Raw genomic sequence first — 56,638 nt, 5'->3', positions numbered from 1 at the left:
CCGCAACTGGGTGACGCACCAGGTCGAGGTCATCGTCCGCCGGACGAAGTTCCGCCTGCGCAAGGCCGAGGAGCGGGCGCACATCCTGCGCGGTCTGCTCAAGGCGCTGGACGCCATCGACGAGGTCATCGCGCTGATCCGGCGCAGTGAGACGGTCGAGGTCGCGCGCGAGGGCCTGATGGGCCTGCTGACGATCGACGAGATCCAGGCGAACGCGATCCTGGAGATGCAGCTGCGCCGGCTGGCCGCCCTGGAGCGCCAGAAGATCACCGCCGAGCACGACGAGCTCCAGCGCAAGATCAACGAGTACAACGCGATCCTGGCCTCCCCGGAGCGGCAGCGCCAGATCATCAGCGAGGAACTCGCCGCGATCGTCGAGAAGTTCGGCGACGACCGGCGCAGCAAGCTGGTGCCCTTCGAGGGCGACATGTCCATCGAGGACCTGATCGCCGAGGAGGACATCGTCGTCACGATCAGCCGTGGCGGCTATGTGAAGCGGACGAAGACCGACGACTACCGCTCGCAGAAGCGCGGCGGCAAGGGCGTCCGGGGCACCAAGCTCAAGGAAGACGACATCGTCGACCACTTCTTCGTCTCCACGACCCACCACTGGCTGTTGTTCTTCACGAACAAGGGCCGGGTCTACCGCGCCAAGGCGTACGAACTCCCCGACGCGGGACGGGACGCGCGGGGTCAGCATGTGGCCAATCTCCTCGCCTTCCAGCCGGACGAGCAGATCGCGCAGATCCTGGCGATCCGCGACTACGAGGCCATGCCGTATCTGGTGCTCGCCACCAAGGCCGGCCTGGTGAAGAAGACGCCGCTCAAGGACTACGACTCGCCCCGTTCCGGCGGTGTCATCGCGATCAACCTGCGCGAGCAGGAGGACGGCACGGACGACGAGCTGATCGGCGCCGAGCTGGTGTCGGAGACCGACGATCTGCTGCTCATCAGCAAGAAGGCCCAGTCGATCCGCTTCACGGCGACCGACGAGGCGCTCCGCCCGATGGGCCGGGCCACCTCCGGTGTGAAGGGCATGAGCTTCCGCGAGGGCGACGAGCTGCTCTCCATGAACGTGGTTCGCGCCAACACCTTCGTCTTCACCGCCACGGACGGCGGCTACGCCAAGCGCACCGCGGTCGACGAGTACCGCGTCCAGGGCCGCGGCGGTCTGGGCATCAAGGCCGCCAAGATCGTGGAGGACCGGGGTTCGCTGGTCGGCGCGCTGGTCGTCGAGGAGACGGATGAGATCCTCGCGGTGACGCTCGGGGGTGGCGTGATCCGTACGCGGGTCAACGAGGTGCGGGAAACCGGCCGTGACACCATGGGCGTCCAACTGATCAACCTGGGCAAGCGTGATGCCGTCGTCGGCATCGCATGGAACGCCGAGGCCAGCCGCGAAGCCGAAGAGGTCGACGGGGGCGACGAGCCCGACGAGACCGAGGCGGACGGTGCCGTGGCCGCGGAGACCGAGGGCGAGCAGCCCGCGGCGGAGTAACACGAGGAGTAGATCGTGAGTGGAGCCACGGGCGCTGCGGCGGGTGGATCGGGAGCTGAGAAGGGCTCCTCGTCCGGACCCGCGACCGTGACGGAGGACAGCGCCCGTGGCTCCGCCGATTCCGACACCGGCGCCCGGGACGAGGGCTCACATCAAGGGGAACCCGTGACCGATACCCGCCAGCCGCAGCCGCAGCCCCAGGGGAAGGCCGGGAGCGGCGCCGAGCAGCCGTATCAGCCGCCTCAGGCGTATCCCACCGAGGCCGGGCAGAGTGGCGAGCAGGCGGTGCGCCGGCCCCGTACGGGCGCCACCACGGCCCCGCGGACCCGCAAGGCCCGGCTGCGGGTGGCCCGCGCCGATCCGTGGTCGGTGATGAAGGTCAGCTTCCTGCTCTCCATCGCGCTGGGGATCTGCACGGTCGTGGCCGTCGCGGTGCTGTGGATGGTCATGAACGCGATGGGCGTCTTCTCCACGGTCGGCGCGACGATCAGCGAGGCCACCGGTTCCAGTGACGGCGGCGGCTTCGATCTCCAGTCGTTCCTGTCGCTGCCGCGGGCGCTGCTGTTCACCTCGATCATCGCGGTGATCGACGTGGTGCTGGCGACGGCCCTGGCCACGCTCGGTGCCTTCATCTACAACCTGTCGGCCGGGTTCGTCGGAGGCGTGGAGCTCACCCTCGCCGAGGACGAGTGAGTCCCTCGTGAGAGGGCGTTCGGGAGGCCCCGTGAACCGATTTTGGGAACGCCTCTGAAGTGCGCTAATCTTCTGGTGCAGCGAGCGCGCGGCTATAGCTCAGACGGTTAGAGCGCTTCCCTGATAAGGAAGAGGCCCCAGGTTCAAGTCCTGGTAGCCGCACTGCACAATCGGCCCGGCCGGGGAACTCCCCGGCCGGGCCGATTCGTTGTACGGAGGCGGAAGTTGGCTCGCGGTGCGTGCCTCGGAAGAGGTGTTGCCGACCGCGGGCTAGGTAACCGATCGGTATCGGTCGGTGTGTATCATCGGCCGACATAGGTCCCCTACGTCAACGAAAGACGAGGTCGCGCGGTGAAGAAGCTTCTCCTGGTCGCACTGGCCGCCATCGGCGGGCTCCTCGTGTACCGCCAGATCCAGGCGGATCGCGCCGAGCAGGATCTGTGGACGGAGGCGACCGACTCCGTGCCCGCAGGTTCGGGTGTCTGAGACCCCACAAACGCACAGCAGGTTCGTACGGACCCCGATTGCCTCCGGGCGGTCGGGGTTTCGTGCGTCCTGGGGCGGGCGGGGCGAGCTGGGGCCCCGGGGCAGCGGTGGTGCCGGGAGTGGCTGATTGTCGTTGCCGGACCGTGACGGCGATCCTCTTGTGTTTGCTATAGCACACCATTAGCTTGCAATAGCAAAGATTCTGACTGTGGTGTGACCAGCAGGACACAAGGGGGAACGGGGCATGGCACGACGACCACGCCGGGGGGTGGTGGCGTTGCTCGGGGGGCTGGTGCTGGCCCTGACCGCCCCCTCACTTCAGGCCACCGCCGCCACACCGGCCAGGGCGCCGGCCGCCGAGGGCACCGGGATGGTGATGGTGCTCGACTCGTCCGGCTCGATGGCCGGGAAGGACGGCTCCGGCAGCACCCGCATCGCCGCCGCCCGCAAGGCCGTCGGCACGGTCGTCGACGCACTCCCCGACGGCTACCCCACCGGTCTGCGCGTCTACGACGCCGACAAGCCCCGCGGCTGTGACGACACCCGGCTCGCCCAGCCGGTCGCCGCCCTCGACCGGGCGGACCTCAAACGGGCCGTCGCACGTGTCGAACCCAAGGGCGACACCCCCATCGGGCTCTCCTTGCGCAAGGCGGCGGCCGATCTGCCCCGCCCGTCCGGCGGCTCGATCGGCAAGCGCACCATCCTGCTGATCTCCGACGGCGAGGACACCTGCCGGACGCCACCGCCCTGCGAGGTCGCCGCCCAACTCGCCGCGTCCGGCGTGGATCTGCACATCGACGCCATCGGCTTCCAGGTCGCGGGCAAGGCCCGCGCGCAGCTGGAGTGCATCGCCAAGGCCGGCAACGGGCAGTACTACGACGCCCCGGACGCCCGGTCGCTCGCCCGCCAGCTCCAGCGGGCCGGTCAACTCTCCGCGGACGGCTACCGCTTCAAGGGCAAGCAGCTCCATGGCACGGCGACCAGGAGCGGTGCGCCCGCGACGGCCCCCGGGCAGTACCTCGACTCCATCGGACCCAACGAGGCGCGCTACTACGCCACCGAGCTGGATGCCGCCTCGACGGCCAACTTCTCGGCGACCGTGGTGCCCCAGCCCGGCGCGGCCCTCGACGCCCTCGACGCCCTGCACACCCGGATCGCGTACGGCACCGACGGCGTCTGTCAGTCCACGACCGAGATGTTCGGGCAGCAGGAGGGCGCGACGCCGCTGACCTCGGGTGTCAGCCGGGTCCCTGCGCAGAGCGGTACCGGCGTCTGCGACCAGGCCGGACGGTACTGGCTGGTCGTCGAGCGCAAGGCCGCCAAGGGCTCGGACGCCGCCCGGTGGCCGATGGAGCTGACGTTTCACGTGGAACATCCGTTGAAGAAGGGCGTCACGCCCGCGCAATCGGAGCCGGAGTACGGCGCGGGCGGCAAGGACGCCACGCTGCCCACCACCGCCCCCAAGGACGTCACCGGCGGCACCGGCTTCAATGACGCCCGTACGCTGCACCAGGGCGTCTGGCGGGACAAGGTCCTGCCCGCGCAGACCCTTTGGTACAAGGTACCGGTCGGCTGGGGCCAGCAGCTGCGCTACGACGTGGAGTTCGCCAACGAGCCGACGGTCCGGGGCTACGGCGCCCCTACGTCCTTCGGCGGCACCCAGGTCTACACACCGTTCCGGGCGCCGGTCGGCAGCGGCACCACCGAATTCAGCCCGCAGGTGCCCTACAGCGGGCGGCCGGCCTCGCTCAGCATGGGCACGGTGCCGGTCGCCTGGACCAACCGCTACGAGAGCCACCCGGACGTCATCCCCGTGCACCGCAAGGGCGACTTCTACCTGGCGGTGACGCTGGGCGCCCAGGCCTCCCGGATCGCGGAGAACCCGCAGATCGGCGTGGTGCTGCGGATCGCCGTGCCGGGCAAGGAGAAGAGCGGCCCGCAGGCCGGGGCCGCCGTGGTCGCGGCCGATACCTCCCGGGGCGATTCCGGCTCCTCGGCGGACGAAACGCCGGGTGGCGGTGGAGGATGGTCCACAGGACGTGTGGTGGCGGTCGCGGTCGGCGGTGCGGGCGTACTGCTGCTGGCCGGTCTCGCGGTCGCCTACGGGCGGGCGCGCCGGCGGCCGCGTGCCGACGGCGGGAATTCGGATCCGATGAGGGGTGGCTCGTGGTGACGGGGCGCACGACGTACAGGGGCATAGCCGTGCTGGCGGCGCTCGCCGCGGTGCCGATCCTGCCGGGGGCGGTGGGCGTGGCCTCCGCCGAGAACGTGCCCCGCTACCGCATGGCGGAGGGCGCCACGAAGATCGCGGGCAGCCCCAAGTCCACGGACGCGCCGTCGCTCCGGCCCGGTCTGCACACCGATGCCATCAAGCGCGGCGAGCAGAAGTGGTATGCCGTCAACCTGGACGCCAGGACCAATGCGTACTTCTCTGCCGTCGCGGCGCCCACGCCCGGCACCAAGGTCGAGGACTACGGCGACAAGCTGACCCTCAGCGTCCAGGACAGCAGCGGCACGACCTGCGGCTCGGAGGCGCGGCCGTCCTTCAACGGCGGCGGCATGGCGTACCCGATCGCCGACTACGTCACCCGCCGCATCGGCGCCGACCGTACGGAGTGCCAGAAGGCCGGCCCGTACTACCTCGTGATCACCCGCGAGGGATCGGCGACCTCCGGACCCGACACCTGGCCGCTGGAGATCAACTACCTCAACGAGCCCCGGCTGGAGGGCAGCACCCCCGCCAAGCCCGGCCACGGCACCTGGAGCACCGCGACCCCGGCACCGCGTACGGACGCCACCAAGCGCGGCGCCCGGGGCGGCACCGGCTTCAATGACGCGGGCTCGGTCACCTCGGGGGTCTGGAAGGACCGGGTCAGGCCGGGCGAGACGCGCTTCTACCGCGTACCGGTGGACTGGGGGCAGCGGCTCAACCTGAGCGCCGAGCTGCCGAACGCGACATCGTCCCGAACCTCCGCCTTCCTCGCCAGGGTGCTCGGGCTGGCCGTCTACAACCCGGCGCGCGGTGCGGTCGGCGACCCCAGCTTCGTCTCGTACACCGGGAAGCCGGCCGCCGCCAAGGAGTTCACCGCGCCGGTCGACTACGGCAACCGCTTGGACTCCACCGGCTCGGTCAACGCGATGCGGTTCGCGGGCTGGTACTACCTCGCGGTGAGCCTGCACCCCGATGCCGCGCAGTACTTCCCCAAGGGCGCGGAGCTCACCCTCCGGGTGGATGTCCGGGGCACCGCCAAGGCGGGGCCCGGCTACGCCGGACCGGCCGGCGCCTTCTCCGTCACGCCCGAGGACCGGGAGACGGCGCGGAAGGGCCAGACCGCACAGGAGGCGGCGAAGAGCGGCACCTTGATGACGGTGGCCTACGCCGGGATCGGCACGGGCGTGGTGCTGCTGCTGGGCCTGGGAGCTTGGACGCTGGTGGCACGGCGGTCCGCGGCCGGTGCGGCGGCCTCGCAGGCTGGACCGGCTACGGCGAGCGGGCCGGGCGGCCGTCGGCCCTCGCTGCCGGGACAGTCGACGGACTCGACCCAACAGGCTTCACAGAAACCCCCGTTCGGGCCGCCACAGGGCTGGTAGCGGTCCCCGGCGGGGCCGGGTGCACCTCGGCCCCACCGGCCCCGTGGCGGCGCGTCAGGCGGCGATCAGGGCCCATACGCCGACCGCGATGCACAGCAACGCCACGATCAGCACCGGGACCGCGACCTTCGCGGGCGGGCCCGGCTTTCTGTACGGGGCGGGGTGTGCCGGGGACGGCATGGTGACGGCGGTGCCTGCCGGGGGCTGCCCGGGGACCGGGAGCGGGCCCGCCGTGTAGGGGCGGGTCGCGGACCGTTCCGGGTGCGCGGCGGCCGTCGGCTCGTACGCGGGCGCCGGGGGCGGCGCCGGTGCCGGGAGCGGCATGCCGGACGAGGCGGGCTGTCCGGCCGGGGTGCCGTAGCCGGTGGGCGCACCGCCGTGGCCGAGGACGGCCTCGCCGTGGCCCGTGAAGGTGCCGCTGTGGCCCGTGGGGGTGTCGCCGTGACCGGTGGGCGTGCTGCCATGGCCCGTGTACGTGCCGCCGTGGCCTGTGTACGTGCTGCCCGGCGTGGCCATCGGCATCGGGGTGGGCGTGGGTGTCGGCGGGGTGCTCGGCTCCGGCGGGGCGAGCTGGAAGCTGCCGGTGTCCGACATGGAGACCTGTCCGGTGGCCCCGGTGCCCGTGGTGGCGCCGGCCGTCGCGGGTCCCGCCGGGCCCCTGGGACGCAGCGGCCCGTCCGGCCCGAAGCCGGCCGGCAGCGGCCCTATGTGGTCGAAGACCTCGACGATCTCTTCCTCGATCGTCGCGTCCGGCAGCAGCTCGACGGCCGACAGCATCGCCTTCCGCGCCCCGGTGGCCGTCTTGAACCGCGCTTCCGGATCCGGGTGCACCAGGGAGGCCAGCACCTGCCACAGCGGCTCCGGGACGCCCTCGGGCGCGTTCGGGATGCCGTGCTGGGTGAAGTGCCGGCTCATCGCCTCGGCGTCCGGCTTGGTGCCGGTGATCAGATAGAGCGCGACCAGGCCGACCGCGAACAGGTCCGCCGGGAAGTCCGGCTCGGCGCCCAGCAGTTGCTCGGGGGCGAAGTAACCGGGCGTGCCCACCACGTAGTTGGCCTCGGTGAGCCGTGGCTCGCCCTTGCGCATCGCGATACCGAAGTCGGACAGCCGCAGATGCGGCCGCCCGGTGCCGGTGGCCTCCAGCAGCACGTTCGCCGGCTTGATGTCGCGGTGTACCACCCCCTCCGCGTGCACCGCGGTCAGCCCGGCCAGCAGCTGATCCAGGAGCGTGCACACGAACCGCGGCGGCAACGGGCCGTAATCCCCGATCAGATGCGCCAGCGAGCCGCCGTTCACCAGATCCATGGTGAACAGCACCTTGTCGTCGTCCGCCGCCCAGCTCGCCGGGGCCAGCACATGCGGATGGTCGATCCGCAGTGCCTGTTCGCGGACGAAGCGCAGCAGGGTGTGCGCGTCGCTCTGTTGCAGCACCTTGGCGGCGACGTAGCGGCGGCGCCGGGCGTCCCAGGCGCGCCAGACCGCGCCCACCCCACCCCGCCCGATCGGGTCGATCAGCTCATACCGACCGGCGAAGACCTCACCCATTGCGCCCCGTCCGCTGTCCGAATCCGCGACGTCCCCTGTGGCTAACTCTGGTGCGCCTCGTAATGGGCGACCGCGTCCGCGGTGCGACCGGCACCGTAGACCCGGAGGAACTCTGCCAGTTCGGGGTGAGCCGGGGCGAGGGTGTTCGCCGCATCGATGATGTCCCCGGCGTCGGCGACCGACCGCAGCAGCGACTGGATCTCCCGCACCACGCGCCGCACGGTGGTCGCCCCCGTCGACGACGTCTGCTGCGCGGTGTTGTTCAGCACCGAACCGCCCGCCGTCTTCTTGATCTCTTCCATGCGGTCGGTGGCCTCGGCGGCGCTGACGCTGCCGTCGGCGACCTGTCCGGCCAGGTCTTGCAGCGCCTGCACCCGCTGCACCACGGCCGGGTTGCCTATCTTCGCGCGCTGCCCGCTCATCAGCTGGGACAGCATCGGGGCGGACAGGCCGAGCACAGCGGCCAGCCGGGCCTGGTTCAGACCGAGATCGTCGATGAGACGGCGGAACAGCGCACCCAGAGGCTCCCCGTACCAACTGCGCTGGAGCTCCCGGGCCCGCGCGGTGGCTTCCTGCTGTGCTGAGTCCATACCGTCTCCCCTGTCTCCCCGATCGCTTCGCTGCCGCGAATCTCGCGAAGCATCCTACGGAGAGCAACGGTGCGCGGCGATACCCGGTCGGGAAAGCGGTCGGACACCGGGTACCCTGGTCCGCGAAGGGGCCTTAGCTCAGTTGGTAGAGCGCTGTCTTTGCATGGCAGATGTCAGGGGTTCGACTCCCCTAGGCTCCACTCCTCAAAGCCTTTCCGATCGGCGAAATCGCTGGTCAGGAGGGCTTTTCTGGTTCTGACGGAGAGTTGGCCGCGCTTGGCGCCGGCGGCGTCCGCCGTACGCGACCGGGCCGGGACCGCCGCCCTCGCTGGGGTGACGGGCCCGGCCCGGTGAGGTGTCCGGCGCTCCGGTGTCAGGCCGTGCCGCCGCGTCGTTCATCGGCCTCGGCCTGCTTGGCCTGGACGTCGGGGTCCAGCGCGGCGCCCTCGCTGCCGTCGACCGCGCTCAGCCGGCCGCGGTCGCTGACCTCGGTGGGAGCCGGCGGCTCGACCAGCCAGTCCGGGTTGGCCTGCTTGTCCCACCACTTCCAGGCGGCGATCGCCCCGCCGGCCAGGATGCCCAGCACGGTGAGGCGCTTGGCGAGCTTGCCGCACTTGGCCCGGCGGCTGTGCTTCTTCTGGAGCTTGGCGATCTCGGCGGCCGTCACCTGGCCGCGGAGTGCGGCGAGCGCGGCGGCACCGCGGGCGACGGCCTCGTCGCGGACCGGCTCGGCCGCGGCGCGGGCGTGGGTCACCGCGTGCTCCAGCCGCGGTGCCGTGTAGTCGGCAGCCTGGCGGGCCGCCTTACGGGTCCGGCAGGCGGCCCGGGTCGCCGCGGCGTCCACCTTGGGCGGCAGCGTGCCTCGGGCGTGCTCGATACGCGGGTGCAGATGCGCTTCGTACTGCGCACGTGCCTGATGAGCGGCCTCGGCCACCTTGGGAGCCGTTCGTGTGCGGGCCTCGTGAGCGAAGTGCACGGCGGCTTCCTTGGCCGTACCGGCATACGGAGCCACCACCTCCGCTGCGTGCCGCACGCTGTCCTTGGCCGTATCGGTCGCGGCGCGCACGCTTTTCTTGCGGGTCACGGGATCCTCCTCCTCGGTGGCGTGTCCGGGGCTTGGGGGTTGGTCCCCCGTGTCTTCTCTGTCGCCTGTCCACCCGTTTGAAGATCATGCCCGCTCATGGGTCGTACGGCATGTGCGAGCGGGCATCCGGGTCATTGCGGACCTTCCGGAGTCTTGGTGACGACAATGCCACGATTTGCCGCTCCGGGCGCTGGAAATCCGCACGAAAACCGGCAAGAGGTGCGGGCCGGACGGCGCGCACGGGCCGCGCGGAGGCCTTCGGCGGGCCGGTCCATGCGAGGATCAGGAACCGTCAGCGAAGACTTATGGAAGGTAGAACGTGGCTGAGCAGCTCTACGCCACCCTGAAGACGAATCAGGGCGACATCGAGATTCGGCTCCTGCCGAACCATGCACCGAAGACGGTCAAGAACTTCGTCGAGCTCGCCCAGGGCGAGCGGGAGTGGACCCACCCGGCGACCGGGAAGAAGTCCACGGACCGGCTCTACGACGGCACCGTCTTCCACCGGGTGATCAGCGGCTTCATGATCCAGGGCGGCGACCCGCTGGGCAACGGCACCGGCGGCCCCGGCTACGAGTTCGGGGACGAGTTCCACCCCGACCTGGCCTTCAACAAGCCGTACCTGCTGGCCATGGCCAACGCCGGGCCGGGCACCAACGGCTCGCAGTTCTTCATCACCGTCGGGGCCACCGCGTGGCTGACCGGCAAGCACACCATCTTCGGTGAGGTCAGCAGCGAGGCGGGCAAGAAGGTCGTCGACGCCATCGCCGCCACCCAGACCAACCCGCGCACCGACCGTCCGCTTCAGGACGTCGTGATCGAGTCGGTGGCCATCGAGTCCCGCTGACCCGCGTCGTCGGCCCCGGACGGATCCGGGGAACCATTGCGCCCCGCCCGGTCGTACATCAGGCGGGGCGCGACGCTCGTCCACGGGCGAAGGCCGGGCGGAAGGCGCAGCGCTGACGCGCCCGGACGGAGAAGAGGACGAGGGACGGATGGACCAGGTGCCAGGCAGCCCGAAGGAGCCGCAGGACGCGCGGGATGACGATGGCCTGCCAGGCTGCCACCGCCACCCGGATCGCCCCACCGGCATCCGCTGCACCCGCTGTGACCGGCCCATATGCCCCGAGTGCATGGTCAGTGCCTCGGTCGGCTTCCAGTGCCCGGAGTGTGTACGGGGCGGTGCCGGCACCGGTCACGCACCGCAGGCCGCCGCACCGCGCACGATCGCGGGCGGCACCATCGCGGCCGATCCGCGGCTGATCACCAAGATCCTGCTGGGCCTCAACGCCGCCGTGTTCGTCGCCGTGCTGGCGACGGGCGGCGACCTGAGTCCGCTGGTCAACCGGCTCGATCTGCTCGGGCTGGCCGCCGACCCGAGCCGGTATCAGCTCATCGGTGTCGCCGAGGGCGAGTGGTACCGCCTGCTGACCGCGATGTTCCTGCACCAGCAGATCGCGCACTTCGCGTTCAACATGCTCTCGCTGTGGTGGCTGGGCCCGCCGCTGGAGGCGGCGCTCGGTCGGGTGCGGTTCATCGCGCTCTATCTGCTCGCCGGTCTGGGCGGCAGCGCCCTGTCGTATCTCCTCGCCGCGCCGGGCCAGCCCTCGCTGGGCGCCTCCGGCGCGATCTTCGGGCTGCTCGGTGCGACGGCCGTACTCCTGCGGCGGCTGAATTACGACATGAAGCCGGTGCTGATCCTGCTCGGCATCAACCTGGCCTTCACGTTCCTGTGGCCGAACATCGCCTGGCAGGCCCATGTCGGCGGCCTGGTGGTGGGCGCCGCGGTGGCGTTCGGAATGGTGCATGCGCCGCGCGACCGCCGGACGCTGGTGCACGCCGCGACCTGCGCGGTGGCGTTCCTGGCGGTCATCGCGGTGGTGTGGGTACGGACTCTTCAGCTGGTGGGCTGAGAGTCCGTACCGGCACGTTGTCCACAGTGCGTGGCCGATCTTGTGCATGCTGTGCGGAACTTTCCTTCCGCTCCGCTCCGGGCTGCGTTTCCCCAGCAAGGAACGGGGGAGCCGCAGCCTGGCAGCGGGTGCCGCCGATCACACCGGCGTCAACCTCCGGAGGGTTATCCACAGATCTTCTGAAGTTTTCCCCGGCTGTGGATAACCGTGTGGATGGCCTTGGGCAGGGCTTGCGCTACTTCCACTGCGTGGATACGCCGAAGCCCACCGCGATGAAGCCGAAGCCGCACACGATGTTCCAGTTGCCCATGGCGGCGATGGGCAGATCGCCCTCGGAGACGTAGAACATCACGATCCACACCAGCCCGATGAGGAACATCGCCAACATCAGTGGCGCCACCCAGCCACGGCCTGAGTTCATCTTCAGGGTGGTGGTCTTCGCCGGCGGCGGCGTGAAGTCGTCCTTCTTGCGGATCCGTGACTTCGGCACGAGGAACTCTCCTGTCGATGCGCTGCTCCCCCGCCCTCGTGGTCGCTCGAGCGGGCGGTGCCCCCATCCGCGGGGGAGGTACGAGGTGTACGCCAGGGCACGGACGTGGTGGGGAGCGGATTCCTTTCCCGGGCGTCCGTTAGCGTAGTGCTTCCGTGGCGTCGTAAGGAGTAAGGGTACGTTGAGCAATTCCGCTGACTCCCCCGACCGCCCCACCCGTTCCCGCCTGCGGCCCGTACGGCTCCTCACTCTGGTCGTGTTCGCGCTCGCCGGGCTGCTGTTCTGGCTGAGCTTCGACACCGCGCGGGGCACGAATCTGCGCTCGGACGATTCGATGCTGCGGCTGTCCGACCTCATCCAGGAACGCAGCCACAAAAACGGTGCCCAGGACGACCGTAACGCCACTCTGCGGGACGAGGTCGACGCGCTCGCACAGCGCGACAACGGCAGCTCCCGGGCCGAGGAGGCCAAGCTCAAGGCGCTGGAGAAGAACGCCGGCACCAAGCCGGTGAAGGGGCAGGGCGTGACGGTCACGCTCACCGATGCCCCGCCCAACGCCACCGCCAAGATCCCCGGGCTGCCCGAGCCGCAGCCCAACGACCTGGTCATCCACCAGCAGGACCTCCAGGCCGTGGTGAACGCCCTGTGGCACGGCGGCGCCAAGGGCATCAAGGTCATGGACCAGCGGCTGATCTCCACCAGCGCGGTGCGCTGCGTCGGCAACACCCTGATCCTCCAGGGCCGGGTCTACTCCCCGCCGTACAAGGTCACCGCCGTCGGCAACCGCGAGGCCCTCATCAACGCGCTGACCGCGTCCCCCGCCATCCAGAACTATCTCCAGTACGTGAACGCCTACGGCCTGGGCTGGAAAGTCGACCAGCACGAGGCGGTGACTCTTCCCGGCTACTCCGGCACAGTGGATCTCCACTACGCACAGCCTGTGAAGCCGTAGCCCGCACGCCGCGGGCGCCGGGGAGGGGCGGGGCCGGATGACGCTGCGGGGCCGGACAACGGTGCGGTGGATCGTGCGGACGCTCAGCGAGATCTGTGTGACCGTCGGCGCGCTGATCGTGCTCTTCGTGGCCTACCTCCTCTTCTGGACCGGCGTACAGGCCGACAGCGCCATGGACGGCGAGATCGGCAGGCTCCGGGACCAGTGGTCCGCGGGCCGGGTCACCGCCCCCGACCGCACACCGGCCCCCGACGGCGACGCCACTCCGGTGGAGCCGCCCCGCCGCTCCACCCCGGGCACCTCGTTCGCCGTCATGTACATCCCGCGCCTGGGCGCCGACTGGACCAAGCCCGTCCTGGAAGGCACCGCGACCGACACCCTCAAGCGGGGCCTCGGCCACTACGCCCGCACCGCCCGTCTCGGCGAGATCGGCAACTTCGCCGTCGCCGGCCACCGCCGCACCTATGGCGACCCCTTCAAGGACTTCCCGCGGCTGCGCCCCGGCGACGCGGTGGTGCTGACCGACGGCACGACCTGGTTCACCTACCGCATCGACCACCGGCCCTACACGACGCTGCCCGGCGACACCGGGGTGATCGACCCGGTACCGCGGAAGTCCGGCTTCAACGGCCCCGGGCGCTATCTCACGCTGACCACCTGCGAGCCGGAATGGGGCCACAGCCACCGGCTGATCGCCTGGGCACACCTGGATTCCACCCAACCCGTGGCACAGGGAAGGCCATCGGCTTTGACCGGCTGACCCACCTGGGCCCGCCCTCGCCCCTTACTCTGGTGTCGCAATCGACATCGTCATCGGCATCGGCAAGGGGACAGCGACAGCATGTACGGCTGGATCTGGCGGCATCTGCCGGGCAACACATGGGTGAAAGCGCTGATTTCCCTGGTGCTCGCGCTGGCGGTCGTCTTCGTGCTTTTCCAGTACGTCTTTCCGTGGGCGGAGCCGCTGCTCCCCTTCAATGACGTCACTGTCGATGAAGGGATGGCCGCCCGATGACCGCACGGATTCTCGTCGTCGACAACTACGACAGCTTCGTCTTCAACCTCGTCCAGTACCTCTACCAACTCGGTGCCGAATGCGAGGTGCTGCGCAACGACGAGGTCGCGACGCGGCACGCCCAGGACGGCTTCGATGGGGTGCTGCTGTCGCCCGGCCCCGGTACCCCCGAGCAGGCCGGCGTCTGCGTCGACATGGTCCGGCACTGCGCGGACACCGGCGTCCCGGTCTTCGGCGTCTGCCTGGGCATGCAGTCGATGGCGGTCGCGTACGGCGGCGTGGTGGACCGCGCCCCTGAGCTGCTGCACGGCAAGACCTCGCTGGTCCACCACGACGACGTCGGCGTCTTCTCCGGGCTGCCGTCTCCCTTCACCGCCACCCGCTATCACTCCCTGGCCGTCGAGCCGGACACCGTCCCCGACGAACTGATCGTCACGTCCTGGACGGAGGCCGAGGACGTCCCCGGCGGACGGATCGTCATGGGCTTGCGGCACCGCGAACTCCCGGTCGAGGGCGTCCAGTTCCACCCCGAGTCGGTCCTGACGGAGTGGGGGCACCGAATGCTGGCCAACTGGCTCGTCGAATGCGGTGACAAGGGGGCGGTGGAGCGCTCGACGGGGCTGGCCCCGGTGGTCGGCAAGGCAGGCGGGTGACCGCTCTGCGCCCGGAACGTGAAGGGAGATCCTACGAGCCGAACGAGCCGGACCGGTCGTCCACTCCGCAGGACCCGTACCGGCAGCCCGATCCGTTCGAGGCGGCGGTGGAGGGGCTGGCCGACCCGCTGACCGATCCGCTGCCGGGCCAGGCGCCCCCGGCACCCGCACCCGGTCCGTACGGACAGCCGGGCCGTGGCCGCCGACGGGGCAAACCCGCCCAGGAGGGCGGGAGGCCGGGCTCACCGTGGTTCCGGCCGCATCTGGAGCCCGAAGGGCCGTCCCGGCCGGATCCGCAGGCGTACGGCCCTCAGACGGCCGCCCAGGGCCAGGCGTACGGTTCCGGCTACGTCCCCCGCCCCGCCACCGCCGAGTCGATATCCCGGCGCGAAGCCGCCCCGGAGGCACCGGCGTCACCGGCCCCCGCTCCGCGGGTGGGCCCGACTCCGGCCGTGAGCCCCGCTCCGACCGGGCCCGCTGCCCCCGCGTCGCGGCGGGACGACGAGACCATGGCGCTGCGGCAGGCGGAGAAGCCCGACGGAGACGGCGTTTCACGTGAAACCGTCGCGCCGGTTTCACGTGAAACCGCGACCGGGACCCCGGCGCCCGGGGGCCGGGCGGCCCGGCGCAAGGCCGCTCAGGAGGCCGCCAAGCGGGGCGGCAGACGCGGACGCCACGGGGGAGCCGCCGCCGCTACAGCCGCCGCTGCTTCCACTTCCGAACCGGCCTCCGCCCCCATGTCCCGGCTGGAGGCCCGGCAGGCCGCACGAGCCGCCAAGGACAGCCCCAGCCTGATCGCCAGCCGCGCGCTGGGCGAGGTGTTCATCACCCTCGGCGTGCTGATGCTGCTGTTCGTCACCTATCAGCTCTGGTGGACGAATGTGCTGGCCGAGCAGGAGGCCGGCGGCGCCGCCAACAACCTGCAGCACGAATGGGACAAGGGCGGCGGCGAGAAGAAGAACCTCGCGGACGGCGAGCGCTTCGGGATCATGTATATCCCCAAGCTGGATGTGAAGGCGCCGATAGCCGAGGGCATCGACAAGCACAAGGTGCTGGACCACGGCCTGATCGGTCACTACGACAAGAACAGCGGGATCAAGACCGCGATGCCCTGGGACAAGAAGGGCAACTTCGCGGTGGCCGCCCACCGCAACACGCATGGTGAGCCGTTCCGCTACGTCAACCGGCTGACCAAGGGCGACAAGATCATCGTCGAGACGAAGAGCTCGTACTACACGTACGAGATGGAGAGCATCCTCCCGCAGACGTCGCCGAGCAACACCAGCGTGATCGGCCCGGTGCCGCCCGGCTCGGGATTCACCGGGCCCGGCCGCTACATCACCCTGACGACCTGCACCCCCGAGTTCACCAGTACCTATCGGATGATCGTCTGGGGCAAGATGGTCGACGAGCGGCCGCGGAGCAAGGGCAAACCGGATGCGCTCGCCGGCTGAGCAAACATAAGAGGGGTGCTACGCGGTGACTGCCACCGGAAACGACGAGGCATGCGACCGGTCCGCGCCGCCACTCAAGCCGCGCCGGGTGCGCCGGGCCATCGCCTCCATCGTCAGCGTCATCGGTGAGCTGCTGATCACGGTCGGGCTGATCCTGGGCCTGTTCGTCGCCTACTCGCTGTGGTGGACCAACGTCCTCGCCGACCGCGAAGCGCACAAGCAGGGTGACCAGGTGCGCCGGCACTGGGCGAGCCACGGGCCCAAGGGGCCGGGCGAGCTGGACACCAAGGACGGCATCGGCTTCCTGCACGTACCGGCGATGAATAACGGCGAGGTGCTGGTCGAGAAGGGCACCGACTCCGAGATCCTCAACGAGGGGGTGGCCGGCTATTACACCAAGCCGGTCAAGTCGGGGCTGCCCGAGGACAAGAAGGGCAACTTCACCCTCGCCGCGCACCGCGACGGCCACGGCGCGAAGTTCCACAACATCGACAAGCTCAAGGACGGCGACCCGATCGTCTTCGAGACCAAGGACACCTGGTACGTCTACAAGGTCTTCGCGACCCTGCCGGAGACCTCGAAGTACAACGTGGACGTCCTCGACGACATCCCGAAGGAATCCGGCAAGCGCAAGGCGGGCCGCTTCATCACCCTCACGACCTGCACCCCGGTCTACACCTCGAACTACCGCTATATCGTCTGGGGCGAACTGGAGCGGACCGAGAAGGTCGACGCGGAGCGCACGCCCCCGAAGGAACTCCGCTAGGCCGCGCGGGCCGCAGAGCTTCCCAGGAGGCTCCGGCGCTCCCCGGCAGAGCCCCGGCACTTCCCGGCAGGGCCAGGAACCTCCGCCTCCGCGCAGCAGAAAGCCCCGGCGCCCTCTGAGGGGCTGCCGGGGCTTCGTGTCTGCCGGGCCGAAGCGGCCGGGCTGCTAGCCGAACGGTCCGCCGATGAAGCCGCCGCCGTCATCGCCGCCGTTGCCGCCATTCCCGTTGCCGCCCCCGCCACCGATGGTGGTCAGCGTCACGGTGGTGGTCTTGGGGTCGGACGGGGTCGTCGGCTGCGGGTCCTGGGCGGCCACGCGGGCGTTGTCGTCCGGCGAACTGCCGCCGGCGAACTGGATGTTGGTGAAGCCGGCCTGCTGGAGCGCCTTCTTCGCGTCCTTCACCGTCTGGCCGACGACACCCGGGACCGGCGTCTGCGCCCCCGCCTTGCCGACCGTGAGGGTCACGGTGGAGCCGAGCTTGGCCGGGGTGTTTCCGTCGGGGCTCTGGCTCTGGACCTTGCCGACCTGGGTCGGGTCCGGGACGTCCTGTTCGATCTTTTCGACCTTGAAGCCGATGGTGGTCAGCTGCTTCTCGGCAGCCGCGAAGTCCTGGCCCTTGACGTCCGGGACGTTTGCCTTCGGGGACTCCTGAGCAACGGTGAGGACGATCTGCGTGCTCTTGGCCGCCTCGCTCTGGGGCTCGGGATTCTGGGCGATCACGGTGCCCGGGTTCCGGTCGGATTCCTTCTTGACCTGCCGGACGTTCGTGAAGCCCTTGCGCTTGAGGCGGTCGACGGCCTCTTTGTAGGAGAAGTCCTCCACGTCCGGAACGGTGACCTTGACGGGCCCGGTGCACAGCGTGACCTTGACCGCCTCATCCTTGTCGACCTCGCCGCCGGCCTCCGGGGTCTGCGCGGTGACCTGGCCCTTCTTGACGTTGTCGCAGGCCTTGCGGCCCCCCTCGGACACCTTGAAGCCGCCGTTCCGGCCGGACGCCTTGGCTTCCTTGAAGTACTTGCCGATGAGGCTGGGCACCGGTGTGCTGCCGCCCCCATTGGTCTTGCTGAACATCGCCTTGCCGATGAAGATCGCACCGATCAGGACGAGGACGGCCGCGATCACCAGCAGGATCGTCGAGGTGTTGCTCTTCTTCTGGCCGCCACCGCGGCGGCGGTCGCCGCGGTCGTCATAGCCGTAGCCCCCGTCGTCCTGGTTCATCGGCGGAAGCATGGAGGTCTGGCCGGCCGGGTCCTGCGGACGCAGCATGGTGGTCGGCTGGTCCTGGTCGTAGCCGGCCGCGCCCATCGCGGAGGCCGCCGCGACCGGCTGGCCGTCCAGCGCCGCCTCGATGTCGGCACGCATTTCGTCGGCCGACTGATAGCGGTAGTCCGGGTCCTTGACCAGCGCCTTCAGGACGATGGCGTCCATCTCCGGCGTGATCTCGGGGTCGAAGTTGCTCGGCTTCTGCGGCTCCTCGCGGACATGCTGATAGGCCACCGCGACCGGTGAGTCACCGACGAACGGCGGCCGTACCGTGAGCAGCTCGTAGAGCAGACAGCCGGTGGAGTACAGGTCGGAGCGGGCGTCGACCTGCTCGCCCTTGGCCTGCTCGGGCGAGAGGTACTGGGCCGTACCGATGACCGCCGCGGTCTGCGTCATGGTCATCCCGGCATCACCCATGGCCCGGGCGATACCGAAGTCCATGACCTTGACCTGGCCGGTGCGCGTCAGCATGACGTTGGCCGGCTTGATGTCGCGGTGGACGATGCCGGCCCGGTGGGAGTACTCCAGCGCCTGGAGGACACCGGTGGTCATCTCCAGCGAGCGCTCGGGCAGCAGCTTTCTGCCGGAGTGCAGCAGCTCACGGAGTGTGGAGCCGTCCACGTACTCCATGACGATGTACGGGATCGAGACACCGTCGACGTAGTCCTCGCCGGTGTCGTAGACCGCGACGATCGACGGATGGTTCAGCGAGGCGGCCGACTGGGCCTCACGGCGGAACCGGGCCTGGAAGGACGGGTCACGGGCGAGGTCCACCCGCAGCGTCTTCACAGCCACGGTGCGGCCCAGGCGGGTGTCATGGCCGAGGTACACCTCGGCCATGCCACCGCGGCCGAGCACCGAGCCCAGCTCGTACCGGCCGCCGAGGCGACGCGGCTCTTCCATAAGCTTCTCCAGCCCTCTCCGTCAGTCCCGACCGCACCGGTGTGTGGTCCGGCGGTGTGCTGTCCGGGCATACCGTACCCGCCACGCCGTACCGGACCGGGCCGGAGCCGCAACCTGATACGTGACCGGTATTGGCATGATCCGCGTCACTTCTCGCCTTCGAGTACCGCCCGCATGACGTCCTTCGCGACCGGAGCTGCGAGCCTGCCGCCGGCGATGTCATCGCGGAGCGTGTCGGATCCCTCAATGACGACGGCCACCGCGACCGGGGTGCCCTTGTCGGTCTTCGCGTAGGAGATGAACCAGGCGTACGGATTGTCCTTGTTGTCCTCGCCGTGCTGCGCGGTACCGGTCTTACCGCCGACTGTGACGCCCGGGAGTTGGGCGGCGGTTCCCGTGCCCGACTTGACCACGGTCTCCATGATGCTCTGGACCTTCTGCGCGTTCTCCGGGCTGAGCGGCTGGCTCATCTCCTGCGGAGTGTGCTGCTGGACCACATTGAGGTTCGGCGCCACCAGCGAGTCGACCATGTACGGCTTCATCAGCTTGCCGCCGTTGGCGACCGCCGAGGCGACCATGGCCATCTGAAGCGGCGTGGCGCGGTTGGAGGCCTGGCCGATGCCCGCCATCGCGTTCTGCGGCCGGTTGTCCTTGGGGAAGATGCTCTCCGAGGCACGGACCGGGGTGTTGATCCCCGGGTTGTTGAAGCCGAACTTCTCCGCCTCGGCCATCATCTTCTTGTTGCCGAGGTCGGCGCTGATCTTGCCGAACACGGTGTTGCAGGACACCCGCAGCGCTTCCCGCAGGGTGGCGTTCTTGCAGGGGATGTTGCCCTCGTTCTTCAGCTCGATGCCCGAGGTGTCGGGGAGCGTGTAGGGCAGCGGCGACCGGGTGTTGGAGTCGACGCCGTCGTAGAGACCGTTCTCCAGAGCGGCCGAGGCCGTGACGACCTTGAAGGTGGAGCCGGGCGGGTAGGTCTGGCGCAGCGCCCGGTTGAGCATCGGCTCGTCGGGGTTCTTGTTCTTCTGGAGCGCGAGGTACGCCTCGGCGTCCTTGTTGCTCATCCCGGCGAACGTGGACGGGTCGTAGGACGGGGTGCTGGCCAGGGCCAGGATCGCGCCGGTCTCCGGGTTGATCGCGGCGACCGCGCCCTTCTGGTTGCCGAGACCGTCGAAGGCGGCCTTCTGGGCCTTGGCGTCAAGGGTGGTCACCACGTTGCCGCCCTTCTGCTTGCTGCCGGTGAACATGTCGACCGTGCGGCTGAAGAAGAGCCTGTCGTCGGTGCCGCTGAGAATGCCGTCGTTGAGCTTCTCGAGCTGGTTGGCGTCGAAGGCCTGCGAGGCGTAGCCGGTGACCGGCGCCCACATCTTGCCGTTCTTGTACGTCCGCTTGTACTTGAAGTCGCCGCTGTCGGTGGTCGTGGAGCCGGTGATGGCCTTGCCGTCCACGATGATGTTGCCGCGCGGGGTGCTGTAGCGCTCGATGGCGACCCGGCGGTTGTGCGGGTCGTTCTTGAGCTCGTCACCCTGGACGAACTGCACCCAGTTGACGCGGACCAGCAGGGCGAGGACGAGCAGGCCGCAGAAGATCGCGACCCGGCGCAGGGGCTTGTTCACGGACGGACCACCTGGGTCATCTCGGCGTCGGTGGAGGGGGCGGGGGCCGGCGCCGGGCGGCGCGCGGTGTCACTGATCCGCAGCAGGATGGCGACCAGTGCCCAGTTGGCGATCACGGACGAGCCACCCTGGGCGAGGAACGGCATCGTCATACCCGTCAGCGGGATCAGGCCCGTCACACCGCCGGCGACGACGAAGACCTGAAGGGCGAAGGCACCGGACAGGCCGATCGCCAGCAGCTTGCCGAACGGGTCGCGGGCCGCCAGCGCCGTACGGATACCGCGCTCGATCAGCAGGCCGTACAGCAGCAGGATGGCCATCAGTCCGGCGAGCCCGACCTCCTCGCCGACCGTGGCGAGGATGTAGTCACTCTTCGGCGCGATACCGAGGATGAGGCGGGAGTAGCCCTGGCCCAGTCCGGAGCCGAGGATGCCGCCGGAGCCGAAGGAGTACATGGCCTGGGCGGTCTCGGTGACACCGCCGTTGAGCAGCTCCAGCGGGTTGAGCCAGTTGTGGACACGGGTCTGGACGTGCGACTCGAAGGTCGCCACCGCGACCGCGCCGCCCGCGCTGAGCAGCAGACCGAACACGATCCAGCTGGTCCGCTCGGTCGCCACGTACAGCATCACGACGAACAGGCCGAAGAACAGCAGCGAGGTACCGAGGTCGGTCTCGAAGACCAGGATCATCAGGCTCAGCGCCCAGATGACGAGGATCGGGCCGAGGTCGCGGCCGCGGGGGAGGTAGAGCCCCATGAAGCGGCGGCTGGCCAGTGCCAGCGCGTCCCGCTTCACCATCAGATAGCCGGCGAAGAAGATCGCGATGATGATCTTCGCGAACTCACCGGGCTGGAGCGAGCCGAGACCCGGGATCGTGATCCAGATCTTCGCGCCGTTCACGCCGGGGAAGAACATCGGCGCCACCAGCAGCACCAGCGCGACCACCATCGAGATGTAGGTGTAGCGCTGGAGGACGCGGTGGTCCTTGAGGAAGATCAGGATGGCGAGGAAGAAGGCGACGCCGAGGGTCGACCACATCAGCTGGTTGGGCGCCATCGCCTTGCCCAGCGACGGCTCCTGGTCCAGCCGCCAGATGAAGATCAGGCCCAGGCCGTTGAGCAGGGTGGAGATGGGCAGCATCAGCGGGTCGGCGTACGGCGCCCACTTGCGGACGACGAGATGCGCGACGCCCGCCAGCAGGCCCAGCCCGAGGCTGTAGCCCAGCACACCGGCCGGCACCGTACCGTCCTTCGCCAGACCGACGTTGATGTACGCGAACACCGGAATCAGCACCGCGAAGATGAGCATCGCGAGTTCGGTGTTGCGGCGGCTCGGGGCTCCGATGGTGCCGATGGTGGTGGTGTTGGTGGTGCTGCTGCTCATGAGATCTACGGCCCCCTACGCCCTCACTGCTGGGTGCTGCAATTCTTTTCCAGCTTCTGCTGCTCCTGGGAAGGGGCCTGGCTGGGAGTGGCTGTGGGAGACGGAGACGTGGTCGCCGCCAGCGGGCTGGCCGTGCCGGTACCGCTGTTCCCGCCGGTGCTGCCGGGCCGGTGGCTCGGCGACGCGGACGGGGAACCCGGCTTGCTCGGCGTGCCCGTCTGGCCGTGGCCAGGGTGGCGCGCCGCATCACGCTCGGCGGCTTCCCGCTGCTCCTTACTACGGCAGGCGTTGGCCTGCTTACTCAACTCGGTGACTTTTTCGCCCGCTTGCGTGCGATTGTCGACCGCGATCGTCTCCTTGACCTGGTTGCGCTGATACAGCGGCAGGTACTTGAGTTCGATCTCGGGGTGGTCCTCGTCCACATCATTGAGCCTGATCCACGCGAGATCCTGGCTGATACCCCGGTAGAGCGCGATGTGGTCGTCCTTGGCACCGACGAAGTACTGGGTCTGCGTCCAGTTGTAGCCCGCGTAGCAGCCGCCGCCCACGACGGCCAGCGCCAGCGCGATGAGCAGCGACCGCTTGATCCACCGCCCGCGCCGCCGCGGCTTGACGAAGTCCTCGTCCATGAACGCGCCGAACGAGCCCTGCGGCGGTCCGCCGACCTCCTGGTCACCGCTGCCGGGCGGCCCGAAGGCGCCACCGGGCGCACCCGGGTTCGACCCGCCGGGCCGGCCGAGTTCGGCGGCCCGGGCGGCGGGTGTCTGCATCGTGCTCGGGTCGCTGAGCTGGTTCTGGTTCTCCGCGACGGCACCGACGATGACCGGGGTGTCGTTGAGCTGGCCGGCCAGCGTCTCGTTGCCGTCCACGTCCAGGACGTCGGCGACGATGCAGGTGATGTTGTCGGGTCCGCCGCCGCGCAGCGCGAGCTGGATCAGCTCCTGCACCGTCTCCTGCGGACCGTGGTAGCTGGCGAGGGTCTCCTCCAGCGTCTGGTGGCTGACCACCCCGGACAGCCCGTCCGAGCAGATCAGATACCGGTCGCCGGCCCGCACCTCGCGGATCGACAGATCGGGCTCGACATGATCGCCGCTGCCCAGCGCCCGCATCAGCAGCGACCGCTGCGGATGGGTGGTGGCTTCCTCTTCGGTGATCCGGCCCTCGTCGACCAGCCGCTGCACCCAGGTGTGGTCCTGGGTGATCTGGGTCAGGACGCCGTCGCGCAGCAGGTACGCCCGCGAGTCGCCGACGTGGACGAGGCCGAGCCGCTGCCCGGTCCACAGCAGGGCGGTCAGGGTCGTGCCCATGCCCTCCAGCTGGGGGTCCTCCTCGACCATCTCCCGCAGCTGGTCATTGGCGCGTGTGACGGCCGTGCCCAGCGAGGTGAGGAGGTCGGAGCCGGGGACGTCGTCGTCGAGCTGGACGAGGGTGGAGATCACCTCGGAGGAGGCGACCTCACCGGCGGCCTGGCCGCCCATGCCGTCGGCGATGGCGAGCAGCCGGGGCCCGGCGTAGCCGGAGTCCTCGTTGCCCTCGCGGATCATGCCCTTGTGCGATCCGGCGGCGAAGCGCAGTGACAGACTCATGCGCACCTCACCCGTCGGCTCGGGGTACAGCCGGTCTCTTCGAGCCACACTGCCCACCCTCCGGTCGGGAGCCCGCCCGGGTCCGCCGAGTGGACCGTCGCGGCTCGCTCGCTCCGCTCGCTCATTGTCGTACTACTTCCGCAGCTCGATGACGGTCTTGCCGATGCGGATCGGGGCTCCCAGCGGAATCGGTGTCGGGGTCGTCAGTCGGGTCCGGTCCAGGTACGTACCGTTGGTGGAACCGAGGTCCTCGACGATCCACTGGCCGTCACGGTCCGGGTAGATCCTGGCATGCCTGCTGGATGCGTAGTCGTCGTCCAGCACGATGGTGGAGTCGTGCGCTCGGCCCAGAGAGATGGTCTGGCCCTGGAGGGCGACGGTGGTGCCGGTCAGCGAGCCTTCGGAGACCACGAGCTTCGTGGGCGCTCCGCGGCGCTGCCGGTTGTTGTTGCCGCGGCCGCCTTCCTGGCGGCGCTGCTGTTGTGGCGGCGCGGCAGCCTGGCGCTGCGCACGCGCTTCCTGACCGCCGCGACGGGCGGCACCGCGTTGTGTGACGCGTGTGCCGAACAGATCGCTGCGGATGACCTGAACGGCCACGATGACGAACAGCCACAGTACGGCGAGGAAACCCAACCGCATGACCGTGAGGGTCAGCTCTGACATTGCCCCCGCTTCACCCTTCGGCTTGCCGGTAAACGATGGTGGTACTGCCCACGACAATCCGCGAGCCGTCGCGGAGATTAGCGCGAGTGGTGTGCTGCCCGTCCACCACGATGCCGTTCGTGGAGCCCAGGTCCTGGACCATGGGGGGCGTTCCGACCCGGATCTCACAGTGACGCCGGGAGACACCCGGGTCGTCGATCCGTACGTCGGCGTCGGTGCTGCGACCCAGCACGAGTGTGGGTCGCGAGATCTGGTGGCGGGTGCCGTTGATCTCGATCCAGCGCCTGGTTTGCGCGTGGGGCTGCGGTCCTGCACCGGGCGGTGCCGTACGGGGTACGGACTGTGCGCCGCCGGGAGGCGGGGACGAAGGCATGGGGGGCGGGCTCACATGGCCGCCGCCGGGCTGGCCGCCGCGGGGCGCCGCGGTGGAGCGCCGGTCGGCCGCCGCCGGGCCCGGCTGCTCCTGCGACGAGCTGGAGGCGAGCGTGCGGCTGCGCACGCGGTACAGGCCGGTGTCGAGATCGTCGGCCTTCTCCAGATGGACCTTGATCGAGCCCATGAAGGTGTACCGCTGCTGCTTGGCGTAGTCGCGGACCATGCTGGAGAGCTCGTCGCCGAGCTGCCCGCTGTAGGGGCTCAGCCGCTCGTAGTCGGGGGTGCTCAGCTCGACGATGAAGTCGTTGGGGACGACCGTGCGGTCGCGGTTCCAGATGGTGGCGTTGTTGTCGCACTCGCGCTGCAGCGCGCCGGCGATCTCAACGGGCTGCACCTCGGACTTGAACACCTTGGCGAAGGTGCCGTTGACGAGACCTTCGAGACGCTGCTCGAAACGCTTCAGTACTCCCACGGGGCACCTCCTTCCTCAGTCTTCGTCGGGGTCGTCCTGATCGAGTCGTCCTGATACTGCTTACTGATCGTATCCACGCGTAGGGAAATCGGCTGGTTCCCCTTTCCCGCCTTGAGGACGAGTGTCGCCCCTCACAGGGTTGCCCGGTGCTTGTCTGCTCCTTGTCCAGTGCTCGTGCACTGCGATCGTAGATGTGCCCCGAAGACAGTGTCCCGCAACCGCCGACCACTCCGGCCGGGCGGGGCCCGGAGTCGGACATCACGCGGGACCGGCCGGGTCGGCCGGCCCCGAGGCGGACCGGTCGGCCCGCACCCTGATTGCGGCTACGGCGAGTGTGACCCCTAGGGGCAGCGCGCGGCGAATGCCCGGGGTGAGGAGGGGTGCCGCCCCGGGTTGCCGCAGGGCGGGGACCGGGGAAAAGGCGTGTGAAGTCCCCCCTGACAGCGTGCTAGTGTTCTGGATGTCGGAAGGCGCTCGCACAAGACCCGGACGGAACAGCCCGGATCACGTGAGAGAATCAATCGGCAGCACCCATGCGCGGGTGGCGGAATAGGCAGACGCGCTGGATTCAGGTTCCAGTGCCCGAAAGGGCGTGGGGGTTCAACTCCCCCCTCGCGCACAGATGAGACCCCCGGTCTCCGGAGAAATCCGGCGACCGGGGGTCTTTCGTTGTGTTCGTCACTTGTTGCCTATGTCACGGGTGCGGGGCTCTGCCGGCAGCCCTCAGCCAGGCTGTTGAGGCCTACGTCACATCCGCACCCTTCCGGCGCCCTCGCCGGACCCGTTGCCGCCCTCGCCGTTGCCTCCGTTACCCGGCGAAATCGGTGACGGCCGTACGGAAGGCGCGGACGCGGGTGTTTTCCCGGGCGGTGTGGTGGGCCAGGCCCAGGACCGAGCCCGGCAGGCCGGTGATGGGGACGAAGGTGAGGTCGCGGGCGCCGGGGTAGTCGGCGGTGGGGCGGCGCAGCAGCATGCCGCCGCGGTCGGCCGCGGCGAGAGTGAGGCCTTCCTGAAGTGTGCACGCGGGGGTCGGACTTCGGCGCCCCAGGGCGGGCGTGAGGTGGGGCGACTGGGCGGCGCGCTCTCCCGGTGGGCGCCCGCCGGGAGGTGGCTGCATCGGGCGCGGGCAGCCGTGCGCCGCCCGCGCCCCGCTCGGTGTACCGGCCGGGCTCAGGCGGCGAGGCGCGCGACGAGGGCCTTGGCCTTGGCCGCCGCGTCCTCGCGTGCCTTGTCGCGGGAGGTCTCGTACAGCGGGACCAGCTCGGCCATCGCCGGGTTGTTCGGGGCCATGGTCAGCTCCGGGACGATGAAGTCGACGTCCAGGCCCATCCCGCCGTTCAACACGGCCGCCAGGTAGTTCTGCACGTACTCGAAGGACTCACGGGGCGTGCCCGGGGCGTAGGAACCGCCACGGCTGGCGACGACGGTGACCGGGGTGCCCTTGGCCGACGGCTGCTCACCCGCCGTGCGTCCCATGATGATCACCTGGTCGAGCCACGCCTTGAGCGTGGAGGGGATCGTGAAGTTGTACATCGGCGCGCCGATGACGATCGCGTCGGCCCGCTCCAGCTCCTCGGCGAGCTCGACGCGCAGGGCGAAGGCCGCCTGCTGCTCGGGGGTGTGGGTGGCCGGGTCGGAGAAGGCGGCGGAGGCGCCGGCACCGTCGAGGTGCGGCAGCGGATCGGCGGCCAGATCGCGGTGGATCACAGTGCCGTCGGGGTGCTGCTCCTCCCAGGCCTTGCGGAAGGCCGCGGTGATCGAACGGGAGGCGGAGCCGCCCTCGGGAAATACGGACGAGTCGATGAGCAGAAGCGTGGCCATGGGATCGGTCCTTCCATAGGCGGCCGGGCTGGGCTCGACCACTGGTTGAATTCCGTACGTCACTATTGATAGCACAGTAACTTACTTTTCCGCAGTAGCCAACGAGAAGGCGGTACTCTGGGTGTATGGCGGACCACGGCGAGGCGATGTGCAGGCAGGTCGACGGCAAGATGACGCGCGTCTTCGAGCTGTTCGGGAAGCGCTGGACGGGGTTGATCGTCGCCACCCTGATGCCGGGCCCGGTCCACTTCGCCGATCTGCGGCGGGCCATCCCCGGGATCAGTGAGCGGATGCTCTCCGACCGCCTCATGGAGCTGGCGTCCACGGGCCTGCTCGTCCGCGAGGTGGACGCGGGGCCGCCGCTGCGCGTCTCCTACCGGCTGACGGAGGCCGGTCTGGCGATGGAGCCCGCGCTCAAGGAGCTGGGGCGCTGGGCGGAGACCTATCTCGCCGAGGGCGGGCAGTGTCCGGAGCGGTTCCGGAAGTAGGCGTCGCGGGTCGAGGCGGCCGACGGGTCGTGTGGCGGCCTCCGCTTTTGGGCGCGTGCTCGGGCGGGTGTCCTTAGGCAGGCGCCTTACCCCAGTCGTTCCTGGGCGGCGTTGTAGCGGCGCAGGTAGGTCGCGAAGCGGTCGAGATCTTCCTCGTCCCAGTCGGCCAGCCGCTCGTGGAATGCCCGGCGCCGGCTGGCGGTGACGTTGGCGAGCACCCGGTCGCCCTTCTCGGTGGGGTGCAGCACCTGGACGCGGTGGTCCTCCGGGTCGACGCGGCGTTCGACGAATCCGAGCCTCTCCAGCGCGGCGATCTGCCGGCTGACCGTGGACTTGTCCAGGAAGTAGTGCGCCGCGAGGTCCGTGGCGCGGCATCCCTGCTGGTCATCGAGGTGCGCAAGCAGGGTGTAGGAGACCAGTGACAGCTCGGGATGCATCCGGGCGGCGGTCGCGCGGGCCCGGCGGGCGAACGCGGTCATCTCCTGCTGGATGGTCTCGACGGAGTCCTCGCGGTGAGCCACGGGTTGCCTTTCGTAGAGGTAGTTGTATAGTACAACGCAATTAGAGAGTTGTAATTGCCAACTGCTGGCTACTGGCTCGCGGCCCCTCCAGGTGTCGCGGGTCCGGGGGATGCGAAAACCGGCCCCTGTGGCGACCGCTGAGCCGACGGACAGCTGAGCCGACGAGCGGAAGGCCTGGCCCATGAGCACGGTCCGACGTCCCGACCACCGAAGCGCGCACCGTCCCGCGCGCGCCGCCCACGCCAACGGGCTGCGTCACGTCCTGACGCACCTGATCACGCCGCTGCTGATGTGCATCGGGATGGGTCTGGCGTACCTGGGGGCCTTCGCTCACCCCGCGCCGCACCATCTGCCCGTGGCGGTCGTCGGATCCGGCCGGAGCGCCCAACTGCTCGCCCAGTCGATCAACGACAAGGCGGGCGGTGACCTGGAGGTACGGACCGTCGGCGATCGGGCGGCGGCGGTGGATCGGCTCAAGCATCAGGACATCTTTGGCGCGTATGTGATCCCTGCGGAGGGGGCGCAGGGTGCGAAGGGCACGAAGGGTGCGTCTGACGCGGTGGATGCGTCGGGGGCGGAGGGCCCGTCGGGTGGGTCGACTACGTCGCGTGGGTCGGTGGGCAGGGACAGGGGCGGTGGGGCGGCGCGCTCCGGGAAGCCGGTGCCCGAGCTGCTGGTGGCGACGGCCGGTTCCGACACCAGCGCAACCGTCGTCCAGAAGGTCTTCACCCCGATCGCGGCGCAACAGGGCGCGCCGCTGAAGGTCACGGACGTGGCGCCCACCGCCGAGGAGGACCCGACCGGTCAGGGCGTCTTCTTCCTGCTGGTCGCCATCAGCATCGGCTCATACGCGTCGGTCGCGGTGATCGGCGGCGCCGGAGCCGTGCTGCCGCTCCGGCTGCGGACGGCGCTGGCCATCGGCACCTCCTTCGTCGTCGGCCTCATCGGGACGGCGTTCGCCGGTCCCGTCTTCCACCTGGTCGACCACGGTCTCGGCGGGCTGTGGGGCGTGGCCTGGCTCTACTCGGCGGGCGTTCTGCTGATCGGCACCGGCCTGCACATCTTCCTCAAGCGCTGGACGACGCTCGGGGTGATGATCCTCTTCGTGATGCTCAACTTCACGTCCTCCGGTGGGATTTACCGCCCCGAGATGCAGAACGGATTCTTCGCAGCGCTGCACGCCTTCTGGAACGGTGCGGGCTTCGTGGAAGGCGTCCGCAGCCATGTCTACTTCGACGGCCACGGCCTGGCGGGACACGTCTGGACGCTGGTGGGGTGGCTGATCGCGGGCTTGGCGGTGATCGGTGTGGCGGCGCTGGCAGAGAAGCGGCGGCGTACCGCGGAGGCGGAGACGGCGGCCCGTGCCGCGGCGGTGGCGGCGGCCGCGGTGGCGGCGACGGTGCCGGAACCGGTTCGGAGCGGCCGGTCGGCCGGCGGCGCGGAGACGGGAGCGGGCCACGGGTCCGCGCATGCCACCGCAGCACTGGAAGGGGAGTTGGAAGAGGAACTGGAAGAGGCGGTGGGCGTGTAGCGGTCCGAAGAGTTATCCACAGGCTCTGCGGGCCGCGCGGGGACGTCGGTAACGTCATGGGCGTCGGAAGCCGGCAGCGCCCGGCGCGCGGACGAGCGCAGAACACAGCGACACTGAAGCGCAGGGACATCAAGAACACAGGTCGTGAAGGGGGAGGTGGCCCGCTATGCCGCGTGTGCCGTACGTACCGGGGTTTGCCCGTCAGGATGCCCAGGGACCGTCGCCCAAGGCGGTGGGGCGGGCGCTGCGGGAGCGGCTCCCGCGTGCCGAGCAGGCCGGGCTGTCGATCGCGGACGGGCGGCCGGACGCGGTCGCGGCGGTCGAGGAGTCCAACGCCGGCCGGCTGCCCGAGCTGACGCCGATACGGGTCGGCCGGATGGCCGCGAGCCCCTTCGCCTTCCTCCGCGGCTCCGCCGGCCTGATGGCGTACGACCTGGCCGTCGACCCGGTGACCGGCATCGGCACACAGATTTGCGGGGACGCGCACGCCGCCAACTTCGGCCTCTACGGCGACGCACGCGGCGGCCTCGTCATCGACCTCAACGACTTCGACGAGACCCTGCACGGGCCGTGGGAGTGGGATGTGAAGCGGCTCGCGGCGTCGGTGGTGCTGGCGGGCCGGGAAGCGGGCGCCGACGAGGACGACTGCCGTAAGGCGGCGCAGGACGCGGCGGGCTCCTATCGGCGCACGATGCGGCTGCTGGCCAAGCTGCCGGCCGTCGAGGCGTGGAACGCGATCGCCGACGAAGAACTGGTCTCGCACACCGACGCCCGGGATCTGCTGGGAACGCTGGAGCAGGTCGCGGAGAAGGCCCGTAAGAACACCAGCGCGCGGTTCGCGGCCAAGGCGACGGAGCCGACGGCGGACGGCGGCCGCCGTTTCGTGGACGCGCAGCCGGTACTGCGGCGGGTGCCGGACGCGGAGGCCGCAGCCGTGGCCGCGTCCCTCACCGGCTATCTGGACACGATCGCCGAGCACCGGCTGCCCCTGCTGGCCCGGTACGCGGTGCACGATGTCGCCTTCCGTGTGGTCGGCACGGGCAGCGTGGGCCTGCGGTCGTATGTCGTGCTGCTGCTGGACCACCGGGGCGAACCGCTGGTCCTTCAGATGAAGGAGGCACGCGGTTCGGTGCTGGCTCCGTTCGTGGAGAAGGCCGGCTTCCCGGTGCCGTCGGTGGTGCACGAGGGCCGCCGGGTGGTCCTCGGCCAGCGCCGGATGCAGGTGGTCAGCGACATCCTGCTGGGCTGGACGACGGTGCCGGGCATGGCGTCGTCGGGGGTTGGTGGCCCGGGTGGCACGGGCGGCGCTGGCGGTGCGGACGTGGCCAACGGCCTGCGGGACGGGCTGCCCTTCCAGGTCCGCCAGTTCAGAAACCGCAAGGGCAGCGTGGACCCGACGCAGCTCTCCGGCGACCAGATGGACGACTACGCCCGGATGACCGGCGCCCTCCTGGCCCGAGCGCACTCACACAGCGTCGACCCGCGCCTGCTGGCCGGCTACTGCGGCAAGAACGAAGAACTCGACGAGTCCATAGCGACCTTCGCGGTCTCCTACGCAAACCGCACGGAAGCAGACCACACGGCCCTGACCACAGCGGTGAAGAACGGACGGATCGCGGCAGAGATGGGGGTGTGAGGGGAGAGCGGGGCGAGGCGGGGCTCGGGGCGGGGCTGGGGTTGGTCGGGGCGCGCGGCTAGCGGTGGGGCTGTTGTCCGGTGGGGGCCGGGTGGCGCAGCTTGGTGGTCGAGTGGCCGGGGGCGGGTTCGGGGGCCGTGGGCTCGGTAAGCGCGGGCCTGCTGTGGGCGCGTGGGCTGGTTGCGCCTGGGGCCCCGTTAGGGCCGGGGCGGTCTGGGGCGCGGTGTGGACGCCGCTCGGTATTTTGGGTGGGGGGAGACAGGAGGGGGTGGGTGGGCTAGGGGGGAGGCCCCCAGCCCAGCAGGCAGCGAGCGAATGGCCGTGGAGGGCCGTGCCCGGCGGGGCCGTACGCTGGCCGGGTGACGAACTCGCACGCGGAGAACGCGCAGGACGGCCAGCACCGACCGGACGTACCGGGCACCTCGGACGCCCAGGCCGACCCGCAGGCAGAGGGAGAGCCCGAGCAGGGCGCCGACCGGTCTGGGGCAGGGCCAGAGTCGGGCATCGGTGACGCCAGGGCGGCCGCCGAGTCGGGCGGAGTGGCCGACGAGCAAGCGGCCGCGGCTCAGGATGAGGCGACCCGGCGGCTGGCGAAGGCGGTGTTGGCCGCGGAGCAGGCGCTGATCGAGTTCGAGATCGCGGTGGAGACCTTCCGGGTGGAGGTGGATAACTTCTCCCGCCTGCACCACCAGCGGCTCGGCCCCATGTACGCACGGCTGGACGAGCTGGACGCGCAGATCGCCGAGGCGGTGGCGGCGCGTACGGGCGACCCCGCGGACATCCGTAAGGCGCGGGAGGCGCGGGCGTCGGTGCTGCCGATGCCGGAGGTCGAGGAGCTGTTCCACGGCTGGATGGGATCCGACGGGCTGTTTCCGGAGGCCCAGGCGATGCTCACCGAGCAGTCGGTGCGGCCCCCGCAGAAGGTGCGGCCCAGCGAAGAGGCTCGCAAGGTCTACCGCGACCTGGTGCGCAAGGCCCACCCGGACCTGGCGCGGGACGACGCGGAGCGTGCCCGGCGGGACGCGTTCATCGCACGGGTCAACGCGGCGTACGCCCAGGGCGACGCGGCGGTGCTGCGCGAGCTGGCGCGCGAGTGGGAGGCCGGCCCCGCACCGGTCGAGGAGCGGCTCAGCGAGAGCGAGGAGCTCTACGCGCGGCTGGAGTGGCTCGCCGAGCGCAAGGAGTTGCTGGCCGCGATGGCCGCTGAGCTGGAGGAGAGCGCGATCGGCGCGATGATCAAGATGGCGCCGGAGGACCCGGACGCGCTGCTGGAGGAGATCGCCGAGAAGCTGCTCGCCGATGTCGCGGAACGCGAGACGTACCTCGCGCAGCTGGTCCGGTAGCGTCGGCACCATGCAATTTGGTTCTGTGCCCACGGTCGGTGTCGACGCTCTCACGTCGGAGGACTTCCTCCTGGACGTGCGCGAGGACGACGAGTGGGAGGCCGGGCACGCCGAGGGTGCGCTGCACATCCCGATGAGTGAATTCGTCGCCCGCTACGGTGAGTTGACCGAGGCCGCGCCGGACGCCGGCAAGGTGTATGTGCTGTGCCGGGTCGGCGGGCGCTCGGCGCAGGTGGCCCAATACCTGCTTCAGCAGGGCGTCGAGGCGGTGAACGTCGCGGGCGGCATGCAGGCATGGGAGGCCGCCGGCCGCCCCGTCTCGGACGGCAAGGGCGGCTCGGGTTCGGTCATCTAGCCGCGGAGACGGAGAGCCGGGCTGCTGGGCAGCTTGGTTGGCTGGAGGGTTGTCCGGTCGGGCAGTGGGAACTGCCCCCGGACTGCCGTCATCTCTGAACGCTCGTCAGCCCCCTACTCCCGGATGCTCGGCAGAGGCCGCTCCAGTTGATCTTCCGGGGTGCTGAGCAATCACTCGGCACCGGCGGCCGACTTCCGGGACGCGTGGGGCAGTGGCCACATTCCTGAACCCCGGCGCCCTTACGGCACCCCGCCCGCCCCACTCCGCCCCGACGCTCCGGCCGCTCCCGCCTCACCCCAGCGGATGTGCCGCGATCAGCTCGCCGAGGGACTCCTCGTGGGCGGCGGCCGGGCCGAGGGAGAGTTCGAGCTGTTTGGCCCAGGCGTGGTAGCGGTGCAGCGGGTAGTCGGTGTCGGCGCCGAAGCCGCCGTGCAGATGCTGCGCGGTCTGGACGACCCGGCGTACGCCCTCCGAGGCCCAGATCTTGGCCACCGCCACATCTCCGGCGAGCGGTAGCGGGCCGGTTGCTTCGGCGGTGAGGCGCCAGGCGGCCTGCCAGAGGGTGGCCTCCATGGCGCGCAGATCGATGAAGCGATCGGCGGCCTGGCAGGCGACGGCCTGGAAGGTGGCCACCGGGTACCCGAACTGTTCGCGCTTGCTGGTGTAGTCGCTGGTCATGTCCAGTACGCGCGCGCCGACTCCCAGAGCGAGCGCGCAGGTGCCGGTGGTCAGCACGTTGCGCAGCCATTTCCAGGCGGCGGGGTCGGTGATCATTTCCCGGTCGCTGATATGTACGGAGTCCAGCCGGACCTCGGCGTGCGGCTCTCCGCTGGTGGATATCTGGTCGTCGAGCGTGACGCCCGGGTGGGTGCGGGGGACAAGGGCGAGTACGGCGTGGCCGTCGGGGGTGTGGGCCGGGAGCAGGATCCGGTCCGTGGTCCGGGCCCAGGGGACAGCGGTCTGGACGCCGTCGAGGACCCACTCGGAGCCTTCCTGATGGGCTGCCACGGCGAGGTCGGCCGGTTCGTGCCCGGTGCGGCCATGGGCGGCGACGGTCACGACGAGGTCCCCGGTGCCGATCGCGGGGAGCACCTCCGCACAGAGTTCTTCGGTCGCATAACGCTGGATGGTCAGCGCGGCGGCACCGGACTCCAGCAGGGGTACCCGTGCCAGCACCTTGGCCGACTCGCGGAGTACGAGGCAGAGCGCGATCGGGTCCAGGCCCGCGCCGCCGTGTTCGGGCGCGATCGGCAGGCTCAGCAGATCGGCGTCGGCGAGCTTGCGCCACAGCGCGCGGTCGAAGTCGTCGGCGACCGCACCGGGGGTGAGCGCCGGGCTGGGCACACTGTCCGGAGCGACCCCCGAGAAGACGGCCTTCGCCGCTTCGACGGCGGCCTGCTGCTCCTCGGTGAAGGTGAAGTCCACTGCTCTGTCCTCCCACGCGGCGCCTCGATCTGACGAAGCGTCAAGGTAGAACAGGTTGCAGGAATTGGGAATGGTGGAAGCGGTGGAGGGACGAGGGATTTGAGGGCGGCGGGGAGCGATTGGGGAGTGGGAGAACGTGCCTGTGGGCGTCGTCCGGCACTGGCTCCGGAGTCCGCCTCACGCCTCGGCGTCTGCCTCACGCCCCGGAGCCCGCATCACGCCCCCGCGTACTGCCTGTGCCGGTGTCCCGCAGGAACGAAGTCGAAGCGGAAGCCAGGAGCCGATGCCCGTGCCGGTTGCTGACGCCGACCTTCGCCAACACGGCTCAGCCCCCGGTCCTCGGCGTTGAGGACGGACCTCGCGGTACGCCGCGAAGCGGCGCGGATGGTGGCTGGTGTGGCATCGGCAGCCCCGGATCGTGCGGCCGGTGCGCTCGGGTCCGCCCTATCGATCGAAGTCCAGCTCCACCTTCTCCGTGGCCGGGTGGGACTGGCAGGCCAGGACGTAGCCCGCGTGGACCTCGTCGGATTCCAGGGCGAAGTTGCGGTCCATGCGGACCTCGCCGGAGACCAGGAAGGCGCGGCAGGTGCCGCAGACGCCGCCCTTGCAGGCGTACGGGGCGTCCGCGCGGTTGCGCAGGACCGCTTCGAGCAGTGATTCGCCGTCGTGGACGGGCCAGTTGCCGGAGCGGCCGTCGAGGGTGGCGGTCACGGTGCTGTGCGCGGGGGTGGCGGCTATGGGGGCGGTCGGGGTGCCGTTGTCGACGTGGAAGATCTCTTCGTGGATGCGGGTGCGGGGCACATCGAGGGCGCGCAGGGCCCGCTCGGCGCCCTGGACCAGGCCGTAGGGGCCGCAGAGGTACCAGCCGTCGACGGAGTCGGTCTTCAGAAGCGCGGGCAGGAGGGAGCGGAGACGGGTCTCGTCCAGCCGGCCGGAGGGCAGGCCGGCCTGTTGTTCCTCGCGGGAGAGGGTGTGGATGAGCTGGAAGCGCTGGGGATAGCGGTCCTTGAGGTCGGCCACCTCCTCCAGAAACATCGTCGACGCCGCCGTCCGGTCGCTGCGGATCAGGCAGAAGCGGGCGTCCGGCTGCTGGGCGAGCAGGGTGGCGGCGATGGACAGCACCGGGGTGATGCCGCTGCCGCCGACGATGCCGACGAAGTGGCCGGGGCGCGGTTCGAGGGTGAAGCGGCCTGCCGGGGCCATGACGTCCACCGTGTCGCCGACCGCCAGTTCCTTGAGCGCGTACGTCGAGAACGCACCCTCCTCGACCAGCCGGATGCCCACGCGTAGTACGGGCTCGTCGGTGGCCGGGGTGCAGATGGAGTACGTACGGCGGATCTCCTGGCCGTCGACCGATCTGCGCAGCGCGATGTGCTGCCCGGGGGTGTGCCGGAAGGTCGTGCGCAGCTCGGGCGGGACCGCAAAGGTGACGGCCACCGCGTCGTCCGTGAGCCGCTCGATCTCCCGGACCTGGAGCGGGTGGAACATCACAACTCCTTGAAGTGGTCGAAGGGTTCGCGGCAGGACTCGCAGCGGCGCAGGGCCTTGCATGCCGTGGAGGAGAACCGGCTCAGCAGGGTGGTGTCGGTCGATCCGCAGTGGGGACAGCGGATGGTGAGGTCGATGGCGACGGGTCCGCCGGCCGGGCCGGTGGGGCGTGGCGGTGCGATACCGAATTCGGCGAGCTTGCGGCGGCCCTCGGCGGTGATCGCGTCCGTGGTCCATGGCGGGCTGAGGACCGTGCGGACCTCGACCTCGGGTACGCCGTGGTCGTGCAGCACCCGCTCTATATCGGCCGACATCGCCTCGATGGCGGGGCAGCCGGTGTACGTCGGGGTGAGCTGCACCTCGACCCGGCCCGGTGCGGTGAGCTGCACACCGCGCAGCACGCCCAGCTCGGCGAGGGTGAGCACCGGTAGCTCGGGGTCGGGAACGGAGCCGGCCAGCGCCAGCAGTTCCTCTTCGAGGGCGGTGGTGGTCACCATGTCGCCCCCGGGTGGCTGCGGTGGAGGTGCTGCATCTCGGCGAGCAGCCGTCCGAATGATTCGGTGTGCAGGCCCTGGCGGCCCGCGCCGGCCCGCCAGGCGCCGTGCCTGGGGCCTTCGGGGACGGTGAGCGTGGCCTGCTCCAGGGTGGCGGTGATGCGGGTGGTCCAGCCGTCGTGCAGGGCGGACCACGGCACCGTTTCCAGTCCTTCCACCGGCTCGAAGAGTTCGCCGGTGAACTGCCACAGGGAATCCAGGGCGCGCTGCATCCGGGTGTGGCTCTCGTCGGTGCCGTCGCCGAGGCGCAGTGTCCACTGGTGGGCGTGGTCCCGGTGGTAGGCGACCTCCTTGACGGCCTTTCCGGCCAGGGGTGCCAACTCGCTCTCGGTCGGGGCGAGGTGGTCGAACAGCAGCTCCTGGTAGGTGGAGAAGTAGAGCTGGCGGGCGATGGTGTGGGCGAAGTCGCCGTTGGGCTGTTCCACGAGCTGGAGATTGCGGAACTGCCGCTCCTCGCGCAGATAGGCCAGCTCGTCCTCGTCACCGGCCAGTGAGAGCAGCACGCGGGCCTGGCCGAGGAGGTCCAGCGCGATATTGGCCAGTGCGACCTCCTCCTCCAGGACCGGGGCGTGGCCGGCCCACTCGCCCAGGCGGTGGGAGAGGATCAGGGCGTCGTCCCCGAGGATCAGGGCCGGGGTGGCGGTGATGTTCATCAAAGGTGATGCACCCCGTCCGGGATCTCGTAGAAGGTCGGGTGGCGGTAGGGCTTGTCGCCGGCCGGCTCGAAGAAGGAGTCCTTCTCGTCCGGCGAGGAGGCGGTGACCTGCGCCGAGGGCACCACCCAGATGGAGACGCCCTCCGAGCGGCGGGTGTAGAGGTCGCGGGCGTTGCGCAGCGCCATTTCGGCGTCCGGGGCGTGCAGGCTGCCGGCATGGGTGTGCGAGAGACCGCGGCGGCTGCGGACGAAGACCTCCCACAGCGGCCAGTCGGTGGGCGCCGCGGCGGTCGCGGCCGCGTCGGCGGGGCGTGGTGTCGTCATCGGGTGGCCTTCCCGTGCTTGGCCGCGTGGGCGGCGGCTGCCTCGCGGACCCAGGCTCCGTCCTCATGGGCCTGTCGCCGGCGGCTGATCCGTTGTGCGTTGCAGGGGCCGTTGCCCTTGAGGACCTCACGGAACTCGGCCCAGTCGATCGGGCCGAAGTTCCAGTGACCGCGCTCGTCGTTCCAGGTCAGATCCGGGTCGGGGAGCGTCAGCCCGAGGGCCTCGGCCTGGGGGACGCAGATGTCCACGAAGCGCTGGCGCAGCTCGTCGTTGGAGTGCCGCTTGATCTTCCAGGCCATGGACTGCGCGGAGTGCGACGACTCGTCGTCCGGCGGGCCGAACATCATCAGGGAGGGCCACCACCAGCGGTCCACCGCGTCCTGCGCCATGGCGTGCTGTGCCTCGGTGCCACGGCTGAGGGCCAGCAGGAGCTCGTAGCCCTGGCGCTGGTGGAAGGACTCCTCCTTGCAGATACGGACCATGGCGCGGGCGTAGGGACCGTACGAACACCGGCACAGCGGGACTTGGTTGGTGATCGCCGCGCCGTCCACCAGCCAGCCGATGGCTCCGACGTCGGCCCAGGTCAGGGTCGGGTAGTTGAAGATCGAGGAGTACTTCTGGCGGCCGGAGTGCAGCTTGTCCAGCAGTTCGTCGCGGCTGGTGCCCAGGGTCTCGGCGGCGCTGTAGAGATACAGGCCGTGGCCTGCCTCGTCCTGCACCTTCGCCATCAGGATCGCCTTGCGGCGCAGGGACGGCGCCCGGGTGATCCAGTTGGCCTCCGGCTGCATGCCGATGATCTCGGAGTGGGCGTGCTGCGCTATCTGCCGCACGAGTGTCGAGCGGTAGGCGTCCGGCATCCAGTCCCGCGGTTCGATGCGCTCTTCCGCGGCCACGGTGGCGTCGAATACGGCCTCTCGGGCCGTCTCTTCCGGCGCGATCGTCGTCATGTGGTGCCCCCTCGCTGCTCCCGACCGACCGATCGTTCGGTTCAATGGTGAGTGGGCGGACCTCGGGTGTCAAGCCTGTGGATAACTCGGGAGAGGTGTGCCCGGCCGGGCCGCCTAGGTACGGTTCCGAAGCGGAGTTGGCCGCATGGATTCTGGGAACGGGGCGGGAATGCAGTCATACGGGGACGAATCGCGGCCACTGGCCGCGCTCTCGCTGCCCTCGCGGATCGTCATAGGAGTGGCGGCCTGTGCCATCGCGGTCGCCGTCGCGATTCATCTCGCGATGATGTTCCTGCATGTCGCACCGTCGAACACGCTCAGCAAACAGCAGGGCGCCCTGATCAGCGACTATGTCTATCCCGAGTACGAGCAGAACTGGAAGCTGTTCGCACCCAATCCCCTCCAGCAGAACAACGCGGTCCAGGTCCGCGCACAGCTGCGCACCGAGGACGGCACCGCGCGGACCACCGGCTGGACCGATCTGACCGCCCGCGACGGCCAGGCCATCCGCCACAACCCGATGCCCAGCCACACCCAGCAGAACCAGCTGCGCCGCGGGTGGGAGCTCTTCGTCAACACCCACAACGCGCAGAACCGCCCGGTCGGCCTGCGCGGTGAGCTGTCCGAGCGGTACATCCGGCGGCTCGTGCTGTTCCGGATGGACGACGAGTGGACCAGGGGCGGCGGCCGGGTCGAGCAGATCCAGGTCCGCTCGCAGACGACGGCGGTCCGCCCGCCGCCGTGGAGTACCGAGAAGATCAGCGACAAGCCCGTGTTCCGCGTGCTGCCCTGGTGGCAGGTCACCGCAGCCGACCTGCCCGAGGGGGCGACCCACCAGTGACGTCACCGACGCCCCAGCAGCCCCAGCAGACGCCCGGCGCACAGCAGCCCGAGCACCCCACCGAGCCGGCCGACGTGCCTCAGCAAGCGCCGGCATCCCCGGCGCCCCAGGAGCCCGAGCCCTACGAAGAGACCCGTATCGAGCGCGCCATCGGCCGCGGCTTCCGGTACGCCACCAGCCGGGCGCTGGCCCCGTACCAGACGGCCGTGATCCGGATCGGCTTCTCGGCGACCTGGCTGCTGTTCCTGCTGCGGGAGTGGCCGCACCGCGCGGTTCTCTACGGGCCCGACAGTCCCTGGAGCCTGGACATGGCGCGCCGGCTGCTGGGCGGCAACCATGCCTTCTCCGTACTGCCCTGGTCCGACGGCCGCGGCTGGTTCGAGGGCGTCTACCTGCTGGCCATCGTGGCCGCCGCGCTGCTGATGCTCGGCTGGCGCACCCGCACCATGTCGGTGCTCTTCATGGTCGGCGTGATCTCGCTCCAGAACCGCAGCATCTTCATAGGGGACGGCGGCGACAACGTCATCCACCTGATGTCGATGTATCTCGTGCTGACCCGGTGCGGGCAGGTCTGGTCGCTGGACGCGCGCCGTGCGAAGCGGGCCGCGGCCGCCGCGGACGGAACCGACGGCGCGGCCGCCGGCTCCCGTGATCTGCCCGGCGTCATCCTGTGGGCCGTGCTAGGCCTCGCCCTGGCCGCCGCCCAGGTGGGTGGCAACTACGGCCTCAGCTGGTTCGACCACGGCCCGTTCCCGCACATCGGCTGGAGCCTGGTGCTGTGGGGGCTGTGGGCGACACACGGACTGTGGTGGGCGGTGCAGCGGTACGCGCCCGGCGAGCCGCGCGTCGTACTGGACACCGTCACCAAGCTCGCCCACAACGGCGCACTGCTGGTGATCATGGTCGAGGTCTGCCTGATCTACGCCACCGCCGGCTGGTACAAGATCCAGGGAAGCCGCTGGCAGGACGGCACCGCCGTCTACTTCCCGATGCACCTGGACTACTTCTCCCCGTGGCCGGCGCTGTCCGAGCTGCTGGGCAGCAACGGCGTGATGATCATGCTGATCACCTACGGCACGGTGATCGTGCAGGTCGCCTTCCCGTTCACGCTCTTCAACCGGCGGCTGAAGAATGTGCTGCTGGTCGTGATGATCTGTGAGCACCTCTCGATCGCGATCCTGCTGGGGCTGCCGTTCTTCTCGCTCGCGATGATCACCGCGGACGCGGTCTTCCTGCCGACGAACTTCCTGACCTGGCTCTCCGCGCGCCTCTCCGGCCTGCGGGAACGGCTGTTCTCGCGCGGCGGACCGGCCCGCCCGGCCGGCGATGAGCCGGATACCCGTACGGAGCACAGTGGCGGTGGCCATACGCTCGTGGGGTGAGCAGCGAGAACACCGCCCCCGCCGAGCCCCTCCAGTACGACGAGGGGTACGGGCCGCAGATCGGCGTCGGGCCGCACCCGGAGCCCTGGCCGCAGGACGAGCGGTTCGACCTCGAGCTGCTCGCCCATGGCGACCGCCGGAATGTCGTCGACCAGTACCGCTACTGGACGCGCGAGGCGATCGTCGCCGACCTCGACACCCGCCGCCATGACTTCCATGTGGCCGTCGAGAACTGGGGCCACGACTTCAACATCGGCTCGGTGGTCCGGACCGCGAACGCGTTCCTGGCCAAGGAGATCCATATCGTCGGGCAGCGGCGCTGGAACCGCCGGGGCGCGATGGTGACCGACCGCTATCAGCACGTCCGCCACCACCCGGACACCGCCGACCTCACCGCCTGGGCGGCGGCCGAGGAGCTGCCGATCATCGGGATCGACAACCTGCCCGGCTCCGTCCCGCTGGAGACGACCGAGCTGCCGCGCCGCTGTGTGCTGCTCTTCGGCCAGGAGGGGCCGGGGCTGACCGAGGAAGCGCGCCGGCACGTCTCGCTGGTCTGCTCGATCGCGCAGTTCGGCTCGACCCGCTCGATCAACGCGGGGGCCGCGGCCGCCATCGCGATGCATGCCTGGATCGGCCGCCATGCGCGGATCGAGGGGCCGGCCGCCCCCTGACGGACCCTGGGCCCGCCGATGCCCGGCCGGGGCCCAGGAACAGGTCCCGGGCCCCACCCGCACCGGTCACGCCGGGCGGCGTACCTCCACCGTCCGGAAGCGGTTCGCCACGAAGGCGCCGTCGCACAGCACCGCATTGGCCGCCGGGTTACCGCCCGAGCCATGGAAGTCCGAGAACGCCGCGGTTTGGTTCACATAGACCCCGCCGGTCAGATTCAGCGACAGCTGGGCGCACTCCTCCAGGCAGGCCTCCTCCACCAGCTTCTCGACATCCGGCGAGGTGGTGTACGCGCCGACCGTCATCGCGCCCTGGTCGCGGACCGTGCGCCGCAGCAGATCCACCGCGTCGGCCGCGGAGTCGACGGCCACCGCGAAGGACACCGGGCCGAAGCACTCCGACAGATAGGCCGCCTCGTCGTCCGGCTTGGCACCGTCCAGCTTGACGATCACCGGCGTACGGACCGTGGCTCCGGGGAACTCGGGGTTGGTCACCTCACGGGAGGCCAGTGCCACCTCGCCGAGCCCGGAAGCCGCGTCGATCCGCTCCTTGACCTGCGGATTGACGATGGCGCCCAGCAGGGCGTTGGCCCGTGCGTCATCGCCCAGCAGGCCGCTCACCGCGCCCGCGAGATCGCTGACCACCTCGTCGTACGACTTCGGTCCGGCGTCCGTGCCGATGCCGTCGCGCGGGATCAGCAGATTCTGCGGGGTGGTGCACATCTGGCCGCTGTAGAGCGACAGGGAGAAGGCGAGGTTGCTGAGCATGCCCTTGTAGTCGTCGGTGGAGTCGATGACGACGGTGTTGACGCCGGCCTTCTCCGTGAAGACCTGCGCCTGCCGGGCGTGCGTCTCCAGCCAGTCGCCGAAGGCGGTCGAGCCGGTGTAGTCGATGACGCGGACCTCGGGGCGGACGGCCAGCGTCTTGGCCAGGCCTTCACCCGGTTTGTCCACGGCTAGGCACACCAGGTCGGCGGGGAAACCGGCCTCGGCGAGCACCTCGCGGGCCACCTTGACGGTCATCGCCAGCGGCAGCACTGCGCGCGGATGCGGCTTGACCAGCACCGGGTTGCCGGTCGCCAGAGAGGCGAACAGGCCCGGGTAGCCGTTCCACGTCGGGAAGGTGTTGCAGCCGATCACCAGGGCGACACCGCGCGGCACGGTCGTGAAGCTCTTGCTCAGTTCGAGCGGGTCACGCTTGCCCTGCGGCTTGGACCACGGCGCCTGCTCCGGGGTGCGGACCTGCTCGGCGTACGCATACGCCACCGCCTCCATGCCGCGGTCCTGGGCATGCGGGCCGCCCGCCTGGAACGCCATCATGAAGGCCTGTCCGCTGGTGTGCATCACGGCCTGGGCGAACTCATGGGTGCGCGCACTGATCCGGGCCAGGATCTCCAGGCACACCGCCGCCCGCGCCTCGGGACCGGCGTCCCGCCAGACGGGGAGCGCGGCGCGCATGGCCGGCAGCAGCTCGTCCACATCCGGATGCGGATAGCTGATGCCCAACTCCGGGCCGTACGGCGAGACTTCCTCGCCCGTCCAGTCGTCCGTGCCGGGCTGGTCGAGCTCGAACCGCTTGCCGCGCAGCGCCTCGAAGGCGGCCAGCCCGTCGGGTGCGGCGGTCTCGCCGTACGCCTTCGGGTGCTCGGGGTGCGGGGACCAGTAGGCACGGGTGCGGATCGCCTCCAGCGCCTGGTCGAGGGTCGGGCGGTGCTTCTCGATCAACTGCGCTGCGGTCATTTCGGCGGCCATCGATGACCAACTCCTCGTCGAGCTGGGCGGAAGTGGATAGGGGCTGGGAGCGGACAAGGCAACGGAGTTAGAGTAACCGAACGATCGGTCGGGGCAAGAGGGCCCGGCCGGCCTGTGGAAAAGTCGGTCGGAGAGGATCAGCGGGCATGACGGCACTCGGGACCAGCAGCACCGTGGCAGTGGTGGGCACCGGCACCATGGGACAGGGCATCGCGCAGGTGGCGCTGGTCGCCGGCCACCGCGTACTCCTCTATGACACCGCCCCCGGACGCGCCGCGCAGGCGGCCGAGGCGATCAGAGGCCGGCTGGACCGGCTCGTCGAAAAAGGCCGGATCTCGGCGGACGCGCGGGACGCCGCCCGCGCGCGCCTCTCCCCCGCCACCGCCCTCGCGGAGCTGGCCGACGCCGCACTGGTCATCGAGGCGATTCTGGAGCAACTTCCGGCCAAACAGGAGCTGTTCACCGCCCTGGAGGACATCGTCACGGCGGACTGCCTGCTGGCCACCAACACCTCCTCGCTGTCCGTGACGGCGGTCGCGGGCCGGCTGCGCCACCCCGGCCGCTGCGTCGGCCTGCACTTCTTCAACCCCGCGCCACTGCTCCCCCTGGTCGAGGTGATCAACGGCTTCGCCACCGACCAAGCGGCGGCCACCACGGCGTACGACACCGCCTCGGCCTGGGGGAAGCAGCCGGTGCGCTGCGCCGACACCCCCGGTTTCATTGTCAACCGCATCGCCCGCCCCTTCTACGCCGAGGCCCTGCGGGTGTACGAGGAGCGGGTCGCCGACCCCGCCACCATCGATGCGGTGCTGCGCGAGGGCACCGGATTCAAGATGGGGCCCTTCGAGCTGACCGACCTCATCGGGCAGGACGTGAACGAGGCGGTCACCCACTCCGTGTGGCAGGCGTTCTTCCAGGACCCGAAGTTCACCCCCTCCCTGGCGCAGCGCCGGCTGGTCGAGTCCGGGCTGCACGGCCGCAAGGCGGGGCGCGGATGGTTCGACTACTCCGAGGGCGCGCCGCGGCCGGAACCGCGGACGGCGGAGCCCTGCCCGGTGCCCGCATCCGTCGGGCTGCACGGGGAGCTGCCCGGCCCCGCGGCGGTGCTGCGCGAGCTCATCGAGGAGGCGGGCATCAAGGTCACCGGCGACCGCACGCCGGGGGAGGTGGAAGGCTTCCTCCGTCTTCCCGGCGGGGCCCGCCTGGCGCTGACCAATGGCTCTCCGGCCACGGCGCCCGCCCAGGAGAACTGCATCCGCTTCGACCTGTCCCTGGACTATCGCGCCGCGACCCGCATCGCCCTGGCGGCCTCGGCGGCGGTCTCCGAGGAGGATCTGGCGGAGGCCGTCGGGCTGTTCCAGGCACTGGGCAAGCAGGTCAGCGTGATCGAAGACGTCCCCGGCATGATCGTCGCCCGGACGGTCGCGATGATCATCGACTTCGCCGTGGACGCCGCGGCCCGCGGCGTCGCCACCCCCGACGACATCGACACGGCCATGCGGCTCGGCGTGAACTACCCCGGCGGCCCCATGGAATGGGTCGAGCGGCTGGGCGCCCGTTGGGTAGGGGATCTGCTGGATTCGATGCACCACCAAAATGCCGGTGGACGCTACGTACCGTCCTGGGCGCTGCGGCGCCGTGCAGACCTCGAGGAATTGGTGCTCTAATCATGACCATGGCCAAGCGCGACACCTATACGCCCGATTCGCTGCTCGCGGTCGCCGTCGAGGTGTTCATCGAGCGCGGCTACGACGGCACGTCCATGGAGCACCTCTCCAAGGCGGCCGGTATCTCGAAATCCTCGATCTACCACCATGTGCGCAGCAAGGAAGAGCTGCTGCACCGCGCCATAAGCCGGGCGCTGGACGGGCTGTTCGGCGTGCTGGAGGAGCCGGGCGCCGTCCAGGGGCGGGCGATCGAGCGGCTGGAGCATGTCACCCGGCGCGTGGCCGAGGTGCTGATGGACGAACTCCCCTATGTGACGCTGCTGTTGCGGGTGCGCGGAAACACGGACACCGAGCGGTGGGCCATGGAACGCCGCCGGGAGTTCGACCACGAGGTGTCCGACCTGCTCAAGCAGGCCGCCGCCGACGGCGACCTACGGGACGACGTGGACATCCGGCTGGCCACCCGGCTGCTCTTCGGCATGATCAACTCGATTGTGGAGTGGTACCGGCCGGGGCGGGGCGGCTCGGCGAGCCGTGACGAGGTCGCCGAAGCCGTGGTGCGTACGGCGTTCGCGGGGCTGCGGAAGGCCTGATCCGCGCGATCGGACGGCTCCTGGGAACCGTGATCCAGGGGCGCAATCCCGGCCTCCCCTGAGGGACGGCGCCCTCGGTGAGCCCCGGCGGCGGCCCGGCCGGTCATTCCTCTTCGGGGCCGAGATCGGTCTCCTCGAAGACCAGCAGCGTGCGGGTGCTCAGGACCTCCGGTATCGACTGGATACGAGTGAGGACCAGTTCGCGCAGCTCGCGGTTGTCCTTGGTGTGGACCAGCAGCAGTACATCGAAATCGCCGCTGACCAGCGCGATATGTGTGGCCCCCGGCAGCGCCGTGAGCTGCTTGCGCACGGTCCGCCAGGAGTTCTGCACGATCTTCAGCGTGATGTAGGCGGAGGCGCCCTGACCTGCCCGCTCCTGGTCGACGAGGGCGCTGAAGCCGCGGATCACCCCGTCGTCGATCAGCCGGTTGATCCGGGCGTAGGCATTGGCGCGTGAGACATGCACCCGCTCGGCCACGGAGCGTATCGAGGCCCGGCCGTCGGTCTGGAGCATGCGCAGGATCGAGCGGTCGATGGTGTCCAGCGGGCGTGCGGCCGGAGAGGGCGGGGCGGAGGGCGTCGGTGGCGGGCCGGCTGCCGTCGCCGGATGCCCGCCGGAATTGGCCATCTGTTCGTCCGGCATATGGTCCCGCCTCCCCTTGGTGGACGCCCTGGCTTCATCTCAAGCTGTGGAGAACCGTTTGTCCACAGGCTGAGCCCGCCTGTAGCCAAAATGCATCAGCGACCGAACAATCGGTAGGGCAGGGCGTACCCGCCCTGGCCGATTCCATCCTGCCCGCCCGCCGCCCGCCCACCACCCCTATGAGGCGCCTGGCGCCACCCCCTTCGAATCGAGGAGGTGCTCGACATGACGGTCCTTGAGCAGCCCGGCAGCAGCAGGAACAAGAGCAGCCTGGCCGGTCCGCCGCCCGCCTGGCAGCCGCGCGTCGACCCCACGCCCCTCCTGCCCGACGCGGAGCCCTACCGCCTCCTGGGCACGGACGCCGCCGCCCGGCTCGACTCCGGACTGCTGACCCGGCTCTACACCCAGCTGGTCCGCGGCCGCCGGTACAACGCCCAGGCCACGGCGCTGACCCGGCAGGGACGCCTGGCGGTCTACCCGTCCTCCACCGGCCAGGAGGCCTGCGAGGTCGCCGCCGCACTGGCCCTCGAGGACCGGGACTGGCTCTTCCCCAGTTACCGCGACACCCTCGCCGCCGTGGCCCGCGGGCTCGACCCCGTACAGGCCCTGACCCTGCTGCGCGGCGACTGGCACAACGGCTACGACCCCCACGAACACCGCATCGCCCCCCTGTGCACCCCGCTCGCCACCCAGCTCCCGCATGCCGTGGGCCTGGCGCACGCCGCCCGCCTCAAGGGCGACGAGGTGGTCGCGCTGGCCATGGTCGGCGACGGCGGCACGAGCGAGGGCGACTTCCACGAGGCGCTGAATTTCGCGGCGGTCTGGCAGGCTCCGGTCGTCTTCCTTGTCCAGAACAACGGCTTCGCGATCTCCGTGCCGCTCGCCAAGCAGACCGCCGCGCCGTCCCTCGCCCACAAGGCGGTCGGATACGGCATGCCGGGCCGCCTGGTCGACGGCAACGACGCCCCCGCGATGCATGAGGTGCTCACCGAGGCCGTGGCGCGCGCCCGCAGGGGCGGCGGTCCCACCCTCATCGAGGCCGTCACCTACCGCATCGAGGCGCACACCAACGCCGATGACGCCACCCGCTACCGCAGCGACGCCGAGGTCGAGACCTGGAAGGCACACGACCCGATAGCCCTTCTGGAGCGCGAGCTGGCCGCCCGCGATCTGCTGACCGATGATTTCGTCGGCGCCACCCGGGACGGTGCCGAGCACATGGCCGCCGACCTCCGCGAGCGGATGAACGCCGACCCGGAAGTGGACCCGATGGACCTGTTCACCCACGTATTCGCCGAGCAGACCAGCCAACTGCGTGCCCAGGCCGCACAACTGCGTGCCGAGCTGGACGCCGAGGCCGCCGGACACCCCGACGACGCAGCGGGCACCAACGGGTCCGCCGAGGAGGCCAGGCCATGACGACCACCGCTCCGGTGACCGCGCGCAAGCCCGCCACCATGGCGCAGGCGCTGACCCGCGCGCTGCGCGACGCCATGGCCGACGACCCGTCCGTGCATGTCATGGGCGAGGACGTCGGCGCCCTGGGCGGCGTCTTCCGGGTCACCGACGGCCTCGCCAAGGAATTCGGCGAGGACCGCTGCACGGACACCGCGCTCGCCGAGGCCGGAATCCTGGGCACCGCCGTCGGCATGGCGATGTACGGGCTGCGGCCGGTCGTCGAGATGCAGTTCGACGCCTTCGCCTACCCGGCGTTCGAGCAGCTGATCAGCCATGTCGCCCGGACGCGCAACCGCACCCGCGGCGCGCTCACCATGCCGCTGACCATCCGCGTCCCCTATGGCGGCGGAATCGGCGGCGTCGAGCACCACAGCGACTCCTCCGAGGCGTACTACCTCGCCACCCCGGGGCTCCAGGTCGTCACCCCGGCGACCGTCGAGGACGCCTACGGACTGCTGCGCGCCGCGATCGCCTCCGACGACCCGGTCGTCTTCCTCGAACCCAAGCGGCTGTACTGGTCCAAGGCGGACTGGTCGCCCGACGCACCCACCGAGGTCGCGCCCCTGGGCCGGGCCGTGATCCGGCGCCGCGGCAGCAGTGCCACGCTGATCACTTACGGCCCGTCGCTCCCGGTCTGTATGGAGGCCGCCGAGGCCGCCCGCGCCGAGGGCTGGGACCTGGAAGTGGTCGATCTGCGGTCCCTGATGCCGTTCGACGACGAGACGGTCTGTGCCTCGGTGCGGCGGACCGGCCGGGCCGTGGTCGTCCATGAGTCCAACGGATTCGGCGGCCCCGGCGGCGAGATCGCCGCCCGTATCACCGAACGCTGCTTCCACCACCTGGAGGCGCCGGTGCTGCGCGTCGCCGGCTTCGACATCCCGTATCCGCCGCCGATGCTGGAACGGCACCACCTTCCGGGCGTCGACCGGATTCTGGACACCGTCGCCCGCCTCCAGTGGGAGTCGGACTGGACCGAGGGACGTGGTGAGTGATGGCCGTGGTCCGCGAATTCACCCTGCCCGACCTGGGGGAGGGCCTCACCGAGGCGACGATCGTGCACTGGATGGTCGAGGTCGGCGAGGTGGTGGCCATTGACCAGCCGGTGGTGGAGGTCGAGACCGCCAAGGCGATGGTGGAGGTGCCGTGCCCGTATGGGGGCGTGGTGACCGCCCGCTTCGGCGAGGAAGGGGCCGAAGTCCCGGTCGGGGCACCGCTGGTGACCGTCGCCGTGGGGGCCGTGCCGGATGACCTCGCGGAGGCCGGTCCTGGGACGGGGCCGGATGCCGGGGCGGGTGCGGAAGGCGGTACGCCCGATGCCGGTGGAGCCTCGGGGGCGCCCGCGAACGGTGCGGCGGATGCCGGGTCCGGGAATGTGCTCGTCGGGTACGGCACGAGTGCGGCGGCGGCGCGTCGGCGCCGTATCCGGCCGGGGCCCGGAGCGGGCCCCATGGCGGGAGTGCCACGGCCGCCCGGCGGGGTGGCGGACGGCTCGGCCGGGACCGGAGCGGCCGAGGGGACGACCGGTGGTTCAGAGGCGGTTGCCGCCGGGGCGACGGCCGTGGGGGCGATCGGCGTCACCGCGGCAGCCGGGACCTCCGGGGCAGCTGGCCCGGCCGGGGCCGGTGTGGTGGAGGACGACGGCCGTACGGTGGCCGTCATCTCCCCGCTGGTGCGCCGGATGGCGCGGGAGAACGGCCTGGATCTGCGGGAGTTGACGGGGTCCGGACGGGATGGACTGATCCTCCGTACGGACGTCGAGTGCGCGATCCGGGCGCGGCAGGAGCGGGAGACCGCCGGTGCCGCCGGAGCAGCCACCACCACGGTCGGCGCCGACAGGACGACCGGTGCCGGTGTGACGGGCGTGGCGCGGGCCGGGGCCGTGACAGCCGTCGGGGCCGCGACCGGCGCCGCGGCGGGTGAAGAGCGGATCCCGCTGAAGGGGATGCTCGGCGCGGCCGCCGAGAAGTTCAGCCGCAGCCGCCGGGAGATCCCGGAGGCGACCTGCTGGGTGGAGGCCGATGCCACCGAGCTGCTCGCCGCCCGTAGGGCGATGAATGTGCCGGGCGCCCCCAAGGTGTCGCTGCTGGCAGTGCTGGCCCGGATCTGTACGGCCGCGCTCGCCAGGTTCCCGGCGCTCAACTCCACCGTCGACACCGAGGCCCAGGAGATAGTCCGGCTGCCCGCCGTCCATCTGGGCTTCGCGGCGCAGACCGACCGCGGCCTGGTGGTGCCGGTCCTACGGGATGCCCATGCCCGTACGGTCGAGGAGCTGTCCGCCGAGATCGCCAGGCTCACCGAAAGGGCCAGGGCCGGCGGGCTCTCCCTGGCCGAGCTGACCCATGGCACCTTCACCCTCAACAACTACGGCGTGTTCGGCGTCGACGGCTCCACGCCGATCATCAACCACCCCGAGGCGGCGATGCTCGGCGTCGGCCGGATAGCGGCCAAACCCTGGGTGCACGAAGGCGAGTTGGCCGTCCGGCAGGTCGTCCAGCTCTCGCTCACCTTCGATCACCGGGTGTGCGACGGCGGCACCGCCGGGGGCTTCCTCCGGTTCGTGGCCGACTGCGTCGAGCAGCCCGCGCTGTTGCTCCGGACGCTGTGACGGGAGCGCGGCCGGAGGCAGCAGTGATGCCACTGGCCGCACCGGCGCGCCCGCTGTGGCGGAGCTGACATCCGCTGTCGCTCCGGCAGCGGTGTGAACCGGGTGCCCCCGGCGATACTCAAGGGGTGAACGAGCTCACCGACCACGATCTCGTCGTGCTGGCCGGCGGCGCGGCCCGGCGGCTCGGCGGGGCGGACAAGCCCGCCCTGTCCGTCGGCGGCCGTCCGCTGCTGGACCGGGTGCTTGCCGCCTGCCCCGACGCCGCGACGACCGTCGTCGTCGGCCCCGCACGCCCGACCACCCGCGCCGTCGTCCACGCCCTGGAGGACCCGCCCGGCGGCGGCCCGCTCGCCGCACTGGACGCCGGCCTGCGCCACACCACCGCCCCCACGGTGCTCGTCCTCTCCGCCGACCTCCCGTTTCTGACAGCGGCGACGGTACGGGCCCTCCTGGCGGCGGCGACGCGCACGACAGTCGCTGCCGGACCGGGCGGGAGTCCCGCGCCGCCCGACGGGGCGATGCTCCGGGACGCCTCGGGGCGGGACCAATCGCTGGTGGCGGCCTACCGGGCCGAGCCGCTGCGCCGTGCACTGACACGGATCCGGGCCGCACACGGCAGCCTCGCCGGGCTCCCGCTGCGCGCGCTGCTGGCCGAGTTGGTGCTCGAACGGGTTCCGGACCCCACCGCCACGGCTTCCTTCGACTGCGACACCTGGGAAGACATCAGCGCGGCACGCGCCCGTATCAGGGAGCATGGGAACGTGTTGGACGAATGGATCACCGCAGTCAAGGCCGAACTGGGCATCGAGCTCGATGTCGACACGGCGGCGCTTCTCGATCTCGCGCGGGACGCGGCCCATGGCGTGGCCCGCCCCGCCGCGCCGCTGACGACCTTTCTGATCGGTTATGCGGCGGGCCGCCAGGACCGGGACGTGCAGGAACTGGCCGACCGGGCCGCCGCGCTGGCCCACCGCTGGGCGGCCGAGACCGAGGACGCGTCCGACGCCGCCGGCGCCACGGGTGCCGAAGCGAAGCCCGCGGAATGACCGACGGGGAGTGGGGCGGGGAGGCCGGCGGCGTGGTGGGCCGACCGTGGGACGAACCCTCGGCCGAGGGCCGCGGCGACCCCTTCGACGATGCGCTCGCGCTGGCCAACGGCACGGCACCGCAGTGCGTACGGCCCGGGTCGGGGCCCGGGATCACGGCCGTCACCGCGCCGTACGCCGCCGGAGGGGCCATGGCAGCAGCCTCCTCCGCGACCGGCGGCGGCGACGCCCCGTACACACCGGACGACCCCTTCGCGCCGGACGACCCCGCCGCCCGGAGCGGCCCCTCCGGCCCCGTGGACCCCATGCCTCCCACCGGCCCCGGCCCGCGTCCCACCCCGGCCGCCGTCCCCTGGCACACCGCCCGCCGTCTCGCCGAGCGCGCCGCCCCCGGGCCGCTCGCGCCCGAGACCTCGGCGCTCGGCGAGACACTCGGCCGTACGCTCGCCGCCCCCCTCACCGCGCTCACCGATCTGCCGTCGTTCGACACCTCCGCGATGGACGGCTGGGCGGTCGCCGGCCCCGGCCCCTGGCGCCTGGTCCGGCCCGGCGACGCATCCGAGGCGGGCCCCCCGTCCGGCATCCTCGCCGGTCATGCCCCCACCGAGGTGCTCCTCGACGGCCATGCGATCCCGATCGCCACCGGCGCGCGCGTACCGTCCGGCGCCACCGCCGTACTGCGCAGCGAGCACGGTGAGGTCCGTGAGCTGAGCGACGGCGGACGACGGCTGTACGCACCGCGGCCCGCGCCGCCCGGTCAGGACATCCGCCCGCGCGGCCAGGAGTGCCGCCGCGGCGACCAACTGCTGCCCGCGGGCGCCCTGGTGACCCCCGCCGTCCTCGGCCTGGCCGCGGCGGCCGGCTACGACGAGCTGACCGCCTACCGCCGCCCACGTGCCGAAATCTTCGTCCTGGGCGACGAGTTGCTGGACGAGGGGCTGCCGCGGGACGGCCGGATCCGCGACGCCCTCGGCCCGATGCTCGCCCCCTGGCTGCATGCGCTGGGCGTCGAGGCGGCGGCGCCCCGCCACCTCGCCGACGAGGCCGACACGCTGTACGCCGCCCTCGCGGAGTCCACCGCCGACGTGGTGATCACGACGGGCGGTACCGCGTCGGGCCCCGTCGACCATGTGCACCCCACCCTGCGCCGGCTCGACGCGGAGGTGCTGGTGGACGGGGTGGCGGTACGCCCTGGGCACCCCATGCTGCTGGCCCGCCTGGCCCCGCGCCGGTACCTCGTCGGCCTGCCCGGCAACCCCCTCGCCGCCGTCTCCGGCCTGCTCACCCTCGCCGAACCGCTGCTCCGTACGCTCGCCGCCCGCCGGCCCGCCGCGCCGTACCGTACGCCGCTGGCCGCCGCGGTCACCGGGCATCCGCAGGACACCCGGCTCGTCCCGGTGGCCTACCGCGACGACGAGCGGCACGGGCTGACGGCGGTACCGCTGCGCTTCCACGGCCCGGCCATGCTGCGCGGGATCGCCGCCGCCGATGCGCTGGCCGTCGTCCCGCCCGGGGGCGCGGCGCGCGGCACCGAACTCGAAATCCTGGAACTCCCCTGGTCGGCGGGCTGGTCAGCGGGCTGGTCCGCGGGCTGGACGCCCGGCTGGGCCGCCCCCGGGGACCCGTACGACCCCCCTGAGGCCACCGGAGGCCGCGCGTGAAGCTCCCGTCCCAGGACGCCGCGGCGCGGGAGGTGCCCGAGGACCGTTCGCACCGGGTGCTGCTGCCGCGCCGCGCCCCCAAGCCGCCGCTGCGGCAGGTCGCCCGCCGGCTGCTGATGGCCCTGTTCGTGCTGCTCGCGACGGTCTTCATCGTCTGGATCGACCGCAACGAGTACCACGACAACGCCGATGGCAAGGTCGATCTGCTCGACTGCTTCTACTACGCGACCGTCACGCTCTCGACCACGGGCTACGGCGACATCGTCCCGTACGGCGACAGCGCGCGGCTGCTGAACATCCTGCTCATCACGCCGCTCCGGGTGCTGTTCCTGATCATCCTGGTCGGCACCACACTGGAAGTGCTCACCGAGCGCACCCGCGAGCAGTGGCAACTGAAACGCTGGAGAAACGCCTTGCGCGACCACACCGTCATCGTCGGCTTCGGGACGAAGGGCCGTTCCGCCGCCCAGACCCTGTGCGCGACGGGGCTGCACCGCGACCGCATCGTCATCGTCGACCCCAGCAGCAAAGTGATCGACGCGGCGGTGGCCGACGGGTTCGCGGGGGTGGTCGGCGACGCGACCCGCAGCGATGTGCTCCTCCGGGCCGAGGTCCAGCGCGCCCACCAGGTCGTGATCGCCACACAGCGCGATGACACCGCCGTGCTGGTCTCGTTGACCGCCCGTCAGCTCAACAAGCGGGCGAACATCGTCGCCGCGGTGCGGGAGGAGGAGAACGCCCCGCTGCTGCGGCAGTCCGGCGCCAACTCCGTGATCACGTCGGCCAGCGCGGCCGGCCGGCTGCTCGGGCTGTCCGTGCACAGCCCCAGCGCGGGCACCGTCATGGAGGACCTGATCCAGCAGGGCAGCGGCCTCGACCTGGTGGAACGCACGGTGGTGAAGGCGGAGGTCGGCAAGTCCGTACGGGAGACCGACGACTTGGTGGTGTCCGTGCTGCGTGGCCACCGGCTCATCGGCTACGACGATCCGGAGGCCAGTCCGCTGCAGAGCACGGACCGTCTGATCACCATCGTGCGGGCGGCTCCGGCGGAGGCGGTGGACCACTCCGGCAAGCCGTCCACCAAGCCGACCCTCCCCGGTACCGGCGTCGCCCCGATGCGCCGCGTGGATGAATAACCGCACGTCGTGCGGGGGTGGATGGCCGACCCGGTGGTAGTTGTCGGCCCCCGCACCTTCGCTCCGTGCGCGGTCGGCGAGTAGCCTCGCGCCCATGCGAGCGATCACTATCCCGGAGCCCGGTGGCCCCGAAGCACTTGTCTGGGCGGACGTGCCCGATCCGCAGCCCGCCGAGGGCGAGGTCCTGATCGAGGTCGCGGCCAGCGCCGTGAACCGCGCGGACCTGCTCCAGCGCCAGGGCTTCTACGACCCGCCGCCCGGCTCGTCCCCCTATCCGGGGCTGGAGTGTTCGGGACGGATCAGCGCGCTCGGCCCCGGGGTGCACGGCTGGGCCGTCGGCGACGAGGTGTGTGCGCTGCTGGCGGGCGGCGGCTACGCGGAGAAGGTCGCGGTCCCGGCCGGTCAGGTGCTGCCGGTGCCGTCCGGTGTGGACCTGGTCACCGCCGCTGCGCTGCCCGAGGTGACCTGCACGGTCTGGTCGAACGTCTTCATGATCGCGCACCTGCGGCCCGGCGAGACGCTGCTGGTCCACGGCGGTGCCAGCGGCATCGGCACGATGGCGATCCAGCTCGCCAAGGCCGTCGGCGCACGGGTCGCGGTGACCGCGGGCGGCCCCGAGAAGCTGTCCCGCTGCGCCGAACTGGGCGCGGACATCCTCATCGACTACCGCGAACAGGACTTCGTCCAGGAGATCCGCAAGGCCACCGACGGCACGGGCGCGGATGTCATCCTCGACATCATCGGCGCCAAGTACCTCCAGCGGAACGTCAAGGCGCTGGCGGTGAGCGGCCGGCTGGCCATCATCGGGCTTCAGGGCGGGGTCAAGGCGGAGCTGAATCTCGCGGCACTGATGGCCAAGCGCGCCGCGATCACCGGCGCCGGGCTGCGCGCCCGCCCGCTGAACGAGAAGGCGGCCATCGTCGCCGCGGTACGCGAACACGTCTGGCCGCTGATCGCCAACGGCCAGGTCCGGCCGATCGTGGACCGCCTCCTCCCGATGGCGGACGCCGCCGAGGCACACCGGGTCGTGGACGCGAGTGCCCATGTCGGCAAGGTCGTCCTGACGGTCTGAGCCCCCGCCTGACCCCGGCCCCGCGCGCTGTCCGCGCCCGCCCCTCCCCCCTGTGCGCCCGATAACCCGCCCGACATGTCCAAGATGCCGTGAATCTCATCACATGTGACGCTGGGCAGGTCACTCGACGGCTCGGCACGGGAGGGGCACTGTGGTCGCTCCAGGATTCCGTTCGCGCATCGCCACCGGTCTGCTGGTGGCTGCCGTCGTGCTGCCCGTACCGATAGGAGCCACCTCCGCCGCGGCCGCGGACCGGCGGGCCACTCCCGTCGACCGTCCCCCGCTTCTCGCCCGCCCGGGCGACCAGCCCGACGACGTCCCCGGCGCCGACGGCTTCGGCCTGGACGGGCTGGATGACTTCGCGATCGGCCCGCCGCCGGTCGACGGGCCCGGGGCCGGAGGGGGCCGGGTGCGTGCCGGGCACCGGGGCCACCCCGGGGCTCCGGCGCTGCCGGACCGCTACCCCGGCCTGCCGGACGCCCTTCCGGGCGTCCCGCACCGGCCGTCGCATCACCACCACTTCGGGGGGCTCCGCGGGCACGGACGGTGGCACCACCACCCGCATCACCCGTTCGGCCCAGATTTCCCGCCGTACTCCCTCCCCGACGACGGCAGTGCCGACTTCACCGGGCCCGGCAGGCATCGGCACCCGGACGTGGCGTCCGACGCCGACCGTGCGCACGCACGGCCCGGCCGGCGCGCCCCGAAGAAGCACCACAAGCCAGCGGCGTCCGCATCTCACGAGGCAGCGGCCACCCCGTCACGGCCCGCTCCTTCCCGCCGCTACGACGTCGCGGACCGGTTCAGCCGGCGCACCTACGAGGCTTTGCCGCCCCTCCCGACGCCCACCCCGAAGGGCGGCTCCGTGCCGGAGAGCACGGCTGACGACGCGGCGGCCACGGCGACCCCGTACGCCATGGACACTCCCGTGGCGCCGGTCGAGCGGGTTCTCCCGATGGGCGCCGGCCTTGCTCTCACCGGTCTGGGGCTGGCCTTCTTCGCCCTGCGGCTGCGCCGGGGCTGATGATTTCGGTGGTTTCACGTGAAACGGCGAGAATCCGCTGTTTCACGTGAAACAGCGGCGGCCGGGTCCGCGCCGAAGGGTGGATCACCTTCTCCCCGGGGCACCACTTGCCTGGAGCCCGCGTACGAGAGAATGGCGGCATGGATATGCCGATGAATGAACGGTCGCAGGAGAATCCGCACGTCCTGGTGGTCGGCCCGGACGGCATGGCGCTCGGCGGCGCGGGCTCCGGCGGCGGGGAAGACGGCGAAGAGTCCCGGGAGACCCCCTTGACGGACATGGTCGAACAGCCTGCGAAGGTCATGCGCATCGGCAGCATGATCAAGCAGCTGCTGGAAGAGGTGAAGGCCGCTCCTCTGGACGAGGCGAGCCGGGTACGGCTCAAGGAGATCCACTCCAGCTCGGTCAAGGAGCTGGAGGACGGCCTGGCGCCCGAGCTGGTCGAGGAGCTGGAACGGCTGTCGCTGCCGTTCACCGATGAATCGGTGCCGACGGATGCGGAGCTGCGGATCGCCCAGGCCCAGCTGGTCGGCTGGCTGGAGGGTCTCTTCCACGGCATCCAGACCGCACTGTTCGCCCAGCAGATGGCGGCCCGCGCCCAGCTGGAGTCGATGCGCCGTGCGCTGCCGCCCGGTGCCGTTCCGATGGACGGCGAGGAGGGCACGCCCGGTCACGGCGGCGCCCGCTCGGGCCCGTATCTCTGATCCGGGCTTGTTTTCTCCAGCGACCCGCAGCAAGCAGCAGGGGCCGGCACGCAGCGCGCGTGCCGGCCCCTCGTACGTGTCCGGGTTTAGTAGTGACCCGTCGAGACGGTCAGTTCGATCGTCTCGCCGCTCTTCGGGTCCCAGCGCTCCAGGCTCGCCGGCTTCGTCTGTATGACCGTGTTCTTGGCCGTGTACCCACGGTCCTCTTCAGTGACCTTGTACTTCCACCCCGCCGCGTCGAGGCAGGCCTTCACCGAGTCCAGATTCTTGTAGGTGAGGAAGGGGAAGTAGACCTTCTTCGGTTCGCT

At 70.7% G+C, this 56,638-nt stretch carries 54 protein-coding genes and 3 tRNA genes (2 of these 57 running past the window's edge); 35 read left to right on the top strand and 22 right to left on the bottom strand.

The window, feature by feature from the left end; translation table 11 throughout:
- The 6 genes from gyrA to QT196_RS20025 form a co-directional block, all read left to right on the top strand.
- Positions 1–1,498 carry the 3' portion of a DNA gyrase subunit A gene (gene gyrA / locus QT196_RS20050; protein ID WP_266737519.1) on the top strand. 1,124 nt of this gene lie to the left of the window's left edge, so only the last 1,498 of its 2,622 coding nucleotides appear in the window; its start codon lies off the left edge, out of view; it ends in the stop codon at positions 1,496–1,498.
- Positions 1,499–1,513: 15 nt separating this feature from the next.
- Positions 1,514–2,191 carry a DUF3566 domain-containing protein gene (locus QT196_RS20045; protein ID WP_168480402.1) on the top strand — a complete coding sequence of 226 codons (678 nt, stop codon included), beginning with the start codon at positions 1,514–1,516 and terminating at the stop codon, positions 2,189–2,191.
- A gap of 88 nt (positions 2,192–2,279) precedes the next feature.
- Positions 2,280–2,353 (top strand) — tRNA-Ile (locus QT196_RS20040).
- A 189-nt stretch (positions 2,354–2,542) separates the two neighbouring features.
- Positions 2,543–2,677, top strand: coding sequence for a DLW-39 family protein (locus QT196_RS20035; RefSeq protein WP_003958712.1), 135 nt, complete (start codon positions 2,543–2,545; stop codon positions 2,675–2,677).
- Between the two features lie 244 nt (positions 2,678–2,921).
- Positions 2,922–4,850: a VWA domain-containing protein gene (locus QT196_RS20030; RefSeq protein ID WP_290355347.1), complete on the top strand. Its 1,929-nt coding sequence runs from the start codon at positions 2,922–2,924 to the stop codon at positions 4,848–4,850.
- A complete protein-coding gene (locus tag QT196_RS20025; protein ID WP_168480400.1) occupies positions 4,844–6,268 on the top strand; it encodes a hypothetical protein in 1,425 nt (474 codons plus the stop codon). Before QT196_RS20030 ends, QT196_RS20025 begins: the two co-directional genes overlap by 7 nt.
- Before the next feature lie 54 nt (positions 6,269–6,322).
- Here the strand turns inward: QT196_RS20025 and QT196_RS20020 are convergent, their stop codons facing one another.
- Together QT196_RS20020 and QT196_RS20015 are read right to left on the bottom strand one after the other, a co-directional pair.
- A complete protein-coding gene (locus QT196_RS20020; protein WP_168480399.1) occupies positions 6,323–7,813 on the bottom strand; it encodes a serine/threonine-protein kinase in 1,491 nt (496 codons plus the stop codon).
- 41 nt (positions 7,814–7,854) lie between these two features.
- Positions 7,855–8,403, bottom strand: a complete 549-nt coding sequence (locus QT196_RS20015) for a transcriptional regulator (RefSeq protein ID WP_042151031.1) — start codon at positions 8,401–8,403, stop codon at positions 7,855–7,857.
- 127 nt (positions 8,404–8,530) lie between these two features.
- On the opposite strand from QT196_RS20015, the gene QT196_RS20010 reads away from it, so the two are divergent.
- A tRNA-Ala gene (locus QT196_RS20010) sits at positions 8,531–8,603 on the top strand.
- 173 nt (positions 8,604–8,776) lie between these two features.
- On the opposite strand, the gene QT196_RS20005 is transcribed toward QT196_RS20010, so the two are convergent.
- Complete coding sequence (locus QT196_RS20005) at positions 8,777–9,487, bottom strand: DUF5324 family protein (RefSeq protein ID WP_168480398.1); 711 nt, start codon at positions 9,485–9,487, stop codon at positions 8,777–8,779.
- Positions 9,488–9,806: 319 nt separating this feature from the next.
- Here QT196_RS20005 and QT196_RS20000 point away from each other — a divergent pair, with 319 nt between their 5' ends.
- Entirely contained in the window at positions 9,807–10,334 is a 528-nt protein-coding gene (locus QT196_RS20000) for a peptidylprolyl isomerase (protein WP_168480397.1), read from the top strand.
- 148 nt (positions 10,335–10,482) lie between these two features.
- Complete coding sequence (locus QT196_RS19995) at positions 10,483–11,400, top strand: rhomboid family intramembrane serine protease (protein ID WP_168480396.1); 918 nt, start codon at positions 10,483–10,485, stop codon at positions 11,398–11,400.
- Between the two features lie 235 nt (positions 11,401–11,635).
- Here the strand turns inward: QT196_RS19995 and crgA are convergent, their stop codons facing one another.
- A complete protein-coding gene (gene crgA, locus QT196_RS19990) occupies positions 11,636–11,890 on the bottom strand; it encodes a cell division protein CrgA (protein ID WP_168480395.1) in 255 nt (84 codons plus the stop codon).
- A gap of 181 nt (positions 11,891–12,071) precedes the next feature.
- Between crgA and QT196_RS19985 the strand changes: the two genes are divergently transcribed.
- The 6 genes from QT196_RS19985 (at position 12,072) to QT196_RS19960 (ending at position 16,730) form a co-directional block, all read left to right on the top strand.
- Positions 12,072–12,842, top strand: coding sequence for a DUF881 domain-containing protein (locus QT196_RS19985; RefSeq protein WP_168480394.1), 771 nt, complete (start codon positions 12,072–12,074; stop codon positions 12,840–12,842).
- A 37-nt stretch (positions 12,843–12,879) separates the two neighbouring features.
- Positions 12,880–13,602, top strand: a complete 723-nt coding sequence (locus tag QT196_RS19980; protein WP_168480393.1) for a class E sortase — start codon at positions 12,880–12,882, stop codon at positions 13,600–13,602.
- Between the two features lie 81 nt (positions 13,603–13,683).
- Positions 13,684–13,857, top strand: coding sequence for a hypothetical protein (locus QT196_RS19975; protein ID WP_168480392.1), 174 nt, complete (start codon positions 13,684–13,686; stop codon positions 13,855–13,857).
- The gene (locus tag QT196_RS19970) at positions 13,854–14,510 is read left to right on the top strand and encodes an aminodeoxychorismate/anthranilate synthase component II (protein WP_168480391.1); all 657 of its coding nucleotides are present in this window, start codon (positions 13,854–13,856) and stop codon (positions 14,508–14,510) included. Before QT196_RS19975 ends, QT196_RS19970 begins: the two co-directional genes overlap by 4 nt.
- Entirely contained in the window at positions 14,507–15,964 is a 1,458-nt protein-coding gene (locus QT196_RS19965; protein WP_290355345.1) for a class E sortase, read from the top strand. The genes QT196_RS19970 and QT196_RS19965 overlap by 4 nt, the downstream gene beginning before the upstream one ends.
- Before the next feature lie 25 nt (positions 15,965–15,989).
- Positions 15,990–16,730 carry a class E sortase gene (locus tag QT196_RS19960; protein WP_168480390.1) on the top strand — a complete coding sequence of 247 codons (741 nt, stop codon included), beginning with the start codon at positions 15,990–15,992 and terminating at the stop codon, positions 16,728–16,730.
- Between the two features lie 165 nt (positions 16,731–16,895).
- On the opposite strand, the gene pknB is transcribed toward QT196_RS19960, so the two are convergent.
- From pknB to QT196_RS19930, 6 genes are all read right to left on the bottom strand, one after another.
- Positions 16,896–18,896: a Stk1 family PASTA domain-containing Ser/Thr kinase gene (gene pknB / locus QT196_RS19955; protein ID WP_168480389.1), complete on the bottom strand. Its 2,001-nt coding sequence runs from the start codon at positions 18,894–18,896 to the stop codon at positions 16,896–16,898.
- Positions 18,897–19,042: 146 nt separating this feature from the next.
- Positions 19,043–20,512: a penicillin-binding transpeptidase domain-containing protein gene (locus tag QT196_RS19950; protein ID WP_168480388.1), complete on the bottom strand. Its 1,470-nt coding sequence runs from the start codon at positions 20,510–20,512 to the stop codon at positions 19,043–19,045.
- Positions 20,509–21,894, bottom strand: coding sequence for an FtsW/RodA/SpoVE family cell cycle protein (locus tag QT196_RS19945; RefSeq protein WP_168480387.1), 1,386 nt, complete (start codon positions 21,892–21,894; stop codon positions 20,509–20,511). The genes QT196_RS19950 and QT196_RS19945 overlap by 4 nt, the downstream gene beginning before the upstream one ends.
- A 23-nt stretch (positions 21,895–21,917) precedes the next feature.
- Entirely contained in the window at positions 21,918–23,480 is a 1,563-nt protein-coding gene (locus QT196_RS19940) for a Stp1/IreP family PP2C-type Ser/Thr phosphatase (protein WP_168480386.1), read from the bottom strand.
- A 132-nt stretch (positions 23,481–23,612) separates the two neighbouring features.
- Positions 23,613–24,143 (bottom strand): FHA domain-containing protein, encoded by a 531-nt coding sequence (locus QT196_RS19935; protein ID WP_042151061.1) that lies wholly within the window; start codon positions 24,141–24,143, stop codon positions 23,613–23,615.
- 10 nt (positions 24,144–24,153) lie between these two features.
- Positions 24,154–24,990 (bottom strand): DUF3662 and FHA domain-containing protein, encoded by an 837-nt coding sequence (locus tag QT196_RS19930; RefSeq protein ID WP_127152017.1) that lies wholly within the window; start codon positions 24,988–24,990, stop codon positions 24,154–24,156.
- 535 nt (positions 24,991–25,525) lie between these two features.
- On the opposite strand from QT196_RS19930, the gene QT196_RS19925 reads away from it, so the two are divergent.
- Positions 25,526–25,609 (top strand) — tRNA-Leu (locus QT196_RS19925).
- Between the two features lie 189 nt (positions 25,610–25,798).
- Here the strand turns inward: QT196_RS19925 and QT196_RS39390 are convergent.
- Positions 25,799–25,963, bottom strand: coding sequence for a hypothetical protein (locus tag QT196_RS39390; protein ID WP_211117384.1), 165 nt, complete (start codon positions 25,961–25,963; stop codon positions 25,799–25,801).
- A 197-nt stretch (positions 25,964–26,160) separates the two neighbouring features.
- A complete protein-coding gene (locus QT196_RS19915) occupies positions 26,161–26,811 on the bottom strand; it encodes an NAD(P)H-dependent oxidoreductase (RefSeq protein WP_290355344.1) in 651 nt (216 codons plus the stop codon).
- A gap of 125 nt (positions 26,812–26,936) precedes the next feature.
- On the opposite strand from QT196_RS19915, the gene QT196_RS19910 reads away from it, so the two are divergent.
- On the top strand, positions 26,937–27,299 hold the full coding sequence (locus QT196_RS19910) for a helix-turn-helix domain-containing protein (RefSeq protein ID WP_168480384.1): 363 nt from the start codon (positions 26,937–26,939) through the stop codon (positions 27,297–27,299).
- An 86-nt stretch (positions 27,300–27,385) separates the two neighbouring features.
- On the opposite strand, the gene QT196_RS19905 is transcribed toward QT196_RS19910, so the two are convergent.
- The gene (locus tag QT196_RS19905) at positions 27,386–27,820 is read right to left on the bottom strand and encodes a MarR family winged helix-turn-helix transcriptional regulator (protein ID WP_266737490.1); all 435 of its coding nucleotides are present in this window, start codon (positions 27,818–27,820) and stop codon (positions 27,386–27,388) included.
- A gap of 181 nt (positions 27,821–28,001) precedes the next feature.
- On the opposite strand from QT196_RS19905, the gene QT196_RS19900 reads away from it, so the two are divergent.
- The 4 genes from QT196_RS19900 to QT196_RS19885 all read left to right on the top strand — a co-directional run bounded on the left by QT196_RS19900 (position 28,002) and on the right by QT196_RS19885 (position 32,685).
- Complete coding sequence (locus tag QT196_RS19900) at positions 28,002–29,351, top strand: ABC transporter permease (protein WP_290355343.1); 1,350 nt, start codon at positions 28,002–28,004, stop codon at positions 29,349–29,351.
- Between the two features lie 166 nt (positions 29,352–29,517).
- Positions 29,518–30,987 carry a DUF2252 domain-containing protein gene (locus QT196_RS19895; protein ID WP_266737486.1) on the top strand — a complete coding sequence of 490 codons (1,470 nt, stop codon included), beginning with the start codon at positions 29,518–29,520 and terminating at the stop codon, positions 30,985–30,987.
- Positions 30,988–31,346: 359 nt separating this feature from the next.
- Positions 31,347–32,330, top strand: a complete 984-nt coding sequence (locus tag QT196_RS19890) for a J domain-containing protein (RefSeq protein ID WP_168480381.1) — start codon at positions 31,347–31,349, stop codon at positions 32,328–32,330.
- 10 nt (positions 32,331–32,340) lie between these two features.
- Entirely contained in the window at positions 32,341–32,685 is a 345-nt protein-coding gene (locus tag QT196_RS19885) for a rhodanese-like domain-containing protein (RefSeq protein ID WP_168480380.1), read from the top strand.
- A gap of 291 nt (positions 32,686–32,976) precedes the next feature.
- On the opposite strand, the gene QT196_RS19880 is transcribed toward QT196_RS19885, so the two are convergent.
- The 6 genes from QT196_RS19880 to paaA form a co-directional block, all read right to left on the bottom strand.
- Positions 32,977–34,110 (bottom strand): acyl-CoA dehydrogenase family protein, encoded by a 1,134-nt coding sequence (locus QT196_RS19880; RefSeq protein WP_168480379.1) that lies wholly within the window; start codon positions 34,108–34,110, stop codon positions 32,977–32,979.
- Between the two features lie 444 nt (positions 34,111–34,554).
- Positions 34,555–35,598, bottom strand: coding sequence for a 2Fe-2S iron-sulfur cluster-binding protein (locus QT196_RS19875; RefSeq protein ID WP_168480378.1), 1,044 nt, complete (start codon positions 35,596–35,598; stop codon positions 34,555–34,557).
- Positions 35,598–36,095, bottom strand: a complete 498-nt coding sequence (gene paaD / locus QT196_RS19870; protein ID WP_168480377.1) for a 1,2-phenylacetyl-CoA epoxidase subunit PaaD — start codon at positions 36,093–36,095, stop codon at positions 35,598–35,600. Before paaD ends, QT196_RS19875 begins: the two co-directional genes overlap by 1 nt.
- Positions 36,089–36,805 (bottom strand): 1,2-phenylacetyl-CoA epoxidase subunit PaaC, encoded by a 717-nt coding sequence (gene paaC / locus QT196_RS19865; protein WP_168480376.1) that lies wholly within the window; start codon positions 36,803–36,805, stop codon positions 36,089–36,091. Before paaC ends, paaD begins: the two co-directional genes overlap by 7 nt.
- Entirely contained in the window at positions 36,805–37,131 is a 327-nt protein-coding gene (gene paaB / locus QT196_RS19860; RefSeq protein WP_168480375.1) for a 1,2-phenylacetyl-CoA epoxidase subunit PaaB, read from the bottom strand. The genes paaC and paaB overlap by 1 nt, the downstream gene beginning before the upstream one ends.
- On the bottom strand, positions 37,128–38,078 hold the full coding sequence (paaA, locus tag QT196_RS19855) for a 1,2-phenylacetyl-CoA epoxidase subunit PaaA (protein ID WP_168480374.1): 951 nt from the start codon (positions 38,076–38,078) through the stop codon (positions 37,128–37,130). The genes paaB and paaA overlap by 4 nt, the downstream gene beginning before the upstream one ends.
- Positions 38,079–38,247: 169 nt before the next feature.
- Here paaA and QT196_RS19850 point away from each other — a divergent pair, with 169 nt between their 5' ends.
- The 3 genes from QT196_RS19850 to QT196_RS19840 all read left to right on the top strand — a co-directional run bounded on the left by QT196_RS19850 (position 38,248) and on the right by QT196_RS19840 (position 40,972).
- Positions 38,248–38,919, top strand: coding sequence for a DUF5819 family protein (locus QT196_RS19850; RefSeq protein ID WP_168480373.1), 672 nt, complete (start codon positions 38,248–38,250; stop codon positions 38,917–38,919).
- Positions 38,920–38,993: 74 nt separating this feature from the next.
- Positions 38,994–40,301: an HTTM domain-containing protein gene (locus QT196_RS19845; protein WP_290356683.1), complete on the top strand. Its 1,308-nt coding sequence runs from the start codon at positions 38,994–38,996 to the stop codon at positions 40,299–40,301.
- Entirely contained in the window at positions 40,298–40,972 is a 675-nt protein-coding gene (locus tag QT196_RS19840; RefSeq protein ID WP_168480371.1) for an RNA methyltransferase, read from the top strand. The genes QT196_RS19845 and QT196_RS19840 overlap by 4 nt, the downstream gene beginning before the upstream one ends.
- Before the next feature lie 66 nt (positions 40,973–41,038).
- Here QT196_RS19840 and paaN read toward each other — a convergent pair whose 3' ends face one another.
- Entirely contained in the window at positions 41,039–42,721 is a 1,683-nt protein-coding gene (gene paaN, locus QT196_RS19835; RefSeq protein WP_168480370.1) for a phenylacetic acid degradation protein PaaN, read from the bottom strand.
- Positions 42,722–42,867: 146 nt separating this feature from the next.
- Here paaN and QT196_RS19830 point away from each other — a divergent pair, with 146 nt between their 5' ends.
- Both QT196_RS19830 and QT196_RS19825 read left to right on the top strand, forming a co-directional pair.
- Positions 42,868–44,388 (top strand): 3-hydroxyacyl-CoA dehydrogenase, encoded by a 1,521-nt coding sequence (locus QT196_RS19830; RefSeq protein WP_168480369.1) that lies wholly within the window; start codon positions 42,868–42,870, stop codon positions 44,386–44,388.
- A 2-nt stretch (positions 44,389–44,390) separates the two neighbouring features.
- A complete protein-coding gene (locus QT196_RS19825) occupies positions 44,391–44,981 on the top strand; it encodes a TetR/AcrR family transcriptional regulator (protein WP_168480368.1) in 591 nt (196 codons plus the stop codon).
- Between the two features lie 103 nt (positions 44,982–45,084).
- On the opposite strand, the gene QT196_RS19820 is transcribed toward QT196_RS19825, so the two are convergent.
- Complete coding sequence (locus QT196_RS19820) at positions 45,085–45,624, bottom strand: Lrp/AsnC family transcriptional regulator (RefSeq protein WP_290355342.1); 540 nt, start codon at positions 45,622–45,624, stop codon at positions 45,085–45,087.
- A 225-nt stretch (positions 45,625–45,849) separates the two neighbouring features.
- Between QT196_RS19820 and pdhA the strand changes: the two genes are divergently transcribed.
- The 9 genes from pdhA to QT196_RS19775 all read left to right on the top strand — a co-directional run bounded on the left by pdhA (position 45,850) and on the right by QT196_RS19775 (position 56,330).
- The gene (gene pdhA, locus QT196_RS19815) at positions 45,850–47,043 is read left to right on the top strand and encodes a pyruvate dehydrogenase (acetyl-transferring) E1 component subunit alpha (RefSeq protein ID WP_168480366.1); all 1,194 of its coding nucleotides are present in this window, start codon (positions 45,850–45,852) and stop codon (positions 47,041–47,043) included.
- The gene (locus QT196_RS19810; RefSeq protein WP_168480365.1) at positions 47,040–48,074 is read left to right on the top strand and encodes an alpha-ketoacid dehydrogenase subunit beta; all 1,035 of its coding nucleotides are present in this window, start codon (positions 47,040–47,042) and stop codon (positions 48,072–48,074) included. Before pdhA ends, QT196_RS19810 begins: the two co-directional genes overlap by 4 nt.
- Positions 48,074–49,687, top strand: coding sequence for a dihydrolipoamide acetyltransferase family protein (locus QT196_RS19805; RefSeq protein WP_290355341.1), 1,614 nt, complete (start codon positions 48,074–48,076; stop codon positions 49,685–49,687). Before QT196_RS19810 ends, QT196_RS19805 begins: the two co-directional genes overlap by 1 nt.
- Before the next feature lie 125 nt (positions 49,688–49,812).
- The gene (locus QT196_RS19800) at positions 49,813–50,733 is read left to right on the top strand and encodes a DUF6457 domain-containing protein (protein ID WP_290355340.1); all 921 of its coding nucleotides are present in this window, start codon (positions 49,813–49,815) and stop codon (positions 50,731–50,733) included.
- Positions 50,730–52,394, top strand: coding sequence for a molybdopterin molybdotransferase MoeA (locus tag QT196_RS19795; protein WP_290355339.1), 1,665 nt, complete (start codon positions 50,730–50,732; stop codon positions 52,392–52,394). The genes QT196_RS19800 and QT196_RS19795 overlap by 4 nt, the downstream gene beginning before the upstream one ends.
- A complete protein-coding gene (locus tag QT196_RS19790; RefSeq protein WP_168480362.1) occupies positions 52,391–53,530 on the top strand; it encodes a potassium channel family protein in 1,140 nt (379 codons plus the stop codon). Before QT196_RS19795 ends, QT196_RS19790 begins: the two co-directional genes overlap by 4 nt.
- A gap of 94 nt (positions 53,531–53,624) precedes the next feature.
- Positions 53,625–54,602, top strand: coding sequence for an NAD(P)H-quinone oxidoreductase (locus QT196_RS19785; RefSeq protein WP_168480361.1), 978 nt, complete (start codon positions 53,625–53,627; stop codon positions 54,600–54,602).
- Positions 54,603–54,753: 151 nt separating this feature from the next.
- Positions 54,754–55,626 carry a hypothetical protein gene (locus QT196_RS19780; protein WP_290355338.1) on the top strand — a complete coding sequence of 291 codons (873 nt, stop codon included), beginning with the start codon at positions 54,754–54,756 and terminating at the stop codon, positions 55,624–55,626.
- Positions 55,627–55,766: 140 nt separating this feature from the next.
- Complete coding sequence (locus QT196_RS19775) at positions 55,767–56,330, top strand: bacterial proteasome activator family protein (RefSeq protein ID WP_211117383.1); 564 nt, start codon at positions 55,767–55,769, stop codon at positions 56,328–56,330.
- An 86-nt stretch (positions 56,331–56,416) separates the two neighbouring features.
- On the opposite strand, the gene QT196_RS19770 is transcribed toward QT196_RS19775, so the two are convergent.
- Positions 56,417–56,638 carry the 3' portion of a protein kinase gene (locus QT196_RS19770; protein ID WP_266737468.1) on the bottom strand. Its footprint extends 1,440 nt past the window's final position, so 222 of the gene's 1,662 nt are visible here — the last part of the coding sequence; its start codon lies off the right edge, out of view; its stop codon occupies positions 56,417–56,419.

Source organism: Streptomyces sp. P9-2B-2, assembly GCF_030406865.1.
Lineage (GTDB): Bacteria > Actinomycetota > Actinomycetes > Streptomycetales > Streptomycetaceae > Streptomyces > Streptomyces platensis.
This window is presented reverse-complemented; position numbering and strand designations above follow the sequence as displayed.

Excerpts from the sequence above, each read along its gene's own strand:
- QT196_RS20030 (WP_290355347.1), top strand. The coding sequence starts at position 2,922 with ATGGCACGACGACCACGCCGGGGGGTGGTGGCGTTGCTCGGGGGGCTG.
- QT196_RS19875 (WP_168480378.1), bottom strand. The coding sequence starts at position 35,598 with ATGTTCCACCCGCTCCAGGTCCGGGAGATCGAGCGGCTCACGGACGAC.
- QT196_RS19940 (WP_168480386.1), bottom strand. The coding sequence starts at position 23,480 with ATGAGTCTGTCACTGCGCTTCGCCGCCGGATCGCACAAGGGCATGATC.
- QT196_RS20015 (WP_042151031.1), bottom strand. The coding sequence starts at position 8,403 with ATGGACTCAGCACAGCAGGAAGCCACCGCGCGGGCCCGGGAGCTCCAG.
- QT196_RS19825 (WP_168480368.1), top strand. The coding sequence starts at position 44,391 with ATGACCATGGCCAAGCGCGACACCTATACGCCCGATTCGCTGCTCGCG.
- paaB (WP_168480375.1), bottom strand. The coding sequence starts at position 37,131 with ATGACGACACCACGCCCCGCCGACGCGGCCGCGACCGCCGCGGCGCCC.
- QT196_RS19970 (WP_168480391.1), top strand. The coding sequence starts at position 13,854 with ATGACCGCACGGATTCTCGTCGTCGACAACTACGACAGCTTCGTCTTC.
- paaN (WP_168480370.1), bottom strand. The coding sequence starts at position 42,721 with ATGGCCGCCGAAATGACCGCAGCGCAGTTGATCGAGAAGCACCGCCCG.
- QT196_RS19810 (WP_168480365.1), top strand. The coding sequence starts at position 47,040 with ATGACGACCACCGCTCCGGTGACCGCGCGCAAGCCCGCCACCATGGCG.
- QT196_RS19805 (WP_290355341.1), top strand. The coding sequence starts at position 48,074 with ATGGCCGTGGTCCGCGAATTCACCCTGCCCGACCTGGGGGAGGGCCTC.
- QT196_RS19895 (WP_266737486.1), top strand. The coding sequence starts at position 29,518 with ATGCCGCGTGTGCCGTACGTACCGGGGTTTGCCCGTCAGGATGCCCAG.
- QT196_RS19850 (WP_168480373.1), top strand. The coding sequence starts at position 38,248 with ATGCAGTCATACGGGGACGAATCGCGGCCACTGGCCGCGCTCTCGCTG.
- QT196_RS19910 (WP_168480384.1), top strand. The coding sequence starts at position 26,937 with ATGGCGGACCACGGCGAGGCGATGTGCAGGCAGGTCGACGGCAAGATG.
- QT196_RS19945 (WP_168480387.1), bottom strand. The coding sequence starts at position 21,894 with ATGAGCAGCAGCACCACCAACACCACCACCATCGGCACCATCGGAGCC.
- pdhA (WP_168480366.1), top strand. The coding sequence starts at position 45,850 with ATGACGGTCCTTGAGCAGCCCGGCAGCAGCAGGAACAAGAGCAGCCTG.
- QT196_RS19795 (WP_290355339.1), top strand. The coding sequence starts at position 50,730 with ATGACCGACGGGGAGTGGGGCGGGGAGGCCGGCGGCGTGGTGGGCCGA.
- paaC (WP_168480376.1), bottom strand. The coding sequence starts at position 36,805 with ATGAACATCACCGCCACCCCGGCCCTGATCCTCGGGGACGACGCCCTG.
- QT196_RS19885 (WP_168480380.1), top strand. The coding sequence starts at position 32,341 with ATGCAATTTGGTTCTGTGCCCACGGTCGGTGTCGACGCTCTCACGTCG.
- QT196_RS19935 (WP_042151061.1), bottom strand. The coding sequence starts at position 24,143 with ATGTCAGAGCTGACCCTCACGGTCATGCGGTTGGGTTTCCTCGCCGTA.
- QT196_RS39390 (WP_211117384.1), bottom strand. The coding sequence starts at position 25,963 with ATGCTGCTGCGCCGCCCCACCGCCGACTACCCCGGCGCCCGCGACCTC.
- QT196_RS19900 (WP_290355343.1), top strand. The coding sequence starts at position 28,002 with ATGAGCACGGTCCGACGTCCCGACCACCGAAGCGCGCACCGTCCCGCG.
- QT196_RS19915 (WP_290355344.1), bottom strand. The coding sequence starts at position 26,811 with ATGGCCACGCTTCTGCTCATCGACTCGTCCGTATTTCCCGAGGGCGGC.
- paaD (WP_168480377.1), bottom strand. The coding sequence starts at position 36,095 with ATGGTGACCACCACCGCCCTCGAAGAGGAACTGCTGGCGCTGGCCGGC.
- pknB (WP_168480389.1), bottom strand. The coding sequence starts at position 18,896 with ATGGAAGAGCCGCGTCGCCTCGGCGGCCGGTACGAGCTGGGCTCGGTG.
- QT196_RS19785 (WP_168480361.1), top strand. The coding sequence starts at position 53,625 with ATGCGAGCGATCACTATCCCGGAGCCCGGTGGCCCCGAAGCACTTGTC.
- QT196_RS19975 (WP_168480392.1), top strand. The coding sequence starts at position 13,684 with ATGTACGGCTGGATCTGGCGGCATCTGCCGGGCAACACATGGGTGAAA.
- QT196_RS19830 (WP_168480369.1), top strand. The coding sequence starts at position 42,868 with ATGACGGCACTCGGGACCAGCAGCACCGTGGCAGTGGTGGGCACCGGC.
- QT196_RS20020 (WP_168480399.1), bottom strand. The coding sequence starts at position 7,813 with ATGGGTGAGGTCTTCGCCGGTCGGTATGAGCTGATCGACCCGATCGGG.
- QT196_RS19995 (WP_168480396.1), top strand. The coding sequence starts at position 10,483 with ATGGACCAGGTGCCAGGCAGCCCGAAGGAGCCGCAGGACGCGCGGGAT.
- QT196_RS19775 (WP_211117383.1), top strand. The coding sequence starts at position 55,767 with ATGGATATGCCGATGAATGAACGGTCGCAGGAGAATCCGCACGTCCTG.
- paaA (WP_168480374.1), bottom strand. The coding sequence starts at position 38,078 with ATGACGACGATCGCGCCGGAAGAGACGGCCCGAGAGGCCGTATTCGAC.
- QT196_RS19820 (WP_290355342.1), bottom strand. The coding sequence starts at position 45,624 with ATGCCGGACGAACAGATGGCCAATTCCGGCGGGCATCCGGCGACGGCA.
- QT196_RS19980 (WP_168480393.1), top strand. The coding sequence starts at position 12,880 with ATGACGCTGCGGGGCCGGACAACGGTGCGGTGGATCGTGCGGACGCTC.